This is a genomic window from Gammaproteobacteria bacterium (assembly GCA_016705365.1).
Lineage (GTDB): Bacteria > Pseudomonadota > Gammaproteobacteria > Pseudomonadales > UBA5518 > UBA5518.
In genome coordinates, this window is record JADIYI010000006.1 from 1 (window position 1) to 57,671 (window position 57,671).

Annotated in this window: 47 protein-coding genes, 1 tRNA gene and 3 pseudogenes (1 of these 51 running past the window's edge); 20 read left to right on the top strand and 31 right to left on the bottom strand. The window is 64.2% G+C overall.

The window, feature by feature from the left end; translation table 11 throughout:
* The 3 genes and pseudogenes from IPF49_06000 to IPF49_06010 all read left to right on the top strand — a co-directional run.
* The coding region (locus IPF49_06000) for a hypothetical protein (protein ID MBK6287185.1) at nt 1-356 on the top strand (356 nt) is incomplete at its 5' end.
* A 163-nt stretch (nt 357-519) separates the two neighbouring features.
* A pseudogene (locus tag IPF49_06005) lies at nt 520-957 on the top strand (phage major capsid protein).
* Entirely contained in the window at nt 957-1,232 is a 276-nt protein-coding gene (locus IPF49_06010) for a hypothetical protein (protein ID MBK6287186.1), read from the top strand. Before IPF49_06005 ends, IPF49_06010 begins: the two are co-directional and overlap by 1 nt.
* Nucleotides 1,233-1,558: 326 nt before the next feature.
* Here the strand turns inward: IPF49_06010 and IPF49_06015 are convergent, their stop codons facing one another.
* The 3 genes from IPF49_06015 to IPF49_06025 form a co-directional block, all read right to left on the bottom strand.
* A complete protein-coding gene (locus IPF49_06015) occupies nt 1,559-1,933 on the bottom strand; it encodes a hypothetical protein (GenBank protein MBK6287187.1) in 375 nt (124 codons plus the stop codon).
* Nucleotides 1,934-2,121: 188 nt separating this feature from the next.
* Entirely contained in the window at nt 2,122-2,331 is a 210-nt protein-coding gene (locus tag IPF49_06020; protein MBK6287188.1) for a hypothetical protein, read from the bottom strand.
* A 179-nt stretch (nt 2,332-2,510) separates the two neighbouring features.
* Nucleotides 2,511-2,586: transfer RNA gene (locus IPF49_06025), tRNA-Ala, on the bottom strand.
* A 139-nt stretch (nt 2,587-2,725) separates the two neighbouring features.
* Here IPF49_06025 and IPF49_06030 point away from each other — a divergent pair.
* Nucleotides 2,726-3,520: an SDR family oxidoreductase gene (locus IPF49_06030; protein MBK6287189.1), complete on the top strand. Its 795-nt coding sequence runs from the start codon at nt 2,726-2,728 to the stop codon at nt 3,518-3,520.
* Between the two features lie 101 nt (nt 3,521-3,621).
* On the opposite strand, the gene IPF49_06035 is transcribed toward IPF49_06030, so the two are convergent.
* From IPF49_06035 to IPF49_06065, 7 genes are all read right to left on the bottom strand, one after another.
* Entirely contained in the window at nt 3,622-5,139 is a 1,518-nt protein-coding gene (locus tag IPF49_06035) for a glutamate--tRNA ligase (GenBank protein MBK6287190.1), read from the bottom strand.
* A 97-nt stretch (nt 5,140-5,236) separates the two neighbouring features.
* Nucleotides 5,237-5,824 (bottom strand): SDR family oxidoreductase, encoded by a 588-nt coding sequence (locus IPF49_06040; GenBank protein MBK6287191.1) that lies wholly within the window; start codon nt 5,822-5,824, stop codon nt 5,237-5,239.
* A gap of 367 nt (nt 5,825-6,191) precedes the next feature.
* Complete coding sequence (locus IPF49_06045; GenBank protein ID MBK6287192.1) at nt 6,192-7,589, bottom strand: hypothetical protein; 1,398 nt, start codon at nt 7,587-7,589, stop codon at nt 6,192-6,194.
* On the bottom strand, nt 7,570-7,977 hold the full coding sequence (locus IPF49_06050; protein MBK6287193.1) for a D-alanyl-D-alanine carboxypeptidase: 408 nt from the start codon (nt 7,975-7,977) through the stop codon (nt 7,570-7,572). Before IPF49_06050 ends, IPF49_06045 begins: the two co-directional genes overlap by 20 nt.
* Nucleotides 7,883-8,347, bottom strand: coding sequence for a serine hydrolase (locus IPF49_06055; protein ID MBK6287194.1), 465 nt, complete (start codon nt 8,345-8,347; stop codon nt 7,883-7,885). The genes IPF49_06050 and IPF49_06055 overlap by 95 nt, the downstream gene beginning before the upstream one ends.
* Nucleotides 8,348-8,389: 42 nt before the next feature.
* Complete coding sequence (locus IPF49_06060) at nt 8,390-9,472, bottom strand: hypothetical protein (GenBank protein ID MBK6287195.1); 1,083 nt, start codon at nt 9,470-9,472, stop codon at nt 8,390-8,392.
* Between the two features lie 62 nt (nt 9,473-9,534).
* On the bottom strand, nt 9,535-10,893 hold the full coding sequence (locus IPF49_06065; GenBank protein ID MBK6287196.1) for an MBL fold metallo-hydrolase: 1,359 nt from the start codon (nt 10,891-10,893) through the stop codon (nt 9,535-9,537).
* Between the two features lie 59 nt (nt 10,894-10,952).
* Between IPF49_06065 and IPF49_06070 the strand changes: the two genes are divergently transcribed.
* Both IPF49_06070 and IPF49_06075 read left to right on the top strand, forming a co-directional pair.
* Nucleotides 10,953-12,461, top strand: coding sequence for a thymidine phosphorylase family protein (locus IPF49_06070; protein MBK6287197.1), 1,509 nt, complete (start codon nt 10,953-10,955; stop codon nt 12,459-12,461).
* A complete protein-coding gene (locus tag IPF49_06075) occupies nt 12,458-13,357 on the top strand; it encodes a ribose-phosphate diphosphokinase (GenBank protein ID MBK6287198.1) in 900 nt (299 codons plus the stop codon). The genes IPF49_06070 and IPF49_06075 overlap by 4 nt, the downstream gene beginning before the upstream one ends.
* Before the next feature lie 58 nt (nt 13,358-13,415).
* Here the strand turns inward: IPF49_06075 and IPF49_06080 are convergent, their stop codons facing one another.
* The 3 genes from IPF49_06080 to IPF49_06090 form a co-directional block, all read right to left on the bottom strand.
* Nucleotides 13,416-14,882, bottom strand: coding sequence for a glutamate synthase subunit beta (locus IPF49_06080; GenBank protein ID MBK6287199.1), 1,467 nt, complete (start codon nt 14,880-14,882; stop codon nt 13,416-13,418).
* A gap of 30 nt (nt 14,883-14,912) precedes the next feature.
* A complete protein-coding gene (locus IPF49_06085) occupies nt 14,913-19,595 on the bottom strand; it encodes a glutamate synthase subunit alpha (GenBank protein ID MBK6287200.1) in 4,683 nt (1,560 codons plus the stop codon).
* A 123-nt stretch (nt 19,596-19,718) separates the two neighbouring features.
* Complete coding sequence (locus IPF49_06090) at nt 19,719-20,420, bottom strand: transposase (GenBank protein ID MBK6287201.1); 702 nt, start codon at nt 20,418-20,420, stop codon at nt 19,719-19,721.
* Nucleotides 20,421-20,695: 275 nt separating this feature from the next.
* Here IPF49_06090 and IPF49_06095 point away from each other — a divergent pair, with 275 nt between their 5' ends.
* Nucleotides 20,696-20,836, top strand: coding sequence for a hypothetical protein (locus IPF49_06095; GenBank protein MBK6287202.1), 141 nt, complete (start codon nt 20,696-20,698; stop codon nt 20,834-20,836).
* 33 nt (nt 20,837-20,869) lie between these two features.
* Here the strand turns inward: IPF49_06095 and IPF49_06100 are convergent, their stop codons facing one another.
* The 5 genes from IPF49_06100 to IPF49_06120 all read right to left on the bottom strand — a co-directional run bounded on the left by IPF49_06100 (nt 20,870) and on the right by IPF49_06120 (nt 25,019).
* Nucleotides 20,870-22,000, bottom strand: coding sequence for an acyl-CoA/acyl-ACP dehydrogenase (locus tag IPF49_06100; GenBank protein MBK6287203.1), 1,131 nt, complete (start codon nt 21,998-22,000; stop codon nt 20,870-20,872).
* Between the two features lie 55 nt (nt 22,001-22,055).
* Nucleotides 22,056-23,291 (bottom strand): acyl-CoA dehydrogenase family protein, encoded by a 1,236-nt coding sequence (locus IPF49_06105; GenBank protein MBK6287204.1) that lies wholly within the window; start codon nt 23,289-23,291, stop codon nt 22,056-22,058.
* 116 nt (nt 23,292-23,407) lie between these two features.
* Nucleotides 23,408-23,740, bottom strand: coding sequence for a hypothetical protein (locus IPF49_06110; GenBank protein ID MBK6287205.1), 333 nt, complete (start codon nt 23,738-23,740; stop codon nt 23,408-23,410).
* 83 nt (nt 23,741-23,823) lie between these two features.
* Complete coding sequence (locus tag IPF49_06115; GenBank protein MBK6287206.1) at nt 23,824-24,525, bottom strand: SDR family oxidoreductase; 702 nt, start codon at nt 24,523-24,525, stop codon at nt 23,824-23,826.
* Nucleotides 24,522-25,019 (bottom strand): 6-carboxytetrahydropterin synthase, encoded by a 498-nt coding sequence (locus tag IPF49_06120; protein MBK6287207.1) that lies wholly within the window; start codon nt 25,017-25,019, stop codon nt 24,522-24,524. The genes IPF49_06115 and IPF49_06120 overlap by 4 nt, the downstream gene beginning before the upstream one ends.
* Nucleotides 25,020-25,231: 212 nt before the next feature.
* Here IPF49_06120 and IPF49_06125 point away from each other — a divergent pair, with 212 nt between their 5' ends.
* Nucleotides 25,232-26,998 (top strand): lyase, encoded by a 1,767-nt coding sequence (locus IPF49_06125; protein ID MBK6287208.1) that lies wholly within the window; start codon nt 25,232-25,234, stop codon nt 26,996-26,998.
* 84 nt (nt 26,999-27,082) lie between these two features.
* Nucleotides 27,083-28,060: an NADPH:quinone oxidoreductase family protein gene (locus IPF49_06130; GenBank protein MBK6287209.1), complete on the top strand. Its 978-nt coding sequence runs from the start codon at nt 27,083-27,085 to the stop codon at nt 28,058-28,060.
* A gap of 14 nt (nt 28,061-28,074) precedes the next feature.
* Here IPF49_06130 and IPF49_06135 read toward each other — a convergent pair whose 3' ends face one another.
* The 3 genes from IPF49_06135 to IPF49_06145 form a co-directional block, all read right to left on the bottom strand.
* Nucleotides 28,075-28,731, bottom strand: a complete 657-nt coding sequence (locus IPF49_06135; protein ID MBK6287210.1) for a CoA transferase subunit B — start codon at nt 28,729-28,731, stop codon at nt 28,075-28,077.
* 3 nt (nt 28,732-28,734) lie between these two features.
* Nucleotides 28,735-29,445: a CoA transferase subunit A gene (locus tag IPF49_06140; protein MBK6287211.1), complete on the bottom strand. Its 711-nt coding sequence runs from the start codon at nt 29,443-29,445 to the stop codon at nt 28,735-28,737.
* A gap of 64 nt (nt 29,446-29,509) precedes the next feature.
* Complete coding sequence (locus IPF49_06145; protein ID MBK6287212.1) at nt 29,510-31,003, bottom strand: acyl-CoA synthetase; 1,494 nt, start codon at nt 31,001-31,003, stop codon at nt 29,510-29,512.
* 98 nt (nt 31,004-31,101) lie between these two features.
* On the opposite strand from IPF49_06145, the gene IPF49_06150 reads away from it, so the two are divergent.
* Both IPF49_06150 and pyk read left to right on the top strand, forming a co-directional pair.
* Complete coding sequence (locus tag IPF49_06150; GenBank protein ID MBK6287213.1) at nt 31,102-32,163, top strand: alcohol dehydrogenase catalytic domain-containing protein; 1,062 nt, start codon at nt 31,102-31,104, stop codon at nt 32,161-32,163.
* Nucleotides 32,160-33,599 (top strand): pyruvate kinase, encoded by a 1,440-nt coding sequence (gene pyk, locus IPF49_06155; protein ID MBK6287214.1) that lies wholly within the window; start codon nt 32,160-32,162, stop codon nt 33,597-33,599. The genes IPF49_06150 and pyk overlap by 4 nt, the downstream gene beginning before the upstream one ends.
* A 50-nt stretch (nt 33,600-33,649) precedes the next feature.
* Here the strand turns inward: pyk and IPF49_06160 are convergent, their stop codons facing one another.
* The 4 genes and pseudogenes from IPF49_06160 to IPF49_06175 all read right to left on the bottom strand — a co-directional run bounded on the left by IPF49_06160 (nt 33,650) and on the right by IPF49_06175 (nt 38,109).
* Complete coding sequence (locus tag IPF49_06160) at nt 33,650-34,762, bottom strand: nitronate monooxygenase (GenBank protein ID MBK6287215.1); 1,113 nt, start codon at nt 34,760-34,762, stop codon at nt 33,650-33,652.
* Between the two features lie 206 nt (nt 34,763-34,968).
* Nucleotides 34,969-36,126, bottom strand: a complete 1,158-nt coding sequence (locus IPF49_06165) for a thiolase domain-containing protein (GenBank protein MBK6287216.1) — start codon at nt 36,124-36,126, stop codon at nt 34,969-34,971.
* 2 nt (nt 36,127-36,128) lie between these two features.
* Nucleotides 36,129-37,181 carry a thiolase domain-containing protein gene (locus tag IPF49_06170; protein ID MBK6287217.1) on the bottom strand — a complete coding sequence of 351 codons (1,053 nt, stop codon included), beginning with the start codon at nt 37,179-37,181 and terminating at the stop codon, nt 36,129-36,131.
* A 3-nt stretch (nt 37,182-37,184) separates the two neighbouring features.
* Nucleotides 37,185-38,109 (bottom strand): annotated as a pseudogene (locus tag IPF49_06175) (OB-fold domain-containing protein).
* Nucleotides 38,110-38,313: 204 nt separating this feature from the next.
* On the opposite strand from IPF49_06175, the gene IPF49_06180 reads away from it, so the two are divergent.
* Together IPF49_06180 and IPF49_06185 are read left to right on the top strand one after the other, a co-directional pair.
* Nucleotides 38,314-39,414, top strand: coding sequence for an NAD-dependent epimerase/dehydratase family protein (locus IPF49_06180; GenBank protein ID MBK6287218.1), 1,101 nt, complete (start codon nt 38,314-38,316; stop codon nt 39,412-39,414).
* Between the two features lie 324 nt (nt 39,415-39,738).
* Nucleotides 39,739-42,453 carry a TonB-dependent receptor gene (locus IPF49_06185; protein ID MBK6287219.1) on the top strand — a complete coding sequence of 905 codons (2,715 nt, stop codon included), beginning with the start codon at nt 39,739-39,741 and terminating at the stop codon, nt 42,451-42,453.
* 133 nt (nt 42,454-42,586) lie between these two features.
* Here IPF49_06185 and IPF49_06190 read toward each other — a convergent pair whose 3' ends face one another.
* A complete protein-coding gene (locus IPF49_06190; protein ID MBK6287220.1) occupies nt 42,587-44,083 on the bottom strand; it encodes a KamA family radical SAM protein in 1,497 nt (498 codons plus the stop codon).
* A gap of 199 nt (nt 44,084-44,282) precedes the next feature.
* On the opposite strand from IPF49_06190, the gene IPF49_06195 reads away from it, so the two are divergent.
* The 4 genes from IPF49_06195 to IPF49_06210 all read left to right on the top strand — a co-directional run bounded on the left by IPF49_06195 (nt 44,283) and on the right by IPF49_06210 (nt 49,164).
* Entirely contained in the window at nt 44,283-44,708 is a 426-nt protein-coding gene (locus IPF49_06195; protein MBK6287221.1) for an Lrp/AsnC family transcriptional regulator, read from the top strand.
* 55 nt (nt 44,709-44,763) lie between these two features.
* Nucleotides 44,764-45,960: an aminomethyl transferase family protein gene (locus IPF49_06200; protein MBK6287222.1), complete on the top strand. Its 1,197-nt coding sequence runs from the start codon at nt 44,764-44,766 to the stop codon at nt 45,958-45,960.
* 69 nt (nt 45,961-46,029) lie between these two features.
* Entirely contained in the window at nt 46,030-47,610 is a 1,581-nt protein-coding gene (locus IPF49_06205; GenBank protein MBK6287223.1) for an NAD(P)/FAD-dependent oxidoreductase, read from the top strand.
* Between the two features lie 60 nt (nt 47,611-47,670).
* Entirely contained in the window at nt 47,671-49,164 is a 1,494-nt protein-coding gene (locus tag IPF49_06210; protein MBK6287224.1) for an NAD(P)/FAD-dependent oxidoreductase, read from the top strand.
* 3 nt (nt 49,165-49,167) lie between these two features.
* On the opposite strand, the gene IPF49_06215 is transcribed toward IPF49_06210, so the two are convergent.
* Nucleotides 49,168-50,277, bottom strand: coding sequence for an AraC family transcriptional regulator ligand-binding domain-containing protein (locus IPF49_06215; protein ID MBK6287225.1), 1,110 nt, complete (start codon nt 50,275-50,277; stop codon nt 49,168-49,170).
* A gap of 169 nt (nt 50,278-50,446) precedes the next feature.
* Here IPF49_06215 and IPF49_06220 point away from each other — a divergent pair, with 169 nt between their 5' ends.
* Both IPF49_06220 and IPF49_06225 read left to right on the top strand, forming a co-directional pair.
* On the top strand, nt 50,447-51,946 hold the full coding sequence (locus tag IPF49_06220) for an FAD-dependent oxidoreductase (GenBank protein MBK6287226.1): 1,500 nt from the start codon (nt 50,447-50,449) through the stop codon (nt 51,944-51,946).
* A gap of 171 nt (nt 51,947-52,117) precedes the next feature.
* A complete protein-coding gene (locus IPF49_06225; protein ID MBK6287227.1) occupies nt 52,118-52,879 on the top strand; it encodes a sulfite exporter TauE/SafE family protein in 762 nt (253 codons plus the stop codon).
* 4 nt (nt 52,880-52,883) lie between these two features.
* Here the strand turns inward: IPF49_06225 and IPF49_06230 are convergent, their stop codons facing one another.
* Nucleotides 52,884-53,561, bottom strand: coding sequence for an SDR family NAD(P)-dependent oxidoreductase (locus tag IPF49_06230; protein MBK6287228.1), 678 nt, complete (start codon nt 53,559-53,561; stop codon nt 52,884-52,886).
* 170 nt (nt 53,562-53,731) lie between these two features.
* Between IPF49_06230 and IPF49_06235 the strand changes: the two genes are divergently transcribed.
* Nucleotides 53,732-54,334 carry an outer membrane beta-barrel protein gene (locus IPF49_06235; protein ID MBK6287229.1) on the top strand — a complete coding sequence of 201 codons (603 nt, stop codon included), beginning with the start codon at nt 53,732-53,734 and terminating at the stop codon, nt 54,332-54,334.
* A 76-nt stretch (nt 54,335-54,410) separates the two neighbouring features.
* Here IPF49_06235 and IPF49_06240 read toward each other — a convergent pair whose 3' ends face one another.
* The 3 genes and pseudogenes from IPF49_06240 to IPF49_06250 form a co-directional block, all read right to left on the bottom strand.
* On the bottom strand, nt 54,411-55,931 hold the full coding sequence (locus IPF49_06240) for an aldehyde dehydrogenase family protein (GenBank protein ID MBK6287230.1): 1,521 nt from the start codon (nt 55,929-55,931) through the stop codon (nt 54,411-54,413).
* Between the two features lie 2 nt (nt 55,932-55,933).
* A pseudogene (nhaC, locus tag IPF49_06245) lies at nt 55,934-57,411 on the bottom strand (Na+/H+ antiporter NhaC).
* Nucleotides 57,412-57,429: 18 nt separating this feature from the next.
* Nucleotides 57,430-57,671, bottom strand: partial view of a S9 family peptidase gene (locus tag IPF49_06250; protein MBK6287231.1) — the 3' end only. 1,699 nt of this gene lie beyond the right edge of the window; 242 of the gene's 1,941 nt are visible here — the last part of the coding sequence; the start codon falls outside the window, past its right edge — the gene reads right to left on this strand; its stop codon occupies nt 57,430-57,432.

Here is a 57,671-nt window from a genome sequence, read left to right on the forward strand (position 1 = left end):
ATATGGGCATGGGCCGGCCCCGGCAGACTGACGCGGAAGTTCTGTTGAAATCGGCAGAGTTCGCCGCATTCACCGAGAAGAAAACCGACCTGATCACGGTCAAGACCGCGATCACCAGGACGAGCGCGGCCGGCGATCCGCTGGTGCATGGCAGCAAGCCGTACATCGACGCGGGCGTGCGGATGCCGCTGACGATTCGCCGCCTGCTGCCGACGTTCCCGACCGCAAACGGTGCTATCGAGCTGCCGGTTAAGACCGCCACGACCAACAACGCGGCGGTGCAGGGCAACGGAAGCCCGTTCCAGGTCGAGAATGTGTCACTCGGCGAGAGTGCCTACGTTCACCTCTCAGCATAGTGCCGGTTCGAACTGGGGCATTTTGTGCCGGTCTCGAATCAGATTTTCGAGGACGGCGGCACGTTGCAGGCATTCATCGAGGGCGAGTTGCTGGCGGGGCTGGCCCAAGCTGTCGAGGGGATCAACTGATCAACGGATCGGGCAGTAACGGCGAGCTGACCCCGGATTGATTCAGGGCGCCACGGCATACGCGGGAACTAGCCCGCTCACCTTCACGACCCGGCTGGACGTGCTGCGGGATGCAATCAAGCAGGTTCAGGTTTCGAAGTTCCGGCCGAACGCGGTAATCGTTTCGCCTACCACCTGGCGCGACATTGAGCTGTCGAAAGATTCCGGCAACAGTTACCAACGCGATCCCATGACCAGCGTGTCGAGGGTGTGGGGCCTGCCGGTAATCCCTACCACCTCGATTGCTGACGGTGTGTTCCTGGTGGGCGACCTCTCCCGAGCTGCTAGCCTGTTCGCGAGGGAAGCGGCGCAGGTGGCTTTTGCCCGGAGCGATTCGAGCAACTTCCAGAAAAACATGGTGACGGCGAAGGCGACCGAAAGGCTCGCACTGGTAATCACCAATCCGACCGCGATGAGATACGGGAGCTTCTAATGGCGTGGTGGATCACCAGCCTTGACGGCGAAATCAGTTTCGCCACCCGCACCGCCAGCACTGCCGACGAGGCGCGGCTGGAGCTTGCGAGGAAGTACGGCAAAGCCTCTTTCGCGGAGTTCTGCGAGGCGGCCGACTACGGGCCGGGCTCGTTCCGAATTGCCGAGGTGATCGTCGAGCCGAGGCCATCGGATCCGGGTGTTCAGATCGTCACCCCGCCGCAGGGTTTGGCCGAGCGGGCATTCCTTGCCGTGCGTGGTGCGATGCGCCGATAGAATTTGCGGGAAGTTCACCCCCGCGCGCACGTGGACACGACTTCAAGACGCAAAGTTGCATCTTGCTGGCGTTACCCCTGCGCGTGCGTGGGCACGACTTCAACATGCCAATTGGCATCTTGCCGGTTGCCTCCATGCAAATGCGACACGCGTGTCACTTTTCTCGATTGCTACCTGCATGTAACGCTGCGCGTGGCGGAAACTAAACTCACAATTCGCCTCAACCCACGGCTTCACCCCGCGCGTGCGTGGGGCAGACTCCTCGGTGCCGCCAGTTGGCGGCGTCGAAGAACTTCACCCCGCGCGTGCGTGGGGCAGACCCTTAGTCATTCGAGCCCTGGATACCCCAGATCCTCTAGAGCCGCGGCGAGTTCGTCGCCTTCCAGCTCCCGCACAAAGGCCCTGCTATTCTCTGCCATGCGCTCTACCCTCACCATGCCGCGGGCGTGCGTGCTGATGTCGTTGTAGGATCCGCACCACCCGTGCAGCCGCGGTTCTAGTGATTGATTGGTTCTGGCTGGCAGATCCCGCACATCATGGCGGCGCCACCCTGCTAGCGTGTTGTGGTGCTCCACCAGGAAGCCCACCTGCCCCACGGTTAACGATTCGTCTGGTCCTATCCACTGTCCGTTCACGGTCACGTCCTCGACATACACCGGCAACCGGCCGGGGCGGTGGCGCTGTTGCGCCTGGGTCATCATAACCCGGCCATGCCTCACCAGATGAGGCGCTGCGACAGGTAGCCCACCATGGCGCCCGCCGACCGCTGGCGCTCCTTCGCTTGTGTGGCTTCGAAACTTCGCGAATCGCGAACATTACGCTGTTACTGCGTAACACGACGACTCGGTGGCGCACGTCATCACTGAGTCAGAAACAAAGCGAATGGCCGTTACGCAGTAACGTATTCCGTCGCCCGTTCAGCGGCAGCAAGTAGCCGTTCAAGCATGGCGCGCTGGCTTATCCCGTGATGGCGGGCCAGCCTGCCGAGCTGCGCCTTTGCCTGGACGCTGACAACCATATTCAACCGCTCGCCTGAGCCGTCCACGTCCTGTAGGTGGCGCTGGCGGTACGCCCGTTGCCGTTCTGCATTTGTTGCCATGACACTCCATCCGTTACGCAGTAACAAAAGTATATCGCCTGTTACGCAGTAACGTGCGTGTGTCGGGCAGTCTGTAGGAGATTTCGGATTTTGAGGGCACAAGCTGGCCGTTTGCACTTTTGCCTGCACTTTTCTGTTTGAAGCACTCCCGGCCTAATCGCGTAAGTGCTTGTTTTTAATGGTGGAGCCAGGCGGGATCGAACCGCCGACCTCCTGCATGCCATGCAGGCGCTCTCCCAGCTGAGCTATGGCCCCATGAAGGGAGCGCGAATTCTATGGAGCACCCTGCGGGCTGTCAACAATCGACAGGGACGAACAATCACATCGGTCATTGGCAGGCCGCGTTCCGATTGCTAGCCTGCAGCTTCAACCCAAATGAACCGGAAAAATCACCATGAGCATCCTCGATCTGTTTCGTCTCGACGGCAAGGTAGCAATCATCACCGGCGCCGGTCGCGGTATCGGGGCCGCCTGCGCCCGCGCCTTTGCCGAAGCGGGCGCCAATGTGGTGATCGGTGCGCGTACGCTGGAGCAGATCGAACGCACCGCCGCGGAGGTGCGTGCCGCGGGCGCAAGGGCGTTGGCCGTGCCCACCGATGTGATGCGCGAGGATCAGCTTGAGGCGCTGGTCGCCGCCGCACTGGCGGAATTCGGACGCATCGATATCGTGGTCAACAATGCCGGCGGGTCGCCACCGAAGCCTGCGCTCAATACCACCACAGAGGAGTTCGTGAACGCCTTCCGCTTCAATGTCGGGACCGCGTTCGCACTGTCGCGCATCGCGGCGCCGAAGATGATCGAAAGCGCCGGTGGCGGATCGATCATCAATATCTCGTCGGTGGCAGGACAACACGCCTCACCCGGCTTTGTCGCCTATGGCACCGCCAAATGCGCATTGACGATGCTCACGCGTGAACTTGCGCAGGAGTTTGCCCCGCGTATCCGGGTCAATGCGATTGGCGTCGGATCAACCAAAACGGAGGCACTGAACACCGTACTCTCGCCTGCCATCGAGAAGACCATGGTCGATTTGACACCGATGGGACGCCTTGGAGAAGTCGAGGATATTTCCGCCTGCGCGCTGTATCTCGCCTCCCCGGCTGCCGCGTATATTACCGGCGACGTGATCGGCGTGAACGGCGGACTCACCACGCTCAACCTGCCGATGCCGCGCGCGTCCTTTGTCTGAATGCGTGCACATCGCGGTGAAAGGCCTCAACCCATGATGCGAGGTTGAGGCGGACAGCAGAGCGGTTTTCCCGCCTGTGCGAAAACCTGTTCGGGCGGGGATTACTGCTCGTTCCCCACAGCGGGATCAGTCTGCCCGTCGCTCAGTGCCGCGTAGGCTTTTTCCACGTCCTTCATCTTTTTCCTGGAAATCCCGCCGAGCAGTTCGATGGCATGACGGATACGGGCGCGAGAGAGATCCGAGCCCAGCATATGCATCGAGTCGATCACCGATATCGTGGCCGATGTTCCCGCTATCGCGATGAACAGCGGCGCCAGGAAATCGCGGATCTTCAGGCCCATCGCCTCTGCCAGATCCTTCATCGCGGCGAAAATGGCCTCGCGCTGCCACGCCGGCAGCCCCTCCAGGCGCCACTGCGCAAACTGGAGCTGGCGCAGCAGCAACTCGCGCTCGGTAGCGATGGCGGCAAAGCTGTGCTCCGTCAGGGGCAGCATGCCGGACACCAGGTAGGATGCGGCCGGGGCAAAATCGCTCAGCCGCTCCATGCGCGGCTGCAGGTGCGGCAGGATGCGCATCAGGTTGTCGTGGTTCAGCGCCCACTCCGTGAGCCGCACGGCGAGTTGTTCCACCGTGAAGTTCTCGCGTATCCACAGCGCATTCAGCCAGTTCAGCTTGTCGAGATCGAATACCGGCCCGCCCAGCGATACGCGCTGGATGTCGAAATGCTCGAGCATCTCCGCGAGCGTGAATTTCTCGCGCTCATCAGGCATCGACCAGCCCATGCGCCCGAGATAATTTAGCAGCGCTTCCGGCAGATAACCCATGCGCCGGTAATAGAGAATGCTGGTCGGATTCTTGCGCTTGCTCAGTTTGCTCTTGTCCGGATTGCGCAACAGCGGCAGATGGCACAGCACCGGCATCTGCCAACCGAAATATTCGTACAGCAGCATGTGTTTTGGCGCCGAGTTGATCCACTCCTCGCCGCGCAGCACGTGGGTGATCTGCATCAGGTGATCGTCCACCACGTTGGCGAGATGGTAGGTCGGCATGCCATCGGCCTTGAGCAGCACCTGCATATCGACCTGTGTCCACTCGATTTCGATCGCGCCACGCAACATGTCGTGCACCGTGCAGGTACCGGTGCGCGGCACTTTCATTCGCACCACATGCGCCTCGCCGGCCGCGAGCCGCGCGGCGACTTCAGTCGCATCGAGTTGCAGGCAGTGTCCGTCATAGCCCGGCGTCTGCTGCGCGGCGACCTGCGTGCGGCGCAGTTCGTCGAGCCGCGCCGGCGTGCAGAAGCAGCGAAACGCATGTCCCTTGCCGAGCAGCAGATCGGCGTGGTGGCGGTAGATCTCGCCGCGCTCGCTCTGGCGATAAGGAGCATGCGGCCCGCCAATGTCCGGGCCCTCGTCCCACTCGAGTCCGAGCCAGCGCAATGACTCGAGGATCGCGGCTTCCGATTCGGCGGTGCTGCGCACCTGGTCGGTATCCTCGATGCGCAGGATGAACTTGCCGCCGTGCTGGCGCGCGAAACACAGGTTGAACAGCGCGATATAGGAGGTCCCGACATGGGGGTCGCCGGTCGGCGAAGGAGCGATACGGGTACGGACGGTCATCGACAAGGGTTTCCAGGCAGGCTAGCGGCCCGGCCGGCAGTTCCTCAGGACGCCACCGGCACAGGCTCGAAGGGCGCCCAGTATAACGAGGCGTGCCTCAGAAATTCACCCTTGCCCCGCCATCGACATGAAGACCCGCGCCGGAAATGAAGCGCGCCTCGCCACTGGCCAGAAACAGTGCCGCCCGCGCCACATCCTCCGCCAGACCGAGCCGGCCGACCGGTGCTTTCTTTTCCCAGAACGCACGGAACTCCGGGTCTTCCAGGAAGGGTTCGCTCAGCCCGGTGACTGATGAAAACTCAAGCAGCGAAAGGCGGCCAGATAAACCGCTCTTCCTGGGCCAGGAAGCCGCGTGATGCGTCCATGCGCACCAGATCCTGCAACTGTCCCAGGCACGCCGCGCCCTGCGTGCACCATGCCTCTTCGGCCGATTCCCGATCGCCAAACGACAATTCCAGCACACCATCGAACAGCGAAGGGTTCGCATCGTCATACACATCGGCTCGCGGCAGATCGACTGACACCTGCGCAATTCCAGGCAGGGTGCGCTTGCCCCACTGCGCGGCGCCCTGCAAACGCTGAGCAAACTCCACACCGGACAAATACTGCGAACGCCGCAGGAACAACATGATCTTCCCGGGCACCGCAGAAATATTGGCGGGATCCGCAGTCTGGCCGTGGACATGGCTGTCGCAAATCAGCCAGGCCAGGTGTTCCTGCTCGAGGAAATTGGCCTCATCCTGTTTTACCGGCAGAAACGCCGGATTGGCAAAGATTTCGTCCAGCGTCGCCGGCTCCTCGACCCAGATCGTGGCGATACCCTGGTAGCGCATGGCCGCCAGGCCGGACAATTCCCCGGCGCCACCGATCGCATGGTTCTGGATATAACGCTGGATCTGCCCGACCGCTTGCGTGAGGCGTCCGTGCGGCTCGCGCCAGTGCGCATGAAACTGCTGCTCGCTGATATCCCGGCGCTTGGCGATAAATGCAAAAACCTTGATCACACGCTGACTCCCCTGATGCGGATTTTCCGGCAGATACCGGAGCCCATCTCAAAATTCCCCGCGCGACTCCGGGCCCTGTGGCCGTGACGCCTGGCATCGTCCCACATTCGCCGGCTTCGCGCACAGCCGCCGGAGATTGATTCGCGCCTTGTAGCCAGCAGGATCGAGCATGATCGCGCGCTGGTACGCATCGAGCGCCGCGTCTGCCGCAAGCGGTTGCTCGCGCTCGAGCGCAAAGCCGAGGTTGTTCCAGGCGCGGGCATTGCCCCCGTCTGCGCGCACCGCCGCTTGCCAGAAGGCGGTTTCCGAGGCGTAGACCAGGTTGCGCATCACCGTTGCCGCCAGCAGGATGCCCGTCAGCAAAGCCGTGATCACGCGCGCATGGCGCCGCGAACCCATCCATGCCCGGCTCCACATCATGCCTACCAGCGCATACAACGGAATTGCCGCGAGGTACAACTGGCGCTCGTTGGCCACATCGAGCCGCGCCAGCACGCTGTTGGTCGGCAGCAGCGCCAGCGCCAGCCACAACAGCGACAATGCAGGCCATGAGCCACGCCGGATGCGCAGCAGGCTCCATGCCAGCGCCACGGCCCACAGGCCCAGTGCCACCACCCAGCGCGGTTCCCAGTCGTGAAACACCGCGAGCCGCGGATCAACGTTCAGCGCGAAGGGCTGCAGCAGTTGGAGGACCAGATACCAGGTGGCCAATGCCTGGGTTACCAGGTTGTCCCAGGGTGTGCGGATGGCGAGGGACACCTGCAACAACTCGCGATGGCGTGGCAACGCCGCTACCAGCAGCAAGCCGACAACGCAGATCAACCAATGCCAGCGCGCGCCACGGAGCGCAGCACGCCATGCTCCATCGCGTTGCCCGGGATGCACCAGTGCTTGCCAGTACAGTACCAGCGTGAGCAGCGCGGGCAGCACCAGTGCGGTTTCGCGGCTGGCAATGGCCAGCGCAAACGCCAGCAGCGAGCGCACCACCGAACCCCTCAACCGGGCCACCATGCTGCCCAGCATCCACATTGTGGCCAACGATACCGAGCGCCCCGACAACATCGTGACGACCTCGGTATTGACTGGATGCAGCGCGAACAGCAGCGCTCCGGCAAACGCGGCACCGCGCTGGCCCGTCGGTAGCAGATGCTGCAACAGCATCAGCACCAGCAGCACGTTGGCGCCATGGAACAGCAGGTTCACGAGGTGAAACCCGAACAATCCGCCAAACGAACAGTTCAACGCATAGCTCAGCTTCAGCAAGGGCCGCATCCCCGGCATGCTCCGCCACCAGTGCGCCAGCGAACTCACGTCGGGGTTGTCGATGATCACCACGTAATCGTCGAACTGGGGGATGCCCGCAAAACTGTTCAGATAGGCAAGCGCGGTGAGCAGCAGCAGCCACGCAAGCGCGCGTCCGTTGCCCTCAGCGTGCGGATCCGGCATCGAATGCCCCGTCGATCATCGCGTGTGCGGTCCACCAGCGCTCCGGCGCGCCGAGCAGCACCAGCCAGACCTGGTGCCCCCCGCGCTCGGCAAGCGCAATCAGGCACTTCCCGGCCCTGGCCGTGAACCCGGTCTTCACGCCGCGTGCGCCATCCAGATTGCCGAGCAGCAGGTTGGTGCTGCGCAGTTGCCGCGAATGCCTGCGATCGGTTGACTCCAGCAGGAATTCACGCCGTGCAACCGCAGTGCGAATTTCCGGGTACTCCATTGCCAGTCGCGCAAGTTTCAGCAGGTCACGCGCGGTGGAGTATTGCCCCTCGGCATCCCATCCGCAGGGATTGACGAATCGGGTATCGGCGAGTTCCAGCACCGCGACCGCGCGGTTCATGTCCTGCACGAAATCCTCGACCGATGCGGAAGCGCTTCTCGGCGAGCGCGAGGCAGGCATCGTTGGCGGAACGGACCAGCATCGCCGCCAGCAGATCCCGGCCGAGGTAGCGCTCCCCCTGCCCCAGCCCGGCGCGGGCACCAGTAGCCGCGGCCGCGCGCTCGCTGATGCTCAGGGTCTGCTCGAGGCGCTCGGGCCGTTGCAACCAGAGCACCGCGGTCATCAACTTGCCGAGACTTGCCGCCGGCAGATGCGCATCCGCATTTCGCTCGCCGCGGACCACCCCGTCACGCTCGAGCAACCACGCCGTGGCAATGGGCCCATCACCCGATGCGGCCAGCGGCAGCAGCAGACCCAACAACACCGTCACGAATCGCGCGTACACCAGCCAACGCGCCAGCTGCGAGACAACTCAGAAGCCGAATACTTTCTTCAGGTTCTTGACTCCTTCCTTGACCCCCGCCTTCACGTCTTTGGTGACACCCTGCTTGCCCTCGGTCGCGCCCCCTTGATCGGCCGCATCCCGCTGCTGTGAAAGCGCCGCGCCACCCCCGGCCGCATTCGACGCCGCAGCCGCACAGAAGCTGCGGTACTGCTCGGCTATCTGGCTGGAATACTCGCGTCCCTCACATTCCGCGCTGGCGAGCACCGCCGTCTGGGCCTCGCATTTCGCCAACAGGAAACCGAGCTGCTTTGTGTCGAGCGCCTGTGGGCACATCGCCGGCGCTTCGTCCGGGCAAAAACTCTGCACGAAACCAAAGTTCGACTGCTTTGCGGCGCCAGTGCAGTGCCGGCGCCGCAAATCCACGCCGCGTGTGCCACACACCGCCAATTGTTCGTCGAGACTCGCTCCGGTTTTGTCCGCATGGGTGCGATCGACCCCTTCCGCCAGCAAACGGTAGCCATCCAGCGTATCGACCCGCTTGCAATACTCGCCCTGTTGCGCCTTGCACATTCCATCCTTGGTAAACAGGGTGCCCTGCATTTTCGTCACCGCGTCCGTGCACATGCGCGTCACCTGTTCCTTGCCGCGCTTCTCGGCCGCCTCGGCCTGACGCTCGAGTTCGGCTATTTTGCGTGCCTGTTCGGCCGTTTCGGCGGTGTAATCACAATCCCCGATCGCGATTCCCTTCATGGTCATCTCGGTGACCTCGCCGCTGCGGTCGGTCATCTTCATCAGCGAAGTCATCGAGTCCGCGGTGCGGGTCTGATCGAGCTCCGTCAATCCATCCGGGCACTGCATCTTGACGAAATGACGATTGCCCCTGCTGTGCTGCTCGAGCAACGTGCACTTATCGTCGGCCGGTGGCGCTTCGTTCTCATCCCTGGACAGGCAGGCCGTCTGTTTGGGCAACGAAAAGCCCATCCCGGCGGGCATGCCGGGCATTTCCATACTGATCTCCCAGCGGATGCCGGACCCCGGTTGTGCCAGGACCGCAAAAGACAGCGTGGCGCCGAACAGCAGCACGCAGATGGCAAGGAAATGTGATCGCATGGCGGTCTCCGATGTGCGATGAAACGGGGCGCGCCAATCATGCGGCGTGAATGCGCATCCCGTCAATCGAACGCAACCTCGTCGAGATACTCCGGCACACTGCTGCGCCAACCCAGCTCATCCTGTATCCGCAGACGCATCGCATCCGCCGCGGCCGGCTCGCCGTGAGTTACGAAGGTATGGCGCGGAGGCGTCTCGAAACCCTCCAGCCAGCCAATGATCTCGTCGGCATCGGCATGCGCCGAGAGCGCGTCGAGCGAATGAATCTCGGCCCGCACCGGAAACCAGCTGCCGTGGATCTTCACCCGCTCCGCGCCGCCCACCAGCGCGGCTCCACGGGTACCCGCTGCCTGGAAGCCGGCGAACACCACGCTGTTGCGGTGATCCCCGACCAGCGATTTCAGGTGGTGCAGCACGCGCCCGCCGCTGGCCATGCCGCTCGCCGAGATGATCACGCAGGGATAGCCCTGGCGCGTGAGCGCCTGCGATTCCTCGACGCTGCGCACGAAGGTGGTCGTGGCGTCGATCAACTCGCAATCGTCATTGCTCAGCTTGTGCTCGCGGTGGAAGCGGCAGAATATCTCGGTCGCCCTGATCGCCATCGGACTGTTCAGGTACACCGGGACATCGGGAATCGCCTTGCGTGCGCGCAGGCGCTGCAGAAGGTAGAGCAGCAACTGCGCCCGGCCGACCGCGAAGGCCGGAATCAGCACGATGCCACCACGTTTCACCGTCGTATTGATGATCTCGCCGAGCACCTGCTCGGCGTCGAAGTCGCCGTGCCTGCGATCGCCATAGGTCGATTCGACCACCAGGTAATCGGCGCGCGGAACCGGCTCGGGTGCGCGCATGATCGGGTCGTGCGGGCGCCCGAGATCGCCGCTGAAGGCGAGCGTGCGGTGCCCGTCATCGAGCAGCACGCAGCAGGCGCCGAGAATGTGTCCGGCCGGCGTCAGCGTCGCATCGAGCCCCTTCCCCACCGAGCAGGGCTCGCCATATTCGATGGCGCGAAACTGGCGGAGCACCTGCTCGGCATCCTGCTGTGTGTAGAGCGGTTCGGCGGGGTCGTGGCGCGAGAATTTCTTGCGATTGGCATACCGCGCATCTTCCTCCTGCAGGTAGCCCGCATCGGGAAGCAGCACCTTGCACAAGGCAAGGGTGGCGTGACTGCAATAGATCGGGCCGCGGTATCCCTGGCGGTAGATGGCCGGAAGAAAACCGCTGTGATCGATATGCGCATGGCTCAGCACCACCGCATCGATCTCTCCGACCGGCAACGGCAACGGACTGCGATTGCGCAACCGCAGGTTCTTCACCCCCTGGTACAGTCCGCAGTCGACCAGGATCCGCGAGCCGTTCGCGCTCACCAGGTATTTCGAGCCGGTAACGGTCTGGGCAGCGCCGAGAAACTGTATCTTCAATTGTGTCGCTCCATTCAACTAACATGCATGGCAATTCATGCTAAGGCGAACACAAAGCCGTGAACAACCATTTTCTGTACCTCCGGCGACTCGGGATCGATACCTATCAGGAGCCCGTGGTTTATATGCGCGAGGACAGCGATATCTGCCGTGCCGAAGGCTTCAGCAGCCAGAACCGGGTACAGGTGAGCGTGGATCAGCGGCGCATAATCGCCACTGTGCACATGGTCAGGTCGGAACTGCTGCATCACGACGAGGCCGGCCTGTCGGAAGCGGCGTGGCATCTGCTGGGCGCCAGCGAGCGGGCACAGGCGCGCTTCAGCCATCCGGCGCCGGTGGAATCGATGAGTCATGTGCGCGGCAAGCTCTACGGCACGCGCTTCACCGACGCGAGCGCGGCAGCGATCATCGGCGACATACGCGACGGTCGCTACTCCGATATCCAGCTGGCGGCCTATGTGGCTGCCAGTGCCGATCAATTGCTCGACACCAGCGAGACCATCGCGATCACGCGCGCGATGGTCGAATCGGGACGACGCTTCGACTGGGGCCGCACGCCGGTCATGGACAAGCATTGCGTCGGCGGACTGCCCGGCAACCGCACCACCCCGATCGTGGTGCCAATCGTCGCCGCCTGCGGCTTGCTGATGCCGAAAACGTCCTCGCGCGCCATCACGTCGCCAGCGGGTACCGCCGACACCATGGAGACGATGGCGCCGGTCAGCCTGTCTTTCGAGCGCATGCGCACGGTCGTGGAGCAGGAAGGCGCCTGCATCGCGTGGGGCGGTTCGGTGAGCCTCAGCCCCACCGACGATATCGTGATCCGGGTCGAGCGCGCGCTCGATCTCGACAGCGAGGGGCAACTGGTCGCATCGGTGATTTCGAAAAAGGTGGCGGCCGGCGCCACCCACGTGCTGATCGATATTCCCGTCGGACCGACCGCCAAGGTGCGCCAGGAGCAGGTGGCGCAGCGCTTGAGCGAGCAGCTGATTCAAACCGGCAAGGCACTCGGTCTCGCGGTCAGCGTCCAGCAGAGCGACGGCAGCCAGCCGGTCGGCATTGGCATCGGCCCCGCGCTCGAGGCACGTGATGTGCTGCGGGTGCTGCAGCGCGACCCGGGAGCTCCCGCCGACCTGCGCGCGCGGGCGCTGCAACTGGCTGGCCTGCTGCTCGAAATGGGCGGCGCGGCTGCCGTCGGACAGGGCCTGGTCCGCGCCACCGCGGTGCTCGACAGCGGCGCGGCGTGGAACAAGTTTCGCGCCATCTGCGCGGCCCAGGGCGGCATGCGTGAACCCCCGTCGTCGCGCTTCCAGCACGCCGTGCTCGCCCGGCGCGGCGGACTGGTGGCGCACATGAACATGCGCAGCCTGGCCAAGGCCGCAAAGCTTGCCGGCGCTCCCGCGGACAAGGCCGCCGGCATCGAAATGCATGTGCGCCTCGGTGACGAGGTGGAGCGTGGGCAGCCGCTGTTCACGATGCACGCCGACACCACCGGCGAGCTGCACTACGCGCTCGATTTCCTGGCCACACACCAGGAGACGATGAGCGTCGAGGAGCGCGTGCTGTGACGCTGGTCGTCGAATATCACGATGGCGGACTCGGTGCGCGCCTGGCACGCGAACTCGCCTGCCCCACGCTTGCCCACGAAATGCGCAGCTTCCCCGATGGCGAGACCTATCTGCGAATCGATGACGAGGTCGCCGGGTGCGATTGCCTCGTGGTCGCCGACCTGTCGCGGGCGAACACCCGCATCCTGCCGCTGCTGCTGCTCGCCGCCACGCTGCGCGCGCAGGGCGCGGGCAGTATCGGCCTGATCGCGCCCTACCTCCCCTATATGCGCCAGGACCGGGCGTTTCGCCACGGGGAGTCGGTCAGCTCGCGCCATTTCGCGGAACTGATCAGCAGTCACTTCGATACGCTGCTCACGGTGGATGCGCATCTCCACCGCTACAAAACGCTTGCCGAGCTGTACCGGATACCGGCTGCCAACCTATCGGCCAGCGCCTTGCTCGGTGCGTGGATCGCGGAACATATCAGTGCCCCGGTGTTGTTCGGACCCGATGCCGAGAGTCGGCAGTGGGTGGCGGATACCGCGAAGATGCTCGGCTGCCCGTGGCGGGTGCTGGAGAAATCACGCCAGGGCGATCGGCTGGTCGAAGTGCGCGGTGCCATCGATGCGAGCCTGCGCGGGCTCACACCGGTGCTGATCGATGACATGATCTCCACCGGCAGCACCCTGATCGAGGGCAGCCGTTTGCTGCAGCAGGCGGGATTCGGCAAGGCCCGGGTGCTGGCGGTTCACGGAATCTTCGCCGCTGACAGCGAAGCCCGGTTGCGCGCCGCGGGCCTGCAAGACATCGTTACCAGCGATTCCATCCCCCACCCGAGCAATGCGCTCGGACTCGCGCCGCTGCTGGCACAGCATGTGCGCGCAACCGCCACGCCGCGCGAGGCCACCCGTTGAAGGCGAGCGGTTCCCGCGGCGTTTTGCTTCGGCCATCCGCGCCCGCGGAGCGCCCGCGTCAGCGCGGCAGCGTGCTGCTGCCCATCAGGTACTCATCGATCGCGCGCGCGGCCTGGCGCCCCTCGCGGATCGCCCACACCACCAGCGACTGGCCACGGCGCATATCGCCGGCCGCGAACACCTTGTCGATGTCGGTCCGGTAGGCCTCACTGCCTTCGGTAACGGCCCTGGCATTCGAACGCTGGTCCTTGCTGACCCCGAACGCCTCGAGCACCGTGCCGATCGGTCCGAGAAAGCCCATCGCGAGCAGCACCAGGTCGGCCTTCAGGGTCTGCTCGCTGCCCTCGATCTCGATGAACTTGCCATCCTTCATCTCGACATTGACGGTACGGATCGCGCTCAGCTTGCCCCTGCTGCCGATGAATTCCTTGGTGGAAATCGCAAACACCCGCTCGCAACCCTCCTTGTGGCTCGAGGAAGTGCGCAGCTTGTAGGGCCAATAGGGCCAGGTGAGTGCCTTGTCCTCCTGTTCCGGCGGCATCGGCAACAATTCGAATTGAGTGACGCTCGCCGCGCCGTGACGGTTCGACGTGCCCACGCAGTCGCTGCCGGTATCGCCGCCACCGATCACGATCACGTGCTTTCCGGCGGCGGAGATCTGCTTCCTGACCTTGTCGCCGGCATTCACGCGGTTCTGCTGTGGCAGAAACTCCATCGCGAAATACACCCCCTCGAGCTCGCGGCCGGGGGCCGGCAAATCGCGCGGATTTTCCGCACCTCCGCTCAGCAACACGGCATCGAATTGGGCGAGCAATTCCGCGGGCGCGATGGTTTCCTTCGCGAGATTGGTCACGCGGCTGTCCTCGGGCAACGCGCCAACCAGCACTCCGGTGCGAAATGACACGCCCTCGGCTTCCATCTGCGCAACGCGCCGGTCGATGTGGTTCTTGTCGAGCTTGAAGTCAGGAATTCCATAGCGCATCAGTCCACCGATGCGATCGTTTTTCTCGAACACCGTCACCGCATGCCCGACGCGGGCCAGCTGCTGCGCCGCCGCCAGCCCCGCCGGACCCGAGCCGACGATCGCGACACGCTTGCCGCTCGGCTCCGCGGGCGGCTGCGGAACCACCCAGCCCTCCTCCCAGCCGCGATCGATGATCGCATGCTCGATCGACTTGATGCCGACCGCCACGTTGTTGTAATTGAGCGTGCAGGCTTCCTCGCAGGGTGCCGGGCAGATACGCCCGGTGACCTCGGGAAAATTATTGGTCGAATGCAGCACCGTCAATGCGTTGCGCCAGTCGCCGCGATACACCAGGTCGTTGAAATCAGGGATCACGTTGTTGACGGGGCAGCCGTTGGTGCAGAACGGGATGCCGCAATCCATGCAGCGCGCACCCTGCACGCTGGCCTGGTCGGAATCCAGCGCGATGACAAACTCGCGGTAATTCCCGAGCCGCTCCTCGACCGGCTCGCTGCCTTCCTCGAGCCGATCGTATTCCATGAAACCGGTGACTTTACCCATGTTGTTCAGATCCTCCGCGGAATTTCCCACTCATGCATTCACGGCCGCAAGCGGCGCCTCCCTGGCGGCGTTCTCGACCAGCGCCCGCCGGTACTCGTGCGGGAACACCTTGACGAACAGGCCACGACCTTCCTCCCAGTCATCGAGCAGGTCACGCGCACGCAACGAGCCGGTCCAGCGATGGTGCTTCTCGATCAGGCTGCGCAACAGCTCATCGTCGGTCTCGCCCTTGTGCCACAGCGAGCGATCCACCTTTTCCTGCTGTTCCTTCGCCGACAGCAGCGGCTCGAGCGCGACCTGAGCCGTATTGCAACGGCTGGCGAACTCCTCGTCCGGGTCGTAAACATAGGCAATGCCGCCCGACATGCCCGCGGCAAAATTGCGCCCGGTGCTGCCCAGCACCACCACCGTGCCGCCGGTCATGTATTCGCACCCGTGATCGCCGGTGCCTTCGACAACCGTGGTCGCGCCCGACAGGCGAACCGCGAAGCGCTCGCCCGCGACGCCACGGAAGAAGGCCTCGCCGCTGGTCGCGCCGTAGAGCACGGTGTTGCCGACGATGATGTTCTCGGTGGGATTGCCGCGGAAATCGATGCTCGGGCGCACCACGATGCGCCCGCCCGAGAGCCCCTTGCCGGTGTAGTCGTTGGCATCTCCCGCCAGGTACAGCGTGATGCCCTTTGCGAGGAAGGCGCCGAAACTCTGCCCGCCGGTGCCGTTCAATTGCACGAATATGGTCTGGTCGGGCAAGCCGTCCGGATGATGACGGATCAGCTCGCCGGAGAGCATCGCGCCGACCGTGCGGTTGACGTTGCGCACATCGTCGAGTATCTGCACCCGCTCGCCCCGCTCCAGCGCGGGCTGGCAACGTGTGATGAGCGAGCGGTCAAAGGCGCGCTCGAGCCCGTGATCCTGGAGCTCCACCTGACGCCGCGACACATCTGCCGGGACATCCGGGCGATAAAACACACGGCTGAAATCGAGACCGCTTGCCTTCCAGTGTTCAATGCCTTTACGGGTATCGAGCAGGTCCGAGCGTCCGATCAGCTCATCGAAACGGCGGATGCCGAGTTGCGCCATGATCTGGCGGACTTCCTCGGCAATGAAGAAAAAGAAATTCACCACATGCTCGGGCTTGCCGGCAAATTTGGCGCGCAGCAGCGGATCCTGGGTGGCCACTCCGACCGGACAGGTGTTGAGATGACATTTGCGCATCATGATGCAGCCGCTCGCCACCAGCGGTGCGGTGGCAAAGCCGAACTCGTCGGCGCCAAGCAGCGCACCGATCACCACGTCGCGGCCGGTTTTCATCTGGCCATCGGCCTGCACCCGGATCCGCGAACGCAGACGGTTCAGCACCAGTGTCTGCTGCGTTTCGGCAAGCCCGAGTTCCCACGGCGTGCCCGCATGCTTGATCGATGACCACGGCGAGGCACCGGTGCCGCCATCATGCCCGGCAATCACCACGTGATCGGCCTTGGCCTTGGCGACACCCGCCGCGATCGTGCCGACACCGACCTCGGAGACCAGCTTCACGCTGATTTCCGCGCGTGAATTGACGTTTTTCAGATCGTGGATCAGTTGCGCAAGGTCCTCGATCGAATAGATGTCGTGGTGCGGCGGCGGCGAAATCAGACCGACACCCGGCACCGAGTAACGCAGGTAACCGATGTACTCGCTGACCTTGCCACCCGGAAGCTGACCGCCCTCCCCGGGCTTGGCACCCTGGGCCATCTTTATCTGGATCTGGTCGGCCGAGAGCAGGTACTCGGTGGTCACGCCGAAACGGCCCGAAGCCACCTGCTTGATGCGCGAGCGCAACGAATCACCCTCGCTCAATTCATAGTCGGAGGCGATCACGCCGGCGCCGATCACCTCGGAGACCCGCGTCCCCGCGGCGATGGGAATGCCCTTCAGTTCGTTGCGGTAACGCGCCTGGTCCTCACCGCCTTCGCCGGTGTTGGACTTGCCGCCGATGCGGTTCATCGCGATCGCGAGATTGGTGTGCGCCTCGGTGCTGATCGAGCCGAGCGACATCGCCCCGGTCGCGAAGCGACGGACGATCTCCGCAGCCGGTTCGACCTCGTCGATCGCGATTGCCCCGGCGGGATCGAAACGGAACTCGAACAGCCCGCGCAGTGTCATGTGCCGCCGCGACTGGTCATTGATCAGCTGCGCGTATTCCTTGTAGGTCTCGAACTTGCCGGAACGTGTACTGTGCTGCAGCTTGGCGATCGAATCCGGCGTCCACATATGCTCCTCGCCGCGGGTACGCCAGGCGTATTCGCCGCCGGTGTCGAGCATGTTCTCGAGCAACGGGTCGGCACTGAAGGCCGCGCGATGGGTACGGATCGCCTCCTCGGCGACATCGAACACCCCGATACCGGCGACCTGCGAGGCGGTACCCGGAAAATACTGGCTCACCAGCTCGGGATCGAGACCGATGGCCTCGAATATCTGCGCACCGCAATAGGACATGTAGGTGCTGATACCCATCTTCGACATGATCTTCGACAGTCCCTTGCCGATCGCCTTGACGTAGTTGCAGATCGCCTGCTCGGGCGCAACACCCGCGGGGGAGTCGCGGTGCAGTTCGCCCAGCGTTTCCAGCGCGAGGTAGGGGTGGATCGCCTCGGCCCCGTATCCGGCCAGCACCGCGAAGTGATGGACCTCGCGCGCCGAGCCGGTCTCGACTACCAGGCCCACCGTCGTGCGCAGACCATTGCGCACCAGGTGGTGGTGAATAGCCGAGACCGCCAGCAGCGCCGGTATCGCCACGTGCTCGCGATCCATGCGCCGGTCGGTCACGATCAGGATATTGTGGCCACCGCGCTGGGCGTCCACCGCCTCGGCACACAGCGAGGCGAGCTTGGCTTCGACGCCCTCGTTGCCCCAGGCGAGCGGATAGGTGATATCGAGTTCCCAGATCCTGAACTTGCCGGTGGTGTGGCGGTTGATATCGCGCAGCCGCGCCATGTCGGTGAAGTCGAGAACCGGTTGCGCGACCTCGAGCCGCATCTGCGGATTCACGTCGTTGATATCGAGCAGGTTCGGTTTCGGACCGATAAAGCTGTTGAGCGACATCACGATCGATTCACGGATCGGATCGATCGGCGGATTGGTAACCTGGGCAAACAACTGCTTGAAATAATTGTAGAGCGGCTTGTTCTTCGACGAGAGCACCGCCAGCGGCGAGTCGTTGCCCATCGAGCCGATGCCTTCCTCGCCGCTGGCCGCCATCGGCTGGAGCAGGAACTTGATGTCCTCCTGGCTGAAGCCGAACGCCTGCTGGCGATCGAGCAGCGATTCGGCGAACTCGCCGGGCCCACCCGCGGCCGGAATCTCCTCGAGCCGCACGCTCACGTTCTCGATCCACTGGCGGTAAGGCTTCGCCGAGGCAAACTGGTTCTTGAGTTCCTCGTCATGGATCAGACGGCCCTGCTCCAGATCGATCAGGAACATCTTGCCCGGCTGCAGACGCCATTTCTTGACGATCCGCCCCTCGTCGATCGGCAGCACGCCGGATTCGGAAGCCATCACCACCAGGTCATCGGCAGTCACGATATAGCGCGACGGACGCAAGCCGTTGCGATCGAGAGTGGCGCCGATCTGGCGCCCGTCGGTAAACGCGATCGCGGCCGGACCATCCCAGGGCTCCATCATCGCCGCGTGATACTCGTAGAACGCGCGGCGGCGCTCGTCCATCAGCGTGTGCTGCTCCCAGGGCTCCGGGATCATCATCATCACCGCGTGCGCCAGCGGATAGCCGGCCATGGTCAGCAGTTCCAGCGTGTTGTCGAAAGTCGCGGTATCGGACTGGCCCTCGAAACTGATCGGGTAGAGCTTGCGCAGATCCTCACCGAGCACCGGGGACTTCATCACCCCCTGGCGTGCCCGCATCCAGCTGAAGTTGCCCTTGACGGTGTTGATCTCGCCGTTGTGCGCGACCATCCGGTAGGGATGCACCAGCGGCCATTCGGGGAAGGTATTGGTCGAGAAACGCTGGTGCGCGAGCGCCAGCGCGGATACCGCGCGCGGATCCCGCAGATCCCTGTAATAGCAGCCGACCTGGTCGGCCAGCAGCAGGCCCTTGTAGATGATCGTGCGGCAACTCATGCTCGGCACGTAGTACTCGTGCGAGTGCTTGAGTTTGAGCGCCATGATCGCGCTAGAGGCGGTCTTGCGGATCACGTAGAGCTTTCGTTCCAGTGCATCGGGCACGATGATATCCGGCCCGAGCCCGATGAATACCTGGCGGATCACCGGCTCCTTGGCACGCACCGTGGGCGACATCGCCATCGCCGTGTCCACCGGTACATCGCGCCAGCCGAGCAGCACCTGCCCCTCCGCGCGCACCGCGCGCTCGAGCTCCTGCTCGCAGGCCAGCCGCGATGCATGCTCCTTCGGCAGGAATATCATTCCCACGCCGTACTCGCCGCGCGGCGGCAACTCTACCCCCCGTGCGGCCATGTCGGCACGGTAGAGTTCATCCGGGATCTGGATCAGCAACCCGGCGCCGTCACCCATCAGCTTGTCCGCGCCAACCGCGCCGCGGTGATCGAGATTCTTCAGGATCAGCAGGCCCTGCTCGATGATCGAATGGGAACGCTGCCCCTTGATATGAGCCACGAAACCGACGCCACAGGCGTCGTGTTCACGGCTGGAATCATAAAGACCGTGGCGGGTGGCTAGCTCGATTTCCGAAGATGACATGACGGTGCGGGACTCGCTTCGACTGGAACGTGGCTGGACAGAATAACCCACCCGCACAAACCCGCCAAGCAAATTTAAATGGGGTCAGAGTCATTTAATTTGTCTTCTCGTCAACTCATCAAATTAAATGGGGTCAGAGTCCTTTCTGAAAGGACGCCCACGACGCTTGGGCCGCAGGCGCCGCCCGCTCCCGGGGCTCAATCGCTCGAGGAACTCGCTCGAACCCAGCGCCCAGCTCCGCACGCAGGCCTCGGTAATGCGCCGGGTCTCCTGCGGATCGGCGCCTTGCGCCAGCAGGTCGCGATAGGCCGCCTCACGTTCGAACGGCGTATTGCCGAGCGACCAGTACAGCGGGTGATCCGTCACCAGCGGGTCGTTGCCCTGTCCCAGGTGGTGTCGTGCGCTGGACCACGGATAGGCAGCCGCCTCGCCGCACAGTCCGGCGCGCACCGGATTGAGCTCGATATAACGCATGCAGGCCAGCAGGTAGCCGTCGGATTCGATCAGGCTCGAGCGGAACCGCCCTTCCCACAAGGTACCGCTGCGCGCATGCTTGCGATTGAACCAGCCCACGTAGTTGCGCCCGAGCGTCTGCATCATCCGCGAGAGCCCCCCGGCGCTCGCCGGAGTAGCCAGCAGGTGCACGTGATTGCCCATCAGCACATAAGCATGTATCGCCACCTCGCAGCGAGCGGCGGCTTCGCCAAGCAATGCCCGGTAGCGCTGGTAGTCTTCCGGGTCTTTGAAGATGGGCACGCGGTTGTTGCCGCGCTGGATCAGGTGGTGGGGGTAGCCGGCGATGGCCAGCCGGGACATGCGCGCCATGTGAATCGATACCCGAAGCTGTCGAGGACCCAGTATAAGCACTTGCGGACCGTCGACCGCGAGCAAATGCGCAACGCCTCGCGGGTAACCACTGCTGTGCAAATTTCAAGGCGCTGCGCGCTTTTCGTCGCGAAACACGATGCATCTCAAGTATTTGCACCGAATACCGATCTTTTTGCCGCTTTAGAATAAAAATTCTACGAATCACACCCAATCTGTGTCGCAGGGACAGGTAATTGCACCAGCCCCGAACAACTGAACCAAGGAGGTATCAGATGTTTTCGCAGATAGTAGGGGGGATCACCCTGAGTATTCTGGCCATGATCGCCATCGATGACTTCATCCGCAACAGCGGCAAGGAAACCGGACCGATCGCCAAGCGCAACGCGTTGAAGGCCGAACACGCCGACGACTGATCGCACCATCGTTCTCGGTGCCGCGGGCTGCACTCAGCCCAGCAACAGGGCGGCGAGGCGCCCGCGGTGATAGCCGGCGTCGCCAAACAACATCTGGTTGTGCAACTGGCGCTTGAAATACAGATGCACGAAGCACTCCCAGGTAAATCCGATGCCGCCGTGGAACTGGACCGAACGGCTCGAGGCATAAGCGGCGGCGTCGCTGGCCGCGGCCTTGGCCATATGCGCCGCCCGCGCCGCGTACGCCGGCTGATGATCGACCGTGCAGGCCGCGTTGTAGACATGTGAGCGCGCCTGGTCGATCTGGATCATCACGTTCACCAGCGGGTGCTTCACGGCCTGAAAGAAACCCAGCGCGTGCTCGAACTGCTGGCGCACCTTGGCATACTCGACCGTGGCCTGCAGCTGCCATTCGGCGGCACCGCACATATCCGCCGCCAGCACGCTGAACAGCGCCGGTTCCGCCTTGGTGATCGCGGCCAGCGCCGTACCGGGTGCCGCCAGTACCCGCTCCGCGCGTACGTTCTCGAGGCGGATATGCGCCTGGTCGCGGGTCAGATCCACAATCGAATCCGCGGTGATGGTCACGCCATCGGCTTGCGCGCGCACCAGGTACAGCCCGCAGCCTTGCGCGCCGCGTGCCTTGACGACCAGCAAATCCGCCTTGGCCGCATCCTGGACGTAGAAGGCGCTGCCATCGAGCCGGCCATCGCACTCCCGTACTCCGGCCACCTCGTCGTTCCACCCACCGCGGTCATTGGTGATCACCAGCGTTGCGGTCGCGCCGGCGCCAATTTCGGCCAGCGTGGTATCGGCATCCGCGCTCGCACAGGCATCCAGCACGTAGGTCGCATGAATCGTCGCCAGCAGCGGCGAGGGAAACGCGGCACGGCCCGCCTCCTCGACCAGCGCCGCCACCGCGACACAGGACATGCCGATACCACCGGCCCGTTCGGGTACCGCCAGCGCGGTCCAGCCAAGCTCGGTGAGCTGTGCCCACAAATCGCGATCCCACAGGCATTCGGGGCTGCGGTTGGGCTCGGGATCGCCAGCGACCAGGCGGTGCAGCCGATCGGTCGGGAAATTTGTCCGGAAAAATTTGCGCGCGGCATCGCGCAACATCAGCTCTTCCGCGCCGAATCCGAAATCCTTTGGCATGCTCATGCGGTACCTTCAAACCAATTGTGTGGGGTGACGAGCGGGGTGGACAGGGCGCGGGCTACTTGGACTTGGCAAGTCCGAGCACCCGCTCGCCGAGAATATTGCGCTGCACCTCGCTGGTGCCGGCCGCAATCGTCATGCCGAAGGAGTTCATGTACGCGAGAGGCCAGCGCCCGGCCTGCGGTGCGTTCGGGTCGGCGAGATACAACGAGGCCGCCGCCCCCTCGATCTCCAGAGCCAGCGCGGCGATGTCCTGCGAGATCTCGCTGATCACCAGTTTCCACTGCAGCGGAATGCGCATCGGATCATCCGTGAGCCCGGGAACGCGCGCCCGTTTCTGGTTCAGTTTGAAGCCCTCCTCGCGAATGAGCAGTTGCATCAGTCGATCGCGGATCAAAGGATCGTCGGCGGCACACTGCCCGTTGCGATGGCATTCGCGGGCGAGCCCGATCAACGCCTGGGCCATGCCGGAATCCTGCGCTTCGGCGCGCCGTCCGCCCGACTGCGGCGTCACCAGCGGACCGGCGCCGCGCTCGTGCAGCAGCGTGGTCATGGCCACCTGCCAGCCCTTGCCGACTTCATCGAGACGCATGCTGTCGTCGATCTCGAGATCCTCGAACAGCACTTCGTTGAAGCCGGTTTCGCCGGTGATCTTGATCAGCGGACGCACGGTCACGCCCTTGCCGAGCGCGCCACGGATCGGCACCACGAAATAACTGAGCCCATCGTAGCGGTGCACCTTGTCGGTGCGCACGAGGATGATCATCCAGCTCGCGAAGTGCGCCAGCGAGGTCCATACCTTGTGGCCATTGATGAGCCATTTGTCGCCGCGTCGCTCGGCAAAGGTCTGCACACTGGCGAGATCGGAGCCCGCGCCCGGTTCGCTGAAACCCTGGCACCAGATCTCCTCACCCGACAGCAATGCCGGCAACAGTTGCCGTTTGAGCGGCTCCTGCGCGTGGTGATAGATGGTCGGAGCAGCCATGCCGAGACCGATCACATTGGGAAAATACGGCGTGCCAACGCGCTGCATCTCCTCGTTGGCGATGCGCTGGCAATCGTTGCGTCCACCGCCACCGTATTCCCGCGGGTAATCGCAGCCGACCAAGCCGGCCTCGTAAGCGGCTTTCTGCCAGGCGCAAAGATAGTCGAGTTGCTCCGTGGTCATGATCTCGAGTGGGGATTGCGGCAGCCGCACCGGTGCCGGTGCCGGCTGGTTGTGCTGCAGCCATTGCTGGCAGTGGGCACGGAACTCGGCCTGTTCAGGGCTATCCTTGCGGGCGGAATCGGACATGCGGAAATCCTGTAAAAACATGAATCGCGCCGCAGGGCGCAATCAGGGCGGCGTGATCAGCCAGAAGCCGAAGGCGCACCACCCGGGCGGTGCGCCTCCAGCGAGCTCGAGCTCGCTCAGCGGGCCTTGAAGGCCTTGACCGCGGCGTTGAACTGGTCGCCCACGCCGGTCATCTCGTCCACCGCGGCGTTGTAGGTGGAGAGACGCGCGTCCTTGAACTCGGGCAGTTCATCAGCTCCAGCCGCCACTCCTTCCGCATCCAGGCACTCGAGATAGGCATTGGAACTGGCGATATAGCTCTTGACCGCCTGCTGACCGGCAATCATCTCCTGCTCGGTGGCGCTGGCTCCATCCGGAATCGCAGGCGCAGCCTCCTTGCTGCACTCGGCGAAGGCGATCGGAGTCATCAGGGGAGCAAGCAATATCGCAGCAAGAAGGTATTTTTTCATCGTGGTCTCCACGGGGTTATCGGTTTGCGCCGTTGATCGGCCGGCAGAATCTATCCGACCTGCGCAATTCCCACAACCCGCATTCAGTGCTCCACCTGGCCGAGGTTGGCGTGAATGACCGCGCCGTTGATCACCGGGTTCTCGGCACAGAACAGGATGGTTCGCGCCACTTCCCCGGGCTCGATCAGGCGACCAAAGGTCACGCCACGAGCCAGTGCGCCAAGAATCCCGGCATCCTGACCGACATGGGCACGGAGCATTTCGGTGTCGGTAAAGCCCGGACACACGCACGCCGTGTGAATCCCGCGACCGGCCAGGTCCTGGCAGGTCGCGCGCATCAGCCCCAGCAGCGCGTGTTTCGAGACCACGTAGGCGCAGGAGCCCGCGACCGCCTTCTCCCCCAGCGTCGAGCCGACATACACGATGGCCGAACCGCTGCCCATGCGTGGCAACAGGATACGGTTCAGCTGCTGGGGCGCCACCACGTTGATCTGTAGCACGCGGGCAAGCCGGGTGCCGTCGAGGTCCTCGACGCGGTCCTTGCTGAGCCAGGCCGCATTGTGCACGACCACCAGCTGCGCGCTGTCGCCAAGCGCGGCGAGCACGGCCGGTGCATGCAGCTCCGCCCACCCGGGCTCGGCCATGTCCACGCTCAACTGGATCGCACCCGGTAGCGGAATTGCGCTGCGCGAGAGGTTCACGATCCGGTAACCGTTCGCAGCGAAAAGCTCCGCGGTGGCGAGACCGATGCCCTTGCTGCCACCCGTCACCACCAGGGTCCTCATGCCGCGGCCCTCTTCCAGCGGCAAGAACCCCACTGCCCGGGTCCGGAGGACACCTTGATGCTCACCTCGCGGATATCGTGCCCCATGATCAGGTCGCGATCCTCGAGCAGCCGCTCGAGGAGGTAGCGCGCATACTCCTCGACCGTGGCATTGCGCACCGGCAACAGCAAGGTATCGGCCTTCAGGAAAAACATCTCCTCGCCATTGAACTCCACGCGGTACTGGAGACCCTGCTCGCTGATCCGCAAATGCGGCGAGTCCAGCGACAGCAACATGTACTCATCCAGTGTCTCGCACAGCTGCTCGAGCTTGTCCTTGAAGATGCGGTAGCTGAAGCACATGCCGTTATCGCCCACGGGCGCCGTCAGGCGCGCCGCAACCTTGAAATTGTGGCCGTGCAGGCGCTCGCGTTCGGTCGCGGAAAATATGGTGAAATGGGCCGCGGAAAACTTGAGGTATTCCTTGGCGAGTTCGATGGTCGTCAATTGCTCCAACACAACCTCCTTGGTGCAACGGGGCGCCCGGGCACTATACCCGTTTGCGCTGCGCTTCTCGTGCCATATCTTGTTTTACGTTGCCGGTGACCCGCTCGGATCATCGATCTCGCCGACTGCTGCGCGCGGCGACGGTTTGCATCCACCAAGGCAAGCAGGCACCATCCGCAGCCGGATGCCGCGGGTGCGGCCAGTGATTGCAGGACATTTTCATGACCAGATTCTCGGTCTTCTGGCTGGTACTCGCGGGTATCTGTGCGCTCGATGCGACGGCGGCCGAGCTCATCGTGCGTGACACCCGCGGCATGCCACTGTCCGGGGCGATGGTCAGTCGCAGTTTTGTGCCGGGCGAGCCCGCCGACACTTCCGACAACGGCTACCCGGCCCCCGGGATGCGCAATATCGCGCGCCCCGAGACTACCCGTTTTACGGACCAGGCGGGCTCCGTGCGCTTCGAGGACAGCGCGGAACTGGTGAACCTGCGGGTCCGCAAACCCGGTTATCGCGACCAGCGGATCTCCGCGATTCGCGGCGACGAGCAACCCGAACTGATCCTGGAAGCGGAAACGGATCCCCAAAAGCTTGCCGACTCCAAGCCCGCCAACCTGTGGCTGAGCCTGCTCGATTTCGACGGCAATGAAGCCGACCGCGAGCATTTCCTGCTCCACTGCGGATTCTGCCACCAGCAGGCCTCGCCGTTCATGCGCCGGGATCGCTCCGCGCGCGAATGGATCGAGACGATCGATCGCATGAACCGTTACGGCGCGCAAAGTGCCCACGATTTTCGCGAGCCGCTGGCGCAGTATCTCCACGATCGCTACCGCCAGCTTGGCAAGCAACCGGACCTGGTACCCGATTTCGAGGCATGGGACAAGGACCTCGCAGCGGTGGAAATCACCGAGTGGGCGATCGGCGACTCGCTGTCGCAGATGCACGACTTCATTCTCCATCCCAACGGCATGGTCTATGTCGGTGACAATCTGATGGACCGGCTCTACGAGATCGATCCGCTGTCGGGCGAGTATCGCGTATACAAGGTTCCGCACGCACCAGGTGACGCGCTCGGTGGCATTCTCGGCAACCGCTTTGCCGGCGGCTACCCGAAGGTCGACAATTATTTCGGCGTGCACTCGTTTGCGCTTTCGCCACGCGATGGACACCTGTTCATCACTCCCTCCATGCGTCGCTCGCTGCTCGAGTTCGATCCGGTGAGCAAGCAGTTCACGGAGTGGAAGATGGACGGCGGTTTCTACCCGCACACGGTGCGCATCGACCAGCAGGACCGCGTCTGGTTTAGCCTGGCACTGAGTTCGCGGGTGGCGATGTTCGACCGCTCCAGCCGCCGGTTCAGTTACTACGATCTCCCGCCGCGCGGACTGAAGGAGCGGCTGATCCTGTGGATCGCCCAGTGGCGCCTCGGCAGCGGCAAGACCCGGACACCGCCCGAATACGACCGCGACAACAATGGCTTCCCGATGCCTTACGGCATCGATATCGCGCCCGACGGAACGGTATGGGTGGCACGCCTCTATGCCAACGATATCGCGCGCATCGACCCGGCCACCGGCAAGGTGCAGATGATCCCGACCCCCTTCACGGGACCGCGACGACTGCGCTGCGACGCGCAGGGAAACCCGTGGATCGTGGGTTTTTCCTCGGGCCTGATCGCCCGCTACAACGTCGCGGCGGGCAACTTCGACCGCTGGCCACTGCCGGTACGCAGCGAAACGCCCTACTCCCTGAACGTCGATCGCGAGCGCAACCTGGTGTGGGTAAATGGCAACCAGTCCGATACCATCCTGCGCTTTGATATAGCCAGCGAATCGTGGAAAATCTATCCACTCAGCCGTTACCGCAGCTTCACCCGCGATATCGAGATCGACGACGAAGGCAGCGTTTTCACCAGCAACTCGAATTTTCCCGGCTGGCAGATCGAGGATGGCAAGCCGACCCTGATCCGGATCCGGGAAACGCGTTGACGGGATTTCGTGGAATTTCGTGACAGGAAATTTCGTGACAGCAGACTCATTCGCGGCAAATCAATTCAAGTCACGAGAACCCATATGCGCGCCATTGTCTGCACGGAATACGGAACGCCCGACACACTCGAGCTGCAGGAGATTCAGGATCCTGTTCCCGGGCCCGAGCAGGTGCTGGTGAGGATTCATGCGGCCGGGGTGAATTTTGTCGATAGTCTGCTGATCTCCGGGCGTTACCAGATAAAGATACCGCCGCCGTTCGTGCCGGGCGGTGACCTGGCAGGCACCGTGCTGGAGGTGGGCAGCGCCGTCACCGCCTTCGCGCCCGGCGACCGGGTGCTCGCGAGCCCCGGCATCGGTGCGTTTGCACAACGCATTGCCTTGCCCGCCGCATCCCTGGTGAAGATCCCCGACACGATGGATTTCGCCGCCGCGGCGGTATTCCTTCAGGCGCATGCCACGGCCTGGTTCGCCCTGCACGATCGCGGCAGCGCCCGCCGCAACGAGACGCTTCTCGTGCTCGGTGCCGCCGGCGGCACCGGCGGCGCCGCGATTCAGGTCGCGAAAGCGGCGGGGCTGAAAGTGATAGCGGCGGCCTCGAGCCCGGAAAAGCTCGCCGCATGCGGTGAACTCGGCGCGGATTTCCTGATCGACTATGCGCAGCAGGACCTGCGCGCCGAACTCAAGCGCATCACCGCGGGCCGTGGCGTAGACCTGGTGTTCGACCCGGTCGGCGGCGCACATGCGCTGCTCGCGTTGCGTTCCATGGCCGAAAACGGCCGCTACCTGGTGATCGGCTTTGCCAGCGGCGAGATACCCTCGCTACCCTTCAACCTGCCCTTGCTCAAGAGCTGTCAGGTGGTAGGGGTCGACTGGGGCGGTTTCGCGGGTCGGCATCCGCAGCGCGCAGACGGCATCGTGCGCGAGGTACTGGCGCTGTCTGCCACCGGGCTCATCAGGGAGCCGCCGATCACCCGCTATGCGCTGGAGCGTACCGGCGAGGCCATCGGCGAGCTGGCCGCGCGACGGGCCATCGGGAAATGCGTCATCGAGATCGGATAGCGCTCAGGCCCGGTTCAGAAACTCATTTCCGGCACCGGTGCGGGTACCATCAGGCGTCCGCCGGTCAGGGCGCGGATTTCCTCGACGCTGACACCCGGCGCGCGTTCCTTCAGCACGAACGCACCGTCGGCGATTTCCAGGTAGGCAAGATCGGTCAGCACCCGGTGGATGCAGCCCTTGCCGGTCAGAGGCAGCGTGCACTTCTCCAGCAGCTTCGAATTTCCTGCCTTGTCGGCATGGGTCATGATCACGATGATGTTGCGCGCGGCGGCAACGAGGTCCATCGCGCCGCCCATACCCTTGACCAGTTTGCCAGGCACCATCCACGAGGCGATATCCCCGTTGACATCGACCTCGAACGCGCCGAGCACGGTCAGGTCAACATGGCCGCCGCGGATCATCGCAAAGGATTCCGCGGAGGAAAAGATCGCCGCTCCGGTGACTGCCGTCACGGTCTGCTTGCCGGCATTGATCATGTCGGCATCGACCTCGTCCTCGTACGGAAACGGCCCCATGCCGAGCAGCCCGTTTTCCGATTGCAGCATCACCCTGACACCCTCGGGTATGTAGTTCGCCACCAGCGTCGGAATGCCGATGCCGAGATTCACGTAATAGCCGTCGTGCAGTTCGCGCGCGACCCGCGTGGCCATCTGTTCGCGTGTCAGTGCCATCGCTCAGACTCCCTTGCCGGCGCGCACGGTGCGCTGTTCGATACGTTTTTCGAAATGTCCCTGAATGATGCGATTGACGTAGATTCCGGGGGTGTGGATCTGGCTCGGCTCGAGCGCTCCGGGCTCCACGATCTCCTCCACTTCCAGCACCGTGACCTTGCCCGCGGTGGCAGCCATCGGATTGAAGTTCTGCGCGGTGTGGCGATAGATCGCGTTGCCATAACGATCAGCCTTCCACGCGCGCACGATCGCGAAATCACCGGTGATCGCCTGCTCGAGGATGTAGTGGCGACCATTGAACTCGCGCACCTCCTTGCCCTCGCCCACCGGCGTGCCGTATCCGGTGGCGGTATAGAACGCCGGGATGCCGGCGCCGCCGGCGCGCATCTTTTCCGCCAGCGTACCCTGCGGCGTCAGCTCCACTTCGAGCTCGCCGCTCAGGTACTGCTTCTCGAACAGTTTGTTCTCCCCGACATAGGAGGAAATCATTTTCCTTACCTGGCGGTCCTCGAGCAGGATGCCGAGTCCGAAGCCATCGACACCGCAGTTGTTCGACACCACGGTCAGCTCGCGCACGCCCATCCTGCGGATCTGCGCGATCAGCCCTTCCGGGATACCGCAGAGGCCAAAGCCTCCGGCCAGCACCGTCATGCCATCGCACAGACCGGCCAGCGCCTCGTCGTATGAATTCACCACCTTGTCGAAACCGGACATCGCCTCCCATCCTCCCGCTCGTATATCACACGCCCCGGAAAATCAGGGCGCATATTGCCACGTATCATGCATCGGCACCGAACAGTTCCCTGAGTCCGGGCTTGAGCACCTTGCCCATCGCGTTGCGCGGCAACGCGCCGAGCGTGCGCAGGCGCCGCGGTTGCTTGTAGGCCGAGAGGCGCTCCGCGCACCAGCGCTGCAGTTCCTCGAGTTCCAGCGTGGCATTCACCCGCAGCACCGCTGCGACCGCGACCACCTCGCCCCAGGTCGGATCCTCCAGCCCGAATACCGCGCATTCGGCGATCTTCGGGTGCGCGAGCAGCACGTTCTCGATTTCGAGTGCCGAGAGCTTGTAGCCCGCGGACTTGATGATGTCGACCGATTGGCGGCCCATGATGCGGTAGTAACCTTGCTCGCGAACGGCAACGTCGCCGGTGCGAAACCAGCCATCCACAAAAGCCTGCGCGCTCGCCTGCGGGTTGTCCCAGTATTCGGCAAACACCCCCGGGCCACGCACCTGTATCTCGCCCGGCAGATCCTCACCCGCGATCGGCTCGCCCCGTTCCGACACCAGGCGCACAGCGACACCCGGCAGCGGCCGGCCGACGCTGCCGGGGCGGCGCTCGCCGTGCAGCGGATTGGACAGCGCCATGCCGATCTCGGTCATGCCGTAACGTTCCAGCAGGCGCTGGCCGGTGAGTTCCTGCCAGCGCGCATGGATGTTCGCGGGCAGCGCCGCCGAGCCCGAAACCATCAGGCGCATGCGGCCAAATGCCGCGCAGCTTGCCTGCCGCTGCGCTTCGTCCATGGTCTCGAGGGCCTGGATCAACCGCACATAGATCGTCGGCACGGCCATGAAGACGCTGTAGGCATGCTCACGCACGCGCTCCAGGATCCGTTCCTGCGCGAATCCGTCGAAGGGCTCCACGCAGGCGCCGCTCCACAAGGCACAGCCGAGCACGTTGATGATGCCGTGCACGTGGTGCAAGGGCAGGAACAGCGGGATGCAATCCCCGGGCTGCCATTCCCAGGCGCGCACCAGGGTCTCGATCTGGGCGCGGATCATGCCATGTGTGGTCACCACGCCCTTGGGTTTGCTGGTGGTGCCGCTGGTGAACACGATCATCGCCCGCCGTGCGGGGTCGATATCCGGAAAGCTCCGCGCCCCGGCATCGACAGTCATATCAAGCACGATGCAATGCGCGGCACTGCTGGCCGCCGCATCCATCAGCGCCGCGCCGGGCACCCGCGCGCACAGTACCCTGCGCACGCCCGCGGTCTGCAGCACATGCTGCAATTCCGGAGTCGTTGCCGCGTGGTTCAGCGGTACCGCAACCGCGCCCGCACGCCAGATTCCCCACTGCAACGCCGTGTAATCAACGCCGGCCGCAGCGGTGAACGCGATCCGCTCCCCGGCCAGATCGTGCCCGCCGTCGAGCAGCTGGCCGGCAATTGCGCCGCTGCGGCGCACCAGTTCACGGTAGTCGATCGCGCCGGGGCCGGCACGGAAAGCAATGCGCGTGTCGTGTCCCTGTGCCCGTCGCAGGAATTCGTTCATCGTCAATGGTCGCGCTATAAAGTAGAGCGCCATATACTCACTTGGCCCGGGTCAGGTCAATGACCGCGCGCGCGAACACCCACTGAAATCAGGAGTTGATGATGAAAGCCTATGCCTACACCGGCGCCTTGCAACCGTTCAGCCTGCGCGAACTGCCGACTCCCCGGCCGAGCGCCCACCAGGTGCTGGTGCGCACCCGCTATTGCGGGGTATGTCATTCCGACGTGCACCTGCATGAGGGCAAGTTCGACCTCGGCGAAGGCCAGAGCCTGGATCTGCCCTTCGAGGACGGTGCGATCTTCGGCCACGAGATCTACGGCGAGGTCGCGCAGATCGGCGAGTCGGTCAGCAGCGTGCGCCCGGGCGACAAGGTCATCGTCTATCCGTGGGTGGGATGCGGCAGTTGCGAACTCTGCAACAGCGGGCGCGAGTACATCTGTCCGGCCGGGCTGATGCTCGGTGGCGGCGCCAATCCAGGTGGCTTCGGCGATCATGTGCTGGTGCCGCACGAGCGCTATCTCGCCGATGCCGCGGGCATCGCGCCGGAGCAGGCCGGATCGCTGGCCTGTTCCGGACTCACCAGTTTCAGCGCCATCAAACGCATACCCGCGCTCGGCCCGCACAGCAAGGTGGTACTGATCGGCATGGGCGGTCTCGGCATGATGGGGCTCAGCGTCCTCCACGGCGTGCACGGCGTGACGCCTATCGTGGTGGATGTGGACGATGCGAAGCTCGCCGCCGCAAGCGCGGCCGGCGCCGGCGCCGTGGTGAATGCACACGCCCCCGACGCCCTGATGAAGATCATGGAGCTGACCGGTGGCGGTGCGGATGCGGCCATCGATTTCGTCGGCTCCGAGCACACCGCCCCGCTCGGCTTTCACGCGCTCAGGACCGGCGGCAAGCTGGTGATGGTCGGGCTGTTCGGCGGCACGCTGAAAGTGCCGCTGGCCCTGATCGCGATGCAGGTCAAGACGATCGAGGGGTCGAATGTCGGCAGCCTGGCAAACTTTCAGGAGCTGGTAGCGCTGGCGCGCGCCGGCAAGATGCCGCCGATTCCGGTGAGTGTGCGTCCGGCACACCAGGCAAACGAGGTGCTCGACGATCTGCGTCACGGCCGGGTGCTGGGCCGCGCGGTGCTGCAACATGAGCAACCGGCGTGAGCCTCAGGCGACGCACCAAGATCGTCGCCACGCTCGGCCCTGCCAGCAGTTCCGAAAAGATCATCGGCGCGCTGATCGAGGCCGGCGTGGATGTGTTCCGGCTGAATTTTTCCCATGGCAGCACGGACGATCATCGGGCGCGCGCCGCGCTGGTACGCGGACTGGCATCCCGCGCCGGCCACGAGGTGGCGCTGCTCGGCGATCTGCAGGGCCCGAAGATCCGCATCCGCTGTTTCCGCGAGGGAGCGGCGGAGCTCATCGAGGGCGCAAGCTTCGTGCTCGACTGCGCGCTGCCCGATGGCGACGGCGATCATGAACGGGTCGGTTGCGATCTGCCGAGCCTTCCCGAGAGTGTGACGGCCGGCGATGTGCTGATCCTCGATGACGGGCGCATCAGCCTCGAAGTGCTCGCGGTGCATGGCACCCGGGTCGAATGCCGGGTACGGATGGGCGGGCGGCTGTCGAATCGCAAGGGCCTGAACCGTCTCGGTGGCGGACTCTCGGCCCCCTCGCTGACCGAACGCGACCGCGAAGACATTCGCGACGCCGCGGAAATCGGACTCGACTACATGGCGGTCTCGTTTCCGCTGTGCGCCGAGGACATTCACCACGCACGCCGCCTGGTGCAGGCAAGCGGCAGCCAGGCGCGCATCATCGCCAAGATCGAGCGCGCGGAAGTGGTGCACGACGAGCAGATTCTCGATGCGATGATCGCGGCCTCCGATGGCATCATGGTGGCGCGCGGCGACCTCGGGGTCGAGGTCGGCGATGCGGCGCTGATCGGCATCCAGAAGCAGTTGATACTCAAGGCGCGGCGCATGGACCGCCTGGTCATCACCGCGACCCAGATGATGGAGTCAATGGTGCAGAGTCCGATCCCGACCCGCGCCGAGGTGTTCGACGTGGCCAACGCGGTGCTCGACGGCACCGACGCGGTGATGCTGTCGGCGGAGACCGCCAGCGGGCGCTTTCCGGTGGAGACCGTGAAGGCAATGGCATCGACCTGCCTCGGCGCCGAGACCTATCCCGATCTCCGGCGCTCGCAACACCGCGTGGAGCGTGAGTTCAGCCGCGTCGACGAGACCGTGGCGATGGCCGCGGTCTATGCCGCGAATCACCTCGAGCGCGTGGCCGGCATGGTGTGTCTCACGGAGTCGGGAACCACCGCTCTGCGCATGTCACGGCTGAGCTCCGGCCTGCCGATCTTCGCGCTCAGCCGCCATCCGGAAATCGTGCGGCGCATGTGCCTGTACCGCGGCGTGCAACCACTGCTGTTCGATTACACCCGCTACCCGGCGGCCGAAGTGGGCCAAGTCGCGGTCACCGAAATGCAAAACCGTGGTCTGGTGCAGGGGGGCGACAGGGTGATCCTGACCCGGGGTGATCTGCTCGGGGTCGGCGGATCGACCACGACCCTGAAAATCATCGAGGTCTGAGGCGCACGCCACACTTGTCATGACAACGCCCGACGCAGCAAGCACAGCCATCACTCATGCAAATTGGCATGCATTCGCTCCACGGTATCGGCATACCCTTCCATCAATTCGTACATGATCGTCCGGCAGGCTTTCTCCTGGTTCAGCTGCCCCACCACCTGGCCGACAGGGTAAAAAGCCAACTCCTTATCCTGAGCACGATCAATGCGATGATTGGCCTCCATTACCAGCATGCCTTGCAACGGCATTGGCAGAAAGCCAGGACAATCCGGCTCATTCCAGGCCTCGGTCCACTTTGATTTCAGCATGCGCGCGGGCTTCCCCGAGAGCATGCGAGTCCTGACAGTGTCCTCGGAACTCGCATCGATCAACCTGGATTTCTGCAGCGGCGCGACTTCGGATTCCGGCGATGTCAACCAGATCGAGCCACACCAAACACCCTGGGCTCCCAACGCCATGGCAGCCGCCACCTGCCGACCCGAGCCAATACCGCCCGCAGCCAATACCGGAAGCGGCGCGACAGCGTCAACGACTTGGGGAACGAGTACCATGGTGGTGACGTCGCCCGTATGGCCACCCGCTTCGTGGCCCTGGGCAATAATGAAATCGACGCCCCCCGCCTTGTGCGCCAATGCATGCTTCAGTCGTCCGGCCAGCGCGCCCACCAGAATACCCTTCGCCTTGCACTCGGCCATGATGTCAGCGGGAGGCGTACCCAGGGCATTGACCATCACCTTGCAATTTGAGTGCTTGAATCCCTCCTCGAGCGAGGCTCGAGCGATGGCGTGCTGCCAGCCAATTTGATCGCCTGAGATACCGTGGCCACTTTTGCCATCCGCCTCTTCTGGCATGGGCGGAATGTTGTAACGCTGCATCACTTGTTCTACCCAGGCCTTGTGCTGCTCCGGAATAAGGCTAGCGAGATCCGATACGCCCTGTGCAAGATCTGTCACTGGCATGATCACATCAATTCCGTAAGGGTGATCACCAATACGATCGTCGATCCAGTCCAACTCCGCCTTTAGCTGTGTCGGGGTAAAACCTGCCACGCCAAGTACACCAATACCGCCGGCTTTTGATACCTCGACGACGACGTCCCGGCAATGCGTAAATGCAAATATCGGCACATCGATCCCAAGCTGTTTGCAAATCCCGGTTTTCATGATTTGTCACCTTCCCATGTCGTAACAGGCGCTTTTCTGGCAACGCGAACCGATGCTCGCACAGACAATGAAGGTTGACGCGTAACGGCTGAAGAGTCACTTCCCCTGCCGCGGAGCAATTGACGGGCGAGGGCGCCGGAGAACGGTTCGCTCGTGCGCGGGGGCGCTCCTGCGGGGCGCTGTGCCGCAGCTTCAGGTGCCGGCCATCAGGGTTTGTCGGAACTGACCGCCCACATCGCGTAGTAGGAATGCGCGCCGCCGAACGCATGACCGATCGCCAGCCGTGCCCCCTCGACCTGGTGCTCACCGGCCATGCCGCGCACCTGCAATGCCGCTTCGCCGAAACGCAGCATCCCCGAGGCACCGATCGGGTTCGATGACAACACGCCACCCGAGGCGTTGATCGGGATATCGCCGACGAGCGAGGTCGCACCCGACTCGGTCAGTTTCCAGCCCTCGCCTTTGTCGCAGATACCGAGCGTTTCGAGATACATCGGCTCGTACCAGCTGAACGGTACATAGAGTTCCGCCACATCGATCTGCTTGCGCGGGTTGGTGATTCCGGCCTTGGCGTACACGTCCCTGGCGCAGGAGATCAACGAGGCGGGGTGCATATGATCCTTGCCCGCAATCATTGTGCCGTCGGCGCGCGTCGAGGTGCCGAGAATCCAGGCCGGCTTGTTCGGCGAGCGCGCGGCGTGCTGTTCGTCGGCAAGCACCAGGGCGCAGGCGCCATCGGAGGACGGACAGCTCTCGAGAAAATGCAGGGGGTCCCACAGCATCGGCGACTGCTGCACCATCTCGACCGTGATATCCGGCAGATGCAGATGCGCATAGGGATTCTTGCACGCGTTCAGGCGATCCTTCACCGCCACCATGCAGCCGATGTGCCCGGGCACATCGTAGCGGTCGATGTACTGGCGCATGTACGGCGCGAAAAAACCGCCCGCGCCGGCATTCACGTGCGGCACGAACGGCATCCGTGGCGACAATGCCCAGGTCGCATTCGATTCCGACTGCTTTTCGAAGCTCACCGTCAGCACGCGCCTGAAAGCACCGCTCTGCACATGACTCGCGGCGACGACCGCGGTGGAACCGCCGACGCTGCCCGCGGTGTGCACCCGCAGCACCGGCTTGCCGTTGCCACCCAGCGCGTCCGTCAGATACAGTTCGGGCATCACCACGCCCTCGAACATGTCCGGCGCCTTGCCGAGAATCAGCGCATCGATATCGTTCCAGCTGCAGCCCGCGTCCTCGAGTGCCCGCTCGGCCGCTTGCCGCACCAGGCCCGCGATGGACACCTCCTTGTGCTTCGATTTGTGCTTGGTCTGGCCGACCCCGACTACCGCTACCCGATTTCCCATGCTCAAGCCTCCAGTACGGCGACGAGGTTCTGTTGCAGACACGGACCCGAGCTTGCGTGGGCAACCCCGCGACTGGCCTTGCCGCTGATGATCCGCTCGGCCACGTAACCGATACGGTCCAGGCCGGCCGCCATCATGGTGTTGGCGGCGAGCGCTCCGCCCGAGAGGTTCACCGGCACGCTCGCATCGAGCCCCAGTTCGCGCCGCAGGATGATCTCCTGGTGGCTGAACGGTGCATGCAGCTCCGCGATATCGACCTTTGAGCGCCCGACGCCGGCGTTCTCGCCCGCCATCCGCGTCGAGGGCGAGCGACACAGATCACGGGCGCCGAACACCCCGGTCTCCATCCGATGATCGATGCCACGTATCCAGGCCGGGCGCTGGCAATGGCGCTCGGCGGCTTCGCGCGAGGCAATGATCATCGCCGAGGCGCCGTCGGTGATCGGGGCGCAATCGTGGCGCCGCAACGGCGCAACGAAGCTCGGCTCGGCGAGAAGCTGCTCGACGCTAAAGCTGCCGGAAAGCTGGGCGCGCGGATTGTCACGCGCATGGGCGCGACTGCGCACGACCACTTGCGCCATGTCGCGCTCGCTGATGCTGCCGCTGTCGAGCAGCAGGCGTGCCTGCAACGCGGCAAGGCTGATCGAATCCGGCCACAACGGCACGTGGTAGTAGGGATCGAGCTGCAGCGTCATGACCGTGCGCAACTCGCCGGGGGACGATTTGCCAAAACCGTAGACCAGGCACACATCCGCCTCGCCGCTCCAGATCTTGAGCAGCGCTTCGTAGAGCGCCCAGGCCGCATCCATCTCGACATGCGACTCCTTGATCGGGGGCACCGTTGCGATGGCGCTCAGCCCTTCCACGAAGGCGAACGCGGCGCCCTGCAGATAATCGCAGCTCCCCGAGCAGGTGAAATCGATATCCTTCTGCTTCAGGCCCGCCTGCGCCATCACGTCGCGCACCACCGGCATGACCAGCTCGCTTTCATTGACCGCGCCGGCCGAGCGCCGCTGCGGGCCCTGTACATAAGCTATGACTGCCGCCTCACGCATGACTCAGGCTCCCTCGATGGGCTTGAAATAGGTGATATTCTCGAAGGTGTAGCCCCACTCCTCGCGCGGCTTCCAGTGCGCCCGCACCGGCATCCCGACACGCACCTTGTCGGTCTCCAGCTCGCTTACCAGGTGCAGACAGGCGATGTCGGCGCCATCGAGCAAGATGTTCGCCGCGATGAATGGCGGCTTCAGCGGGTTGCCCGGCAGCGGGATATGGGTGATCGTGAAAGACTCGATGATTCCATGGTCAGAGACTTCGACTTCCTCGTCGGTGGGAACGCCGCAACGCGGGCAGGAACCGCGCGGCGGCACATAGACCTTGGCGCATTCCGGGCAACGCTGGCCGACGATCCTGCCCTCGCTGATACTGGCAAGGAAGCGCGTGAGTGCCGCGCCCGCGGTGAATTCGTACTGCAGGTAGATCGGCACCTCGATGCCGGTGACGGGTTGCTCGGCATTGCTCATTGGCGTGTTCTCCTCAGGCCGGCACGAAGCAGGCAATATCAGTGATCGAGCCGCGGCGTTCGGCCGCCCAGCGCACCTTGACCCTCATGCCGGTAGCCATCGCCGCCTCGTCGCCGGTATCCACCAGGTGCAGCATCGGCACATCGGCGCCGTCGAGGCGGATCAGGGCGAAGGCAAAAGGATGCTGCAGTACATGGTGCTTGGTCGGCTGTTTCACCCATGCCCAACTGGTGACGGTGCCACTCTCGCCGACGCTGACAAAGTCATCGAGCGCCGCGAAAGTCCGCGGATCGAACTCGACCGGCGGCACGATCACCGCCCCATCCGAACCGCGCACCCCCAGGATCCGCCCTTCACGCAGCGCGGTGAGGAAGCGTCCGATCACCGGGCCGGTCGAGCGCGTGTAGGTGTAACCCAGCTCGAAGGATTTGGTAAGGACTTCAGCCGTCGTCTCGCTCATCGTTCGCTCCACCGGGGTGCCCGCGCCCATGTTTCCGTGGATGAACCCGGTCAGCCCGACCAGCCCATCCGATGCCGGATCATTCCATATCGCGCAAGCGCCGACCATGACGTCAGGGAACGATTTTGGCTGACAAATCGATTCATTACCCGCAGCCGCCGAAAGCGCTATATTGCGGTGCGGGATCGACACGGGGAAAGCATCATGCAGGCACTGGTCATAGGCGGCACGGGTCCGACCGGACATCACATCGTCAACGGCCTGATTGCACGCGGTTATCGCGTCGCGATCCTCCACCGCGGCACCCATGAGGTCGACGAGATCCCGTCCGAGGTCATCCACCACCACCTCGACCCCTACGACCCCGCGGCGCTGGCCGGATTTTTTCACGACCGCCGTTTCGATCTGTGCATCGCCAGTTACGGGCGCCTGCGCACGATCGCAGCAGAGACCGTCGGCAAGGTGGGGCGGCTGATCTCCGCCGGTGGCGTGCCGGCCTACCGCGGCTACATGAATCCCGCGCTGTTCGAACCCGCCGGGCTGCCGGTACCGACCGCCGAAGATGCGGTCCGCGTAGGCCTGCCCGAGGAAGATGAAAAAGGCTGGCGCATCGTGCGCACCGAACAGGCCCTGTTCGAATTGCACCCCGAAGCGACGCATATCCGCTACCCGTATGTGTACGGTAAATACCAGCCATTTCCACGCGAGTGGTCGATCCTGCGCCGCCTGCTCGACCGCCGGCCGTTCATCATCCTGCCCGACGGCGGGCTGACGCTGATGCACATGGGCTATGCCGAAAACGTCGCGCACGGGGTGCTCCTGGCCGTCGACCGGCCGGAGAATGCACGCGGGCGGATCTACAACTGCGCCGACGAGGAAGTGCTCAGCCTGAGACAGATGACGGAGATCGCCGCGGCAACGCTGGGGCAAGCGATCGAGATCGTGTCGATGCCATGGGAGATTGCTCCCTGCACCCGACCGCTGGTCATGCAGCCACTCAGCACCCACCGGGTGCTCGATACGGCGCGGATCCGCACCGAGCTCGGCTATCGCGATGTGGTGCCCGCACGCGAGGCGCTGGCGCGCACGGTGCGCCTGCTCGCCGCCAGCCCGCCAGTGCCGGGCGGGGCCGAGGAAATGGTGCTCGAGGATCCGTTCGATTACGCCGCCGAGGACGCGCTGCGCGCGGCCTGGCAGCGCGCGCTCGAGACGATGCCGCAGGTGAGGTTCACCACCGAACCCGGCTACTCGATGTCCTACAGCGGCCCGGGAGGTCGCGCCCGGAGCAGCAGCGATTTCACCTGAGCAGCGCGGCTACAACGTGAAACGCCGCGCGACATTGCGATCAGGATCCACTCGGCCCGCAGTCGTTCCTGCCCCGGCGTCAGCACCCTTGCCTCCTCCTACGCGTGGACCGGCATCTGCACGCCCTACGTCAGCCGATGTACACAAGAGTTCGGCAAAGGGATACCTCTGGGTCCAGCTGCGCGGCTTTTGCGCCAAATTCACGCAATGCCACGGCCCGCCTCACTCCTGCCACAAGCCCCGCCCGCTTAAAGTCTGCGCGTCGCCCACCCGCTGGCGTTACAATGTTAATCGGTCCCGGATAATCATAGAGGAACAACACAGATGAGCCGTATCAAATTCCGCCGCAAGGCCCTTTATCTGAATATCGCCGCAACCATGCTGTTCACCAACGGCGTCAGCGCGCAGAACGATTTGACCCAGCTCGGCATCGAGGAGGTCGTGGTCACCGCGCAGAAGCGCGAGGAAAACGTGCAGGCGGTACCGATCTCGATCTCGACCCTGAGCGCGACGGACATCGAGCGCCGCGGCCTGCAGAACACGCAGGACCTGATCGGCACCATCCCGAACATGGGCGGCTTCCAGCCCCCGGGCGCGAAGGGCAACCTGGCCATTTCGCTGCGCGGCGTGAGCAGCGGCAGCCCCAGCAATCTGTCGATCGATACCGCCATCGCCGTCTATATCGACGGTTTCCTGCTCGGCAAGCAGATCGCCTCCGCGCTGGACGTGGCCGAACTCGAGCGCGTGGAAGTGCTGCGCGGCCCGCAGGGTACCCTGTACGGGCGCAACTCCACGGGCGGCGCGGTCAACTTCATCACCCGCAAGCCCACCGGCGAATTCGGCGGCAAGGTCACTGGCACCCTGGGCAGCGACAGCCTGTGGGGCGTGAGGGCCTCCGTGGACACCCCGACCCTGGGCACCGAGGGCGAAGGCGCGGGCACGCTGAAGGCCTCCTTCGGGGCGCAGACGCGCAAGCGCGACGGCCTCTACGACGAGGCTGCTTTCAACGACCAGGACTACGACGATCTCGACCGCCAGGCCTACCGCGCGGTACTGCGCTGGGAGCCGAGCGACGCGGTGACCTTCGACTACGCCTACGACAAGAGCGAACTGGACGAGAACAACACGATCGTCTCGGCCGTCGGCCTGCACCCGCTCGCGATCAATCCCGCGACCGGCGCCGAGACCAGTCGCCTGACGGCGCTGGACGGGTATATCGCAGCCGGTAACGCCGCCCTCAACTTCGGCGCCGGACCGCTGGCAGCCGCCGCATCTGATCCGACCTTCGGCCGCTGGCTCGACTCGGTGAAGCTGATGCGCGAGCAGTTTGGGAATCTCAACGATCCGGGCGACCGCCCCAACCGTGGCACGGCCGACGCCCATAGCGGCACCACGGCCGACGCGGAAGGCCACAGCCTGACCGTTGCTTGGAACTTCGACGACCTCGGCCCATTCGGCGCCGTGGAGTTCAAGTCGATGACCGGCTGGCGCGACGTCGACTCGCGCAACGTCGGCGACCTCGACGGCTTCGACAACACCATCGCCCCGGGTGGGGCCGGCGCGCTGAACGACACCGCGCTGGGAGCGATGTACTCGTTCTACTCAGCCCAAGCGCGATTCCCCGAGTCCTTCCTTTCGCTGCCGCGCCAATCCATGTCGAAGCTGTGGGGCCTCGTCGACCAATACGGCGGCGGCTTCTTCGTACAGGATGCCAGCTTCGGCTACGAGCAGTTCTCGCAGGAACTGCAGATGGTCGGTTCGACCGACCGATTGGAATACGCCATCGGCTTTTACTATTTCGAGGATGACGGCAGCTTCGACAACTACCGGCTCGCGGTGATGCCCTTCGGCCAGCCAGCGTCGACCGCATATGACAACGAGACCGAGGCGAACGCGTTCTATGCGCAGGCCACCTGGACGCCGCCTATCCTCGACGACAAGCTGGCGCTCACCTTGGGCTACCGTCACACCGAGGAGACCAAGGGCATAACGTATCGCTACCGCGACGACGGCTCGTCGAGCGGCAATGGCCTGATCATCCCGACGGCCTCCTGCACGGGAGTCAACCAGGGCTACCTGTGCATCAACCAGTCCTACACCGGCGAGGTCAAATACAACAGTCTGGTGAACGGCCAGGATGTCTACGGCAGCCAGTTCGACCAGGACTTCAGCAACGACTCCGGTTCGGCAACCCTGGCCTACCAGATCACCGACGACACCAACGTGTTCGTGCGCTGGTCCACGGGCTATCGCAGCGGCGGGTACAACGGCGAGATCTACAACGACCCGTTCGAGGAAGAGACGATCGAACAGTGGGAGCTCGGCGTGAAATCCGACGTCCTGCCCGGCACGCTGCGCCTCAACGCTTCGATCTTCAGCTTCACCTACGACGACATGCAGGTCAGCCAGATCGCGGCCGGCCCGGGCGGCGCAGCGACCTCCTTCATCGGCAACGCGGGCAAGGCGGAGCGCTGGGGTTCGGAGCTGGAGCTGCAGTGGTCGCCGCTCGACAACCTGCTGGTCGCGGCCAGCTGGGCGCACATGGACGGCGATTTCGAGGAATTCCCGGCCCACTGCGGCACCGGCGCCTATGCCAACGTCTGCCTCGAGACCAAGGACGACGCACTCCGCGCCCAATCCGCCGATGACCAGCTCTCGCTGGTCACCGACTGGGTGTTCGCCAGCACCGACTGGGCCGACTTCATGGCCCACGTCGAGGTGTTCTGGCAGGATGAGACCGCAGCCTCCGCGCTTTGGACCGACACCTACGCGGTTCGCGACGCATCGGGCGCCACGGTTGGCGCGTACCCCGTCGTCTACGAACCGATCATGATGGAGGACCGTGCGCTCGTGAATGCACGAGTCGGCATCGAGAACGTGGAGTTGTCGAACGGTACGCTGCGCGCGTCGATCTGGGGCCGCAATCTCACCGACGAGGAATACCGGACCTTCGGCATCCACTTCCCCGCCATCGGCCCGGAAACCGCGCAATACGGCGAACCCCTGACCTACGGCGTGGACGTGACTTACGAGTTCTGATCCCGGTCAGCAACGCTGCTTGATGTGAAGGGCCCCGCGGGGCCCTTTTTTTCGTCTCGATCAATCGTTCCCGGATCCGGCGCCCGGTTCGAGCGGGTTCGCGTGGATGCGGACCCGCCGCGCGACGTCCTGCTTATTGCACCGCTAGCCGGAGGTGGGACAGACCCGCGGCGGCGACCGCTTCGGCCATCATCGGCGCATGCTCGGCGGGACGCGCCCAGCGCTCGCGCCCTTCCCGCGGCAACAGCCCGACCGGATCGAAATACAGGTAGATCTTGTCGGCGCATACCGAGGGCGCCCGGTAGACGCTGATGCCGGTCACCGGGTTGTAATGATCGTGGCTGTGGATATCGCGCTTGCCGCCGCCGCCCGGGCAGTCGAGCACGAACAGCGGCGTGTTGAAGCCCGCGGTGCTGCCGCGCACCCTGCGCTCGATCTCGCAGGTTGCGCCGACCGTGGTGCGCATGTCCTCGACCTGCGACACCATATCGTGCTGGTACACGTAGTACGAGCTGACGTTCATGTAGCTCAGGCGCTTCACCAGCTCGGTCATGACGGGGGCGGAATCGTTCACGCCACGGATCATCACGCTCTGGTTGCGCACCGTGAGCCCTTCGCGGAACAGCAGGTCCATTGCCTCGCGCGTGATCGAGCTGATTTCCGTCGGGCTGTTGAAGTGGGTGTGCAGACAGACTTCCTTGGCAGCGGCACGGCCGCGGCGCGCCATGTCGAGCAGCGCATCGGTCCAGGCGTGATCGCTCAGGATCTTCATCGGCGACACCGCCGGACCCTTGGTCGCAATCCGGATACGGCGGATGTGCGGGATCGCCAGCAGCATCTTGCCGAGCGTCTCGAGATGGGCCGCCGGCAGCATGAAGGCATCGCCGCCGGAGACCACCACGTCCTCGATTTCCGGACGCGAGGCCAGGTAGGCGATCGCCGCGTGCCAGCGCGCGGTATTGGGCTTGAGGCGCGCCTTGCTGACGGTATCGGTGTCACCACCGATCGCGTAGCTGCGGGTGCAGAAACGGCAATAGACCGGGCACACATCGAGCGGCAGGAACAGTGCCTTGTCATGGTAGCGGTGGGTAAGCCCCGGGGTCGGCGAGTCGGCCTGTTCGTGCAGCGAATCGAGCGAGAGCCGCGGGTGATCCGGCAGCTGCGCGGAGGCGACCGGCACGAACTGGATCCGGATCGGGTCGGCATAGGGATTCTCCCAGTGGATCCGGCTGACCGTGTACGGCGAGAGGCGCAGGTTCATCGGCGCACGCTCGATGCCGGCACGCACATCCTCGAGGAACTCGCGCGAGACCAGCGATCCAAGCGCCTTCTCGAGCTGGTCGATGGCGGTGATGCTCTGCTTGTTCTGGAACTTGTAATCGAGGAAAGTCGCACGGCTCACCTCCCGGTAGGCGGGTACGCGACGCCAGAACTCGGTATCGTCGAAACCGCGATGGTGCAGCGCAGCCGGTTCGACCGCCGGTTTCAGCGACGCCGGTACCGGCGTGTTCTGCAAGGCCTGCAGTTCCTCGGGCAACTCGAGTGCATGCGGCAGGGAACGCACGGTCGCTGGGCCATCGCTCGCCAGCACGTTCCCGAGACCCGGATTCTCCAATATTGCAGTACCCATGATTCGCTCCTGAATTGACTTCTTGTACGTGCGTTCAGTATGTTGCGCGCCAGTTGCTCCGGCTGCTACGGCGACCCCTGAGCGGTACGCAGATACAAGACACTCTAGAGGAACCGGCTGGCATTCCGTATGATCAGAATAGACATTTTGCTATTATCAACTTATCTTTTTGATAGATTCACTTGGCATATTGATTAAAATGGATGAACTCGATACCCGCCTGCTCGAATTGCTGGAGGCCAACAGCCGCGCCAGCATCACCAGTCTGGCGCAGCAACTCGGCAGCGCCCGTGCCACGGTGCAGGAGCGCATGCAGCGTCTCGAGCGCAGCGGCACGCTGCGCGGATACACGATTCGCGTGGCGCCGGCCTACGAGAAGCAGCAGATTACCGCGCACGTGATGATCGCGGCCGATCCCAAGAAGCAGGCCATGCTCACCCGCGCCCTGCAAAAGATGCCGCGGGTACGCGCGCTGTATACCATCAGCGGTCAGTACGACCTGCTCGCGATGGTGCGCGAGAACAGTACCCAGGAGCTCGATGCCAGCATCGATGCGATCGGCGAACTCGACGGTGTCGAGCGCACCATCAGCTCGATCGTGCTCAGCACCAAGTTCGAGCGCTGAAGCCGCCCGACCAAAGTCATTGTCATCCGCCACTGCCAACCTACGAGAGCAGCCCATGCTGGAACTCAAACGCAGCGCCTTCCATGCCCGCACCTCGAGCCTCTGCCTGGCGCAGAACTGGCGGCGCTGGGCCGGTCATATCGTGGCCGGGTCCTACGACCTGGTGCTCGATCGCGAGTACTGGGCGATCCGCAATGCCGCGGCCCTGATCGACATATCGCCGCTGATGAAGTACCGGATCAGCGGCAAGGATGCCGCGCGCCTGCTGCACCGGGTCACGCCGCGCAATATCCACAAAATGGCTGTCGGGCAGGTCGCCTATACCGGCTGGTGCGACGAACACGGAAAACTCATCGATGACGGAACCATCGCGCGGCTGGCCGAGGACACGTTCCGGCTGACCGCCGCCGAGCCCTCGCTGCGCTGGCTGGCAATGAACGCAGTCGGCATGGGGGTCGAGATCAACGACGAGAGCGACCGCCTCGCAGCCCTCAGCCTGCAGGGTCCGAAATCGCGCGCTGTCCTCAACGGCTGCGCCGAGGAACCGCTCGACACGCTGAAGTATTTTCGCCTGATGCACAACCGCATCGACGGCGTGCCGGTCACGATCTCGCGTACCGGTTATACCGGTGATCTCGGCTATGAAATCTGGATGGAGACCGGCGCTGCGCTCGCGATCTGGGACCGCCTGATCGCGGCCGGCCATGGCTACGGCATCACGCCCTGCGGCATTCTCGCGATGGACATGGCACGCGTCGAAGCGGGCCTGTTCATGATCGATGTCGATTACACCTCTGCCCACGCGGCGTGGATCGACAGCCAGAAATCCTCACCCTACGAGTTGGGTCTCGACTGGACGGTACATCTCGACAAGCCCGGCTATTTCGTCGGACGCCAGGCACTCGAGCGCGAGCAACGCGAAGGGGCCGCCTGGAAGATGGTCGGCGTCGAAGTCGACTGGGAAGGCATGGAGCGGCTCTTTGCCGCGGTCGGGCTGCCGCCGCAGATCCCCGGCATGGCGGTGCGTGGCAGCCTGCCCATCTACGCGGGAAAGAAGCAGGTCGGCTACGCCTCGACCAGCACCTGGTCACCGGTGCTCAAGAAATACATCGCCCTCGCCCACCTGCAGCGCCCGTACCACGAGCCCGGCACCGCGGTGAACATGGAAGTCACGGTCGAGCACCAGCGACGCCAGGCGCCGGCGCGGGTGGTCAAGCTGCCGTTCTACGAACCCGAGTGGAAAAAGAAGTAGGTATTCGGCAGGCCGACACGACATGGCCGGACCCGGATCCCGCATAACGGTCTCATCACGGAGAGCCATATGTCTTCCAAGCCATACGACGCGATAGTGATCGGTGCCGGGCACAACGGCCTGATCGCCGCCGCCTACCTCGCGCGCGCGGGCAAGCGGGTGGTGGTGCTGGAGCGTCGCCCTATCGTGGGCGGGGCGGCAGTGACCGAGGAGATCTTTCCCGGCTACCGCTTCACCGAATTCTCCTACGTGGTGAGCCTGCTGCGCCCCGAGATCATCCGCGATCTCGAGTTGCCACGTCATGGTCTGAAGATCCTGCCGCTGCCGAGCACCTTCACGCCGCTGCGCGATGGCGACTATCTCGCCTCCTGGGACGATCATGACCTCACCCGGCGCGAACTCTACCGCCACTCGCCACGCGACGCCGAGAGCTATGACGAGTATTCGCGGGTCATGGCGCGGGCCGCGAAGGCGATCAAGCCGATCATCGGCCTGGTGCCGCCCGACCCCTCCTCGCTCAGCCCGCGCGACCTGCTCGGCCTGCTGAAGCTCGGGCGTTTTGGCGCCAGCCTGAGCGAGCGCGAGCTCTACCAGATCTCCAAGCTCGTGACCCAGTCCTCCGGCGACCTGCTCGATGACTGGTTCGAACTCGACGCCCTGAAGGGCACCAAATCCGCGAGCGGCATCATCGGCACCTTTCTCGGCCCGCGTTCGCCGGGCACGGCCTACGTGCTGCTGCATCACTACATGGGCGAGATCGACGGTGCTTTCCGCGCCTGGGGTTTTGCCAAGAACGGCACCGGCGGTGTAACAGCCGCGATCGCGGGTTCGGCGCGGGCGCTGGGGGTGGAAATCCGCACCAGCGCGCCGGTCGCGCAGGTGATCGTCAAGGGCGGGCGCGCAGTCGGGGTCGCGCTCGAGAACGGCGATGAATTGCATGCGAAGGTCGTGATGTCGGCGGCCGATCCCAAGCGCAGCTTCCTGCAGTTCGTCGACAAACAGCATTTTCCCGACGACTTCACCGAGTCACTGCGCAATCTGCGGGTGCGCGGTTCCTCGGGCAAGGTGAATATCGCGCTCAGCGAACTGCCGGATTTCAGCGCGCTGCCCGGCGAGGGCGCGCTGCATCGCGGCGCGGTCTCGATCAGCCCCAGCATCGATTACATCGAGCGCGCCTATGACGAGGCCAAGTACGGGCAATTCTCGAAAAACCCCTACATCGACATGATCTTCCCGTCGAAGATCGATCCGGACATGGCACCTCCCGGGCACCACGTGGCTTCCTGTTTCGTGCAGTACGCACCCTACGATATCGAAGGTGGCTGGGACGACACCAAACGCGACGCCTTTGGTGAAACCGTGATCTCGACGATCGAGCAGTACGCACCCAACATCCGCCGCGCCATCGTCGGCATGCAGGTGATCACGCCGAAGGATATCGAGCGCATCGCCGGGATCACCGGGGGCAATATCTTTCACGGCGAACTCCTGCTTCACCAGCTGTTTTTCCTGCGCCCGGCGCCGCAATGGGCCGATTTCCGCACCCCGCTGCCGGGCTACTATTTCGGCGCCGCCGGCGCGCATCCCGGTGGCGGCGTGATGGGCGCGGCCGGCAAGATGGCGGCCACCGAAATCCTCAGGGACTGGTGAACCGATGCCATCTGGCCCATGCGGTCTGACCCGATATTGCGCTCCACGGAGAATTCCCGAATGACCAGCCAGTACGACATCGTCATCATCGGCGCCGGGCACAACGGCCTGGTGGCGGCCGCATACCTTGCCCGCGCCGGAAAAAAAGTGCTGCTGCTCGAGCGCCGCGCAGTGCCCGGCGGGCAACTGGTCAGCGAGACGGTCGCCAAGGATTTCACCATCGATGCCATCCATGCGGGTGCCCGGCTGCGCCCCGATATCGCGCGCGAACTGGGCCTGTCGCTGCCCGCGGCCGAGCCCGGCGTGTTCACCTCGCTGCTGCCCGACGGCGCGCGCCTGCAACTCGACACGCTGGCCACCAGCGCCGATTCGATCCGGGTGCTGTCGCAAAGGGACGCCGCACGCTGGCCCGAATTCGTGGCCTTCATGAACAAGGCGGCCGGATTTCTCGACGCGGCCTACCGCACGCCGATGCCGCGCCTGCCCGGGGTGAAGCCGCGCAGCGAGGGGGTGCCGCTGGCGATGCTCGGCCTCAGGCTGCGACGGCTCGGTGCGAGGGATATGTTCCGGGTGATCCGCGCGCTGCCGATGACGGCGCTGGAACTGGTCGATGAGTGGTTCGAATCACCCGAACTGAAAGCCGCGATCGCCTCGCTCGGCATCCATGGCCTCACGCTGGGACCCATGTCCGCGGGCACCGGTTACACGCTGATGCACAACTGGCTGAACCGCGGCGGGATTGCCCACCGCCAGATCGCTGGCGGGGTGGGAACCCTGTCCCGCGCACTGGTGGAACTGATCACCGCACGCGGCGGCGAGATCCGCACCGGCTGTGCGGTGAGCCGCGTGCGCATCGCCAACACGCGCGCCACCGGCGTGGTGCTCGCCAGCGGCGAGGAAATCGCCGCCGGCGCGGTGTTCTCGGACGCCGACCCGCGCCACACGCTGCTGGAACTGGTGGGCGCCGCCGAGTTGCCGCCGGAGTTCGTGTGGCAGGTGCAGTCGATCAAGATGCGCGGCTCGGTGGCGAAAGTGCACCTGCTGACCGATGGTTCGCATGGTCTGCCCGCGGGTACGCTGGTGCATGCGCCCTCCATCGTGCATCTCGAACGCGCCTGCGACGCAGCGAAGTACGGCGAGATTTCCACCGCTCCCTACCTGGAAATCACCACCTCGGGCATGGTGGTCTCGGTGCATTTCCAGGCGGCGCCCTACGCACTCAGGAACAGCGACTGGCAATCTTCCCGCGCCAGCGTCGAAGAACTGGCAATCGACACCCTCGCCGGCCATTTCCCGGCGCTGAAATCCTCGATACGCGCCCGTCACACGATCACGCCGCTCGATCTCGAACAGCGCTGGGGGCTCACCGAAGGCGATCTCAACCACGGACAACTGCTTCTCGACCAGTTCTTTTTCCTGCGCCCGCTGCCGGGATGGTCGGACCACCGCACCCCGATCGAATCGCTGTACCTGTGTGGCAGTGGCGTGCACGGCGGCGGTGGCATCAGCGGCGCCAGCGGTCGCAACGCGGCACGACTCCTGTTGCGCAAATAGCGGTCAGGCGGCGCTCGGGTTCAAGCGGTCACGAAAACCGCGCGGGGTAGTGCCGGTCCAGCCGCGGAACGAGCGGATGAAGGAACTGGTCTCGGTGAACCCGAGCTGCTCGCCGATATCCGCCACGCTGCAGTCGCTTTGCTGCAACAGCCGGATCGCCGCGTCGCGCCGGCACTCGTCCTTCAATTTCTGGTAACTGCTGTTCTCGCTCATCAGGCGCCGCCGCAGGCTCGAGGCGGAAACGCCAAGCCGCCCGGCGATGTCCTCGAAGCTCGGCAGGCCGTCGCGGAACTTGTTGCCGAGCAGCGAACGGATCGCCGCGCTGGTACTCGAGGTACCGCTGTCCATGCGCATCAGCTGATACGGCCCGGTGCGCAACAGGTCTTCCAGCGAAGCCGCGTCATGGACCAGCTTGAAGTCGAGAAACTCGGCCGGAAAATCCAGCCAGGAACAGCCCTCCACCGCAGCCACCGGGCAATGCAGGATTCCCTGCAGCTTGTCACGGTAGCGCTCGGGCAATGTGGGCGTCGCGATGCCCACCCCGGCGAGTTCCAGCGGCCGACCGATCAGCCAGCCGCAGAACGCATGCCACACGGTCAGGCCCGAGGCACGCCCCACCGTCAGCGGCAGCGTACCCCTCTGCAGCGCGCGCGGAATATAGCGTTGCTGGCTGTCGAGCAGGCGATAGTGATAATTGAGGCGGGCATTTTCGGCGCAAACCTCGAGCTGGATCCGATGCCCCATATGACGCGATGAAACCAGCGACTCGAACTCGCCGGCTCGCTGCAGCGCTTCGCCGAGCGTGCGGCAACTGATGATGCAATGGGCCATCAGGCTGAAGGCCTTGCCGCCGATGCCCGCACCCCACGGCAGCGCCACTTCGTGCATCTGCAGCCGGCTGACCGCCTCGTTGTACAGCAGACAATAGAAAAGTGCCGGAACCGTGTGCATCGCGTCGCCGGCATCGATCACCCGCCGGTCGAGACCCACGGCACTCGCCAGCGCACTGCCCTCGACCCCCATCTCATCGAGATATGCCAGCAAGCGCCTGAATTTGTGCACAGGCAAGCCCGGGATATCGGTCGTTGCCGCTGAATCTCTGCTCGATGCCACCAGGCCGGACTCCATGAACTCTCGGGACAACCGCAATTGAACGCCACGGTACTTGTTTTCACAAGCACCCCGCCTAGGCTTGTCGGTTGTCCAGCCAGCCGGGCCGGCCCGGATATCCGGTAGCCCCGCAGCAAAGACCAGCGCACTCCCCGTGAAGGAAGCAATACCGATGAGCACCAGGACCCTGCCCACGCGAGCGCTGCGGGCCAGCGCGGAGCTCGACTATTTCGATACTGCCGACGTGGTGATCGTCGGTCTTGGTGCCGCCGGGGCGAGCGCGGCGATCGAAGCTGCCGCCGCAGGTTGCGATGTGCTGGTGCTGGAAGCCGCCAGCGCCGGGGGCGGCACCACCGCGCTGGCCGGCGGGCTGATCTACATGGGCGGCGGCACGCCCACGCAGCTCGCCTGCGGGATCGAGGACAGCGTCGAGGACATGTACCGTTACCTGTTGCTCGCCAGCGGCCCGAACGCCGACCCGGAGCGGGTGCGGATCTACGCCGAGGGCAGTCTCGAGCACCATGACTGGCTGCTCGCGCAGGGCATGGAGTTCAAGCCCGAGTATTACCCGTCGAAAAACACCAATACCCCGGGCGATGAAGGCCTGATCTACTCCGGCAACGAAGCCTGCCACGGTTTCAGCGAACAGGCACGGCCCGCACCGCGCGGCCACAAGGGCAAGGCACAGGGCGAGGGTGGCGGGCGCATGCTGATGGACAAGCTGATCGCATCAGCGCTCGCAAGTGGTGTCCGGGTGCGCTGCGATACCCGCGCCCTCAATGCCATACTCGACGATGACGGCGCGGTGGTCGGGGTGGTGGCGCGCTGTGACGGTGTCGAGCGCCGGATCCGTGCACGGCGCGGGGTGATCCTGTGCGCCGGCGGCTTCATCATGAACACCGACATGGTGGCACGGCATGCGCCCCAGTTCCTGCATCACACCATTGCCAACGGCAACCCCAATGACAATGGCTCCGGAATCCGCATCGGTCTCGGCGCCGGTGGCGCGGTGATGAACATGCACGAGGGCTTCGTGTGTCTTCCGTTCTACCCCCCGGCCGGCTTTGTCGAAGGCATCATCGTCAACGGCAAGGGGCAACGCATCATCAACGAAGACAGCTATCACGGTCGCGTTGGCGAGGCGATCCTGCGCAATCCGCAGGAGAAACACTACCTCGTTCTCGACAGCCGCCAGTTCGGGGATCTCGAGCACCCGCCGCTCGGCGGCTTCCGGGTGGTGGCGACGGGCGAGACCGTCGAGGAACTGGAAGCCGAACTGAAGCTGCCCCCCGGCACGCTCTGTTTCACGCTGGAGCTATACAACCGGCACGCCCGCGAGGGCCAGGATCCGCTGTTCCACAAACACGCCGACTACCTGCGAGCGCTGGACCAGGGGCCCTGGGCGGCCTGCGATATATCGCTCGATTCCGGCGCATACTTCCCGGTATTCACCTTTGGCGGATTACGCGTACGTCCCGGCGGCGAGGTGCTGAGCGAGGATGGCGAAGTGGTCGCGGGCCTGTACTCGGCGGGGCGCAACTGCTGTGGCCTGCCGCGCTGCGGCGCGACTTATTCCAGCGGCATGTCGATCGGTGATGCGAGCTTTTTCGGGCGCCACGCGGGACGCAACGCCGCATCTTCGCCGCTTCGGAGCATGCAGAATCGGGACTGAAGCGCATATACTCCAGTTTTGTACGAGCCGCGACGAGGTATCGACGGTGTGGGCTGAAAAGAATGTCTACGAACGCGCCACCCGTGCAGCCTGAGTAATCCCCCAACTGCACGGTGCGTTCATGGGCTGCGCCGCACACCTCGCCCCTCCTGCCATGGCAGCTTATATTCAATGACGGAATTCAGCCTGTTCACCGTGTCGCTGCTGATCGTCACGGGCCTGATCGCGGGAGTGATCAACACACTCGCCGGCGGCGGATCGAATCTCACGATTCCGGCATTGATGGTGATGGGTCTGCCGGCGGATATTGCCAACGCAACCAATCGCGTCGGCGTGTTGCTGCAATCGGTGGCCGGTGTGCGCGGCTTTCATCGCCACGGCAAGCTCGACTCCGGCGACACCCTGCCGGTGCTGGTCCCCAATCTGCTCGGCGGCCTGGTGGGCGCCCTGTGCGCTGCCGCGCTGCCGGTTCCCTGGCTGAAACCGCTGCTGCTCGGCACCATGGTCGGCATGTCGCTGCTGATCCTGCTGCGCCCCGGCGTGGTCGCACCCCCCGAAGGCACCGTCGCACGCAGGATTCGCGAAACACCCGCGGCCTGGTTTGCGCTGTTCATCGCGGGCGTCTACGGCGGCTTTGTGCAGGCGGGTGTCGGCTTTGTACTGATTGCAGCCTTGGCCGGAACGCTGCGCTACGACCTGGCACGAACCAATGCACTGAAGATGCTGTGTACCGGAGCGATTACGGTAGTGGCGCTGGTGGTGTTCATCGCCGATGGCCTGGTGCTGTGGATTCCCGGCCTGATCCTCGGTGCCAGCACCATGACCGGCGCCGCGCTCGCGGTGAAGCTCGCCATCCGGCTGCACCAGGACGTGCTCAGGTGGTTCCTGTTCCTGATGACCGTGTGTGCAAGCGCCGCCGCGCTGTGGGTGTGAATGCCTACACCAGCCCGCTCACCGGAATCAGTGCACCGTGTATCGCGCGCGCGCTATCGCTGCCCAGGAAACAGATCACGTTGCCCAGATCCTCGGGGCTGACCCAGCGGCTGAAATCGGCCTCCGGCATATCGGCGCGATTGCGTGGCGTATCGAGCATGCTCGGCAGCACCGCATTGACATTGACACCCTGCTCTTTCAGTTCCGCCGCCAGGCTTTCGGTCAATCGCATCACCACGCTTTTCGCGGCGCAGTAGGCGCTCATCCGCCCTTGCCCCTGCAACGCGCCCAGCGCGCCCACGTTGACGATCGCACCCCGTCCGCGGGCAAGCATCCCGGGCAGCACCGCACGCACCGCATTGCGCATCGTGTCCACATTGATGGCGAACATCCGCGACCACCCGGCCGCGTCGACTTCCCAGGTACACGGGCCCATGGCGAAGCCTCCGGCCAGGTTGAACAGCGCATCGACCGCGCCAATCTGTCCGAAACAGGTGCGCGTCGCCGCTTCATCGCCGAGGTCGACGCGTATCGCCCGCGACTCCCCCGCTCCCGCGTTGGCGGCAAAATCCAGATCGAGCAGCACGGTTTCGGCGCCGAGCGCGCGCGCGCAGCGGGTAACGCCACGCCCCAGCGCCCCGTTGGCGCCCGTGATCACGATTCGCTTGCCTTCGAGTGTCATGCTTCCGATTCCGCTTCTGCAGGTTGAAAAAGCACGAGTTTAGCCGTTTGCATTGTGTGATTTATACACGAACTATTGGAATGTGCATTCGAACTGGGCTACTTAAGGTGGTGAACACAGCCGCAATCGTGCGGCCGTTGCTACAACGATTCGCCATACAGGGGTTAGACATGAAGAAAGTGATTCTCGGCATTTGCCTGACGCTGCCGCTCGCCGCGATGGCGCAGGACTTCAGCTACGACTACGTACAGTTGGGTTATGCCAATTCCGAAATCGACGTGGGCAGGGATGACGTGGATGTCGACAGCTACGGCATCGGCGCCGGCTGGGCACCGACCGCGAACAGCTACACGCGCATCGATCTTGCCTATTCCGAATTGGACAACACGCCGCTCGACGGCCGTGATTACTCGGTGACCGTGGGTGGGCGCACATCGCTGACCGATTGCATCGACATGTACCTCGGCGTGATCGGCGCCTACAGCAAGGTTTCAGACGTCCCGTACAGCAGCGATCTGGACGCTTACGGTCTCGGCGCGGAAATCGGCATGCGCGCCTGGATCGTTCCGCAGCTCGAGCTCGATGTGAAAGGCACCTATCTCGATCTCTTCTCCGGCGATCTCGATGATGCCGGCGCCGATACCGACGACTTCACGGCCAGCATCGGTGCGCGCTTCTACGCCACCCCGGTATTCTCGATCGGCGGCGGTTACTCCTATGCCGTCGATTCCGAGACCGATACCTTTTCGGCAGGTGTGCGTTACGATTTCTGATCGCTGCCGCGATTCAGGACTCTGACAAAAGAGGCCCGCGGTAGCGGGCCTTTTTCTTTTCTGGCAGCCAGGCTCGTCACAGATCGAACACGATGCCCTGGGCCAGCACCGGGCGCGCGCCGTAGAACACCGTGTTGGTCTGGCGCCGCATATAGGCTTTCCAGGCATCGGAGCCGGCTTCACGGCCGCCGCCGGTTTCCTTCTCGCCGCCAAACGCACCGCCGATCTCGGCACCGCTGGTGCCGATGTTGATGTTGGCGATTCCGCAATCGGAGCCCAGCGCCGACAGAAACAGCTCCGCGTGCCGCAGATCGCGGGTAAACAACGCCGACGACAAGCCGAAACGCGAATCGTTGTTGATCGCGATCGCCTCCTCCAGCGTGTCGTAGCCAATCACGTACAGGATCGGCGCAAACGTCTCGTGCTGGACCGCGGTCATCGTGTTGCGCGCGCGCAGCATGGTCGGCTCGACAAAATGACCCTCACCCTCGATGCGCTTGCCGCCGAAGATCAGCTCCGCGCCTTCGGCGAGTGCCTGGCCGATGGCTGCTTCGAAATTCGCCACCGCCTGCGCATCGATCAGCGGACCCATCAGGGTCCGGGGCTGCAGCGGATCACCGGTACGCACCTGGGCATAGGCATTGGCGAGCGCCGCCACCAGCTCGCGCTCGCGCGAACGGTGCACGATCAGACGCCGGGTGCTGGTGCAGCGTTGTCCGGCGGTGCCGACCGCACCGAACACGATCGACGGCAAGGCCAGCCCGAGATCGGCACTCTCGTCGACGATCACCGCGTTGTTGCCGGAGAGCTCCAGCAGACACTTGCCGAAGCGCTCCGCCACTTTCGCTCCGACCACGCGCCCGATCCGCGACGAGCCGGTGAACGAGAGCTTCTCCACCCGGGTATCGGCGACAAAGCGCTCGGCGAGACGGTTGTCCGCGCCGTCGATGAACAACTGGAATACCGGCGGCGCGTCGTTGCGTGCCAGCACCGTGTTGCAGATCTTCTGTACCGCGATCGCGCAGAGCGGTGTCCTGGGCGAAGGTTTCCATACCGTGACATTACCGCAGATCGCCGCCAGGAACGCGTTCCAGCTCCATACCGCGACCGGAAAATTGAAGGCGCTCATGACACCCACCACGCCAAGCGGGTGCCATTGCTCGCGCATGCTGTGCTCGGGGCGCTCGGAGTGCATCGACAGGCCGTACAGCATGCGGCTCTGACCGACGGCGAAATCCGCCATGTCGATCATTTCCTGCACCTCGCCATCGCCTTCGGCCTTGATCTTGCCCATCTCGAGCGTGACCAGCGAACCCAGCAGACTCTTGTGACGGCGCAATTCCCCGGCAATCTGGCGCACGATCTCGCCGCGTCGCGGCGCCGGCACACGACGCCAGTCCAGGAACGCCGCGCGGGCGCTGTCCATCACTTGCTCGTATTGCGCGGTGGTGGTCGCGCGAACGCGGCCGAGAAGCTCGCCGTTGGCCGGGTTCAGCGATTCGATCAGCGCCGCCTGCGCATCGTGCAGCCAGCGACCCGGACCGAGACAAGTACCCGATTGAACGCCCTCGAGATCGAGATCCCTGATCACATCCATGTTCAGACTACCTCGGCCACGCTCGCAACCGACGGCGCCGCTGACGGTTCGAGGCGGCGGATCTTGATATCGAAAAATCCGTAGGCGATCGCGAATATCGGATTCAGCAGGTTCAGGAAGGCATAAGGCAGATAGCTGAACGTTGCCACACCCAAGGTAGCCGCCATGAACGCGCCACAGGTATTCCACGGCACCAGTGCCGAGGTCATGGTGCCGGCATCCTCGAGCGTGCGCGACAGGTTGACCGGGTGCAGGCCGCGACGTTCGAACTCGAGGCGGTACATACGCCCCGGCAGGACGATGGCCATGTACTGATCAGCGGCGATGATGTTGGCGCCGATACAGGTAGCGACGGTCGTGGCGATCAGCGAACCGGTGCCACGCACGCCCGTCAGCAACGACCGCACGATACGCGCCAGCAGCCCGGTACGCTCCATCGACGCACCGAACACCATCGCCGCCATGATCAGCCATACCGTCTTCAGCATGCTGCCCATGCCGCCGCGCGAGAGCAGTTGGTCGATCATCTCGTTGCCGCTGTGCAATTCGTAACCGCTCGCCATGGCCACCCACACACCACGCACCAGCGCCTCCGCAACCGGCAGTTTTCCCTCGGGGTCGGCGAAGGCCAGTGTCGCATCGCTCTGGTAGAACACCGCGACCAGCACCCCGGCAAAGGAGCCCGCCGCCAGCGCCGGGTAGGCCGGCACGCCACGCACCGCCATGCCGAGCAACAACGCCAGCGGCAACAGCGGCACCACGCCAAGCCTGAACTGGTTCGCCAGTTGTGCGCGCGTGGCCTCGACGGCGCTATCGGGCAATGCCGTGGCATCGGACATGCCCGCCAACACCGAATACATCAGCAGGGCCAGCAGCAGGCTGGGAAAGGTGGTCCACACCATATGACGGATGTGATCGAACAGTTCGGCGCCGACGATTCCGGGCGAGAGATTGGTGGTGTCGGAGAGCGGCGACATCTTGTCACCGAAATAGGCCCCGGATATCACCGCGCCGGCCGTCACCTCGGATGACAGCCCCATCACCTGGGAGATGCCGACCAGCGCCAGCCCCACGGTGCCGGCAGTGGTCCAGGAACTGCCGATGGTCAGCGACACCAGCGCGCAGATCAGGCACGCGGCCGGGTAGAAAAATGGGGCTCGAGCATTCCGAGTCCGAAATAGATCAATGACGGCGCGGTGCCACACAACATCCACACACCGATCAGCAAGCCCACCATCAGCAGGATCAGGCAGGCATTGATCGCCAGCCCGATGCCCGCGGCCATCGCCTCCTGCAACGCATTCCAGCCGAGCCGCATGCCGATCAGTTGCGCCACGCCCGCCGCCAGCAGCAAGGCGATCTGGTTTGGCCCGCCCGAGGAACCATCCCCGAACAGCGACACCGATGCGCCCAGCAGCAGCACCAGTGCCGCGACCGGTACCAGTGCCAGCCACAACGGTATGTTCTCGTTGCTTTCCATTTCCATGCGGTCGTCCCGTCAGGGTTTTCCGAGATACCTATCGTACCAGTCAAGATGCCGCTTCTGGCGATGATACAGGTAGCTCGGCACCGTGGGCTGGTGGTTCTGTCCCGGGTAGATGATCAGGCGCGTCGCGATGCCGGTCGAGCGCAGCGCCTGGTACATCTGCTCGGAACCCGCGCAAGGCACGTTGAAATCGCTCTGCAGGCACATGAACAGGGTGGGCGTGACAATCCGGTCCACGTGAAAGAACGGATAAC

Coding starts and splice junctions, on each gene's coding strand:
- IPF49_06080 (MBK6287199.1), bottom strand. CDS start 14,882: ATGGGTAAAGTCACCGGTTTCATGGAATACGATCGGCTCGAGGAAGGC.
- IPF49_06165 (MBK6287216.1), bottom strand. CDS start 36,126: ATGGGAAATCGGGTAGCGGTAGTCGGGGTCGGCCAGACCAAGCACAAA.
- IPF49_06205 (MBK6287223.1), top strand. CDS start 46,030: ATGTCTTCCAAGCCATACGACGCGATAGTGATCGGTGCCGGGCACAAC.
- IPF49_06180 (MBK6287218.1), top strand. CDS start 38,314: ATGCAGGCACTGGTCATAGGCGGCACGGGTCCGACCGGACATCACATC.
- IPF49_06220 (MBK6287226.1), top strand. CDS start 50,447: ATGAGCACCAGGACCCTGCCCACGCGAGCGCTGCGGGCCAGCGCGGAG.
- IPF49_06125 (MBK6287208.1), top strand. CDS start 25,232: ATGACCAGATTCTCGGTCTTCTGGCTGGTACTCGCGGGTATCTGTGCG.
- IPF49_06115 (MBK6287206.1), bottom strand. CDS start 24,525: ATGAGGACCCTGGTGGTGACGGGTGGCAGCAAGGGCATCGGTCTCGCC.
- IPF49_06050 (MBK6287193.1), bottom strand. CDS start 7,977: ATGAACCGCGCGGTCGCGGTGCTGGAACTCGCCGATACCCGATTCGTC.
- IPF49_06010 (MBK6287186.1), top strand. CDS start 957: ATGGCGTGGTGGATCACCAGCCTTGACGGCGAAATCAGTTTCGCCACC.
- IPF49_06095 (MBK6287202.1), top strand. CDS start 20,696: ATGTTTTCGCAGATAGTAGGGGGGATCACCCTGAGTATTCTGGCCATG.
- IPF49_06210 (MBK6287224.1), top strand. CDS start 47,671: ATGACCAGCCAGTACGACATCGTCATCATCGGCGCCGGGCACAACGGC.
- IPF49_06130 (MBK6287209.1), top strand. CDS start 27,083: ATGCGCGCCATTGTCTGCACGGAATACGGAACGCCCGACACACTCGAG.
- IPF49_06190 (MBK6287220.1), bottom strand. CDS start 44,083: ATGGGTACTGCAATATTGGAGAATCCGGGTCTCGGGAACGTGCTGGCG.
- IPF49_06135 (MBK6287210.1), bottom strand. CDS start 28,731: ATGGCACTGACACGCGAACAGATGGCCACGCGGGTCGCGCGCGAACTG.
- IPF49_06030 (MBK6287189.1), top strand. CDS start 2,726: ATGAGCATCCTCGATCTGTTTCGTCTCGACGGCAAGGTAGCAATCATC.
- IPF49_06145 (MBK6287212.1), bottom strand. CDS start 31,003: ATGAACGAATTCCTGCGACGGGCACAGGGACACGACACGCGCATTGCT.
- IPF49_06040 (MBK6287191.1), bottom strand. CDS start 5,824: ATGTCCACGGCCAGACTGCGGATCCCGCCAATATTTCTGCGGTGCCCG.
- IPF49_06090 (MBK6287201.1), bottom strand. CDS start 20,420: ATGGCGCGCATGTCCCGGCTGGCCATCGCCGGCTACCCCCACCACCTG.
- IPF49_06195 (MBK6287221.1), top strand. CDS start 44,283: ATGGATGAACTCGATACCCGCCTGCTCGAATTGCTGGAGGCCAACAGC.
- IPF49_06150 (MBK6287213.1), top strand. CDS start 31,102: ATGATGAAAGCCTATGCCTACACCGGCGCCTTGCAACCGTTCAGCCTG.
- IPF49_06020 (MBK6287188.1), bottom strand. CDS start 2,331: ATGGCAACAAATGCAGAACGGCAACGGGCGTACCGCCAGCGCCACCTA.
- IPF49_06105 (MBK6287204.1), bottom strand. CDS start 23,291: ATGTCCGATTCCGCCCGCAAGGATAGCCCTGAACAGGCCGAGTTCCGT.
- IPF49_06240 (MBK6287230.1), bottom strand. CDS start 55,931: ATGGATGTGATCAGGGATCTCGATCTCGAGGGCGTTCAATCGGGTACT.
- IPF49_06045 (MBK6287192.1), bottom strand. CDS start 7,589: ATGCCGGATCCGCACGCTGAGGGCAACGGACGCGCGCTTGCGTGGCTG.
- IPF49_06235 (MBK6287229.1), top strand. CDS start 53,732: ATGAAGAAAGTGATTCTCGGCATTTGCCTGACGCTGCCGCTCGCCGCG.
- IPF49_06225 (MBK6287227.1), top strand. CDS start 52,118: ATGACGGAATTCAGCCTGTTCACCGTGTCGCTGCTGATCGTCACGGGC.
- IPF49_06060 (MBK6287195.1), bottom strand. CDS start 9,472: ATGCGATCACATTTCCTTGCCATCTGCGTGCTGCTGTTCGGCGCCACG.
- IPF49_06015 (MBK6287187.1), bottom strand. CDS start 1,933: ATGATGACCCAGGCGCAACAGCGCCACCGCCCCGGCCGGTTGCCGGTG.
- IPF49_06085 (MBK6287200.1), bottom strand. CDS start 19,595: ATGTCATCTTCGGAAATCGAGCTAGCCACCCGCCACGGTCTTTATGAT.
- IPF49_06110 (MBK6287205.1), bottom strand. CDS start 23,740: ATGAAAAAATACCTTCTTGCTGCGATATTGCTTGCTCCCCTGATGACT.
- IPF49_06035 (MBK6287190.1), bottom strand. CDS start 5,139: ATGACCGTCCGTACCCGTATCGCTCCTTCGCCGACCGGCGACCCCCAT.
- IPF49_06170 (MBK6287217.1), bottom strand. CDS start 37,181: ATGCGTGAGGCGGCAGTCATAGCTTATGTACAGGGCCCGCAGCGGCGC.
- IPF49_06100 (MBK6287203.1), bottom strand. CDS start 22,000: ATGAGCATGCCAAAGGATTTCGGATTCGGCGCGGAAGAGCTGATGTTG.
- IPF49_06200 (MBK6287222.1), top strand. CDS start 44,764: ATGCTGGAACTCAAACGCAGCGCCTTCCATGCCCGCACCTCGAGCCTC.
- IPF49_06185 (MBK6287219.1), top strand. CDS start 39,739: ATGAGCCGTATCAAATTCCGCCGCAAGGCCCTTTATCTGAATATCGCC.
- IPF49_06230 (MBK6287228.1), bottom strand. CDS start 53,561: ATGACACTCGAAGGCAAGCGAATCGTGATCACGGGCGCCAACGGGGCG.
- IPF49_06140 (MBK6287211.1), bottom strand. CDS start 29,445: ATGTCCGGTTTCGACAAGGTGGTGAATTCATACGACGAGGCGCTGGCC.
- IPF49_06160 (MBK6287215.1), bottom strand. CDS start 34,762: ATGAAAACCGGGATTTGCAAACAGCTTGGGATCGATGTGCCGATATTT.